Annotated in this window: 57 protein-coding genes and 1 tRNA gene; 40 read left to right on the top strand and 18 right to left on the bottom strand. The window is 70.0% G+C overall.

What is annotated here, in order from left to right; genetic code table 11:
- The first annotated feature begins 190 nt into the window (after positions 1 to 190).
- The gene (gene hemA / locus ACO2Q0_RS21230) at positions 191 to 1420 is read left to right on the top strand and encodes a 5-aminolevulinate synthase (RefSeq protein WP_423353517.1); all 1230 of its coding nucleotides are present in this window, start codon (positions 191 to 193) and stop codon (positions 1418 to 1420) included.
- Positions 1421 to 1505: 85 nt separating this feature from the next.
- On the opposite strand, the gene ACO2Q0_RS21225 is transcribed toward hemA, so the two are convergent.
- The 4 genes from ACO2Q0_RS21225 to ACO2Q0_RS21210 all read right to left on the bottom strand — a co-directional run bounded on the left by ACO2Q0_RS21225 (position 1506) and on the right by ACO2Q0_RS21210 (position 5140).
- Positions 1506 to 2399 carry a hypothetical protein gene (locus tag ACO2Q0_RS21225; RefSeq protein ID WP_423353516.1) on the bottom strand — a complete coding sequence of 298 codons (894 nt, stop codon included), beginning with the start codon at positions 2397 to 2399 and terminating at the stop codon, positions 1506 to 1508.
- Positions 2400 to 2529: 130 nt separating this feature from the next.
- Positions 2530 to 4374 (bottom strand): hypothetical protein, encoded by a 1845-nt coding sequence (locus tag ACO2Q0_RS21220; protein ID WP_423353515.1) that lies wholly within the window; start codon positions 4372 to 4374, stop codon positions 2530 to 2532.
- An 86-nt stretch (positions 4375 to 4460) separates the two neighbouring features.
- Positions 4461 to 4703 (bottom strand): hypothetical protein, encoded by a 243-nt coding sequence (locus tag ACO2Q0_RS21215; RefSeq protein ID WP_423353514.1) that lies wholly within the window; start codon positions 4701 to 4703, stop codon positions 4461 to 4463.
- A gap of 2 nt (positions 4704 to 4705) precedes the next feature.
- The gene (locus ACO2Q0_RS21210) at positions 4706 to 5140 is read right to left on the bottom strand and encodes a MucR family transcriptional regulator (RefSeq protein WP_423353513.1); all 435 of its coding nucleotides are present in this window, start codon (positions 5138 to 5140) and stop codon (positions 4706 to 4708) included.
- A gap of 190 nt (positions 5141 to 5330) precedes the next feature.
- Between ACO2Q0_RS21210 and glyA the strand changes: the two genes are divergently transcribed.
- Both glyA and nrdR read left to right on the top strand, forming a co-directional pair.
- On the top strand, positions 5331 to 6620 hold the full coding sequence (gene glyA / locus ACO2Q0_RS21205) for a serine hydroxymethyltransferase (protein WP_423353543.1): 1290 nt from the start codon (positions 5331 to 5333) through the stop codon (positions 6618 to 6620).
- Positions 6621 to 6651: 31 nt separating this feature from the next.
- Positions 6652 to 7125: a transcriptional regulator NrdR gene (nrdR, locus tag ACO2Q0_RS21200; protein WP_423353512.1), complete on the top strand. Its 474-nt coding sequence runs from the start codon at positions 6652 to 6654 to the stop codon at positions 7123 to 7125.
- 93 nt (positions 7126 to 7218) lie between these two features.
- Here nrdR and ACO2Q0_RS21195 read toward each other — a convergent pair whose 3' ends face one another.
- The gene (locus ACO2Q0_RS21195) at positions 7219 to 8130 is read right to left on the bottom strand and encodes a hypothetical protein (RefSeq protein ID WP_423353511.1); all 912 of its coding nucleotides are present in this window, start codon (positions 8128 to 8130) and stop codon (positions 7219 to 7221) included.
- Between the two features lie 66 nt (positions 8131 to 8196).
- Positions 8197 to 8481, bottom strand: coding sequence for a DUF4242 domain-containing protein (locus tag ACO2Q0_RS21190; protein WP_423353510.1), 285 nt, complete (start codon positions 8479 to 8481; stop codon positions 8197 to 8199).
- 108 nt (positions 8482 to 8589) lie between these two features.
- Here ACO2Q0_RS21190 and ACO2Q0_RS21185 point away from each other — a divergent pair, with 108 nt between their 5' ends.
- The 8 genes from ACO2Q0_RS21185 to ACO2Q0_RS21150 are packed head-to-tail and all read left to right on the top strand — an operon-like array spanning position 8590 to position 14346.
- Positions 8590 to 9528: a LysR substrate-binding domain-containing protein gene (locus ACO2Q0_RS21185; RefSeq protein ID WP_423353509.1), complete on the top strand. Its 939-nt coding sequence runs from the start codon at positions 8590 to 8592 to the stop codon at positions 9526 to 9528.
- Positions 9529 to 9577: 49 nt separating this feature from the next.
- Positions 9578 to 10222, top strand: a complete 645-nt coding sequence (locus tag ACO2Q0_RS21180; RefSeq protein WP_423353508.1) for a RibD family protein — start codon at positions 9578 to 9580, stop codon at positions 10220 to 10222.
- 5 nt (positions 10223 to 10227) lie between these two features.
- A complete protein-coding gene (locus ACO2Q0_RS21175) occupies positions 10228 to 10818 on the top strand; it encodes a riboflavin synthase (RefSeq protein ID WP_423353507.1) in 591 nt (196 codons plus the stop codon).
- A gap of 10 nt (positions 10819 to 10828) precedes the next feature.
- Positions 10829 to 11293, top strand: a complete 465-nt coding sequence (gene ribH / locus ACO2Q0_RS21170; RefSeq protein ID WP_423353506.1) for a 6,7-dimethyl-8-ribityllumazine synthase — start codon at positions 10829 to 10831, stop codon at positions 11291 to 11293.
- Complete coding sequence (gene nusB, locus ACO2Q0_RS21165) at positions 11290 to 11739, top strand: transcription antitermination factor NusB (RefSeq protein WP_423353505.1); 450 nt, start codon at positions 11290 to 11292, stop codon at positions 11737 to 11739. The genes ribH and nusB overlap by 4 nt, the downstream gene beginning before the upstream one ends.
- Positions 11723 to 12685: a thiamine-phosphate kinase gene (thiL, locus tag ACO2Q0_RS21160; RefSeq protein ID WP_423353504.1), complete on the top strand. Its 963-nt coding sequence runs from the start codon at positions 11723 to 11725 to the stop codon at positions 12683 to 12685. Before nusB ends, thiL begins: the two co-directional genes overlap by 17 nt.
- 39 nt (positions 12686 to 12724) lie before the next feature.
- Positions 12725 to 13789: a type III polyketide synthase gene (locus ACO2Q0_RS21155; RefSeq protein ID WP_423353503.1), complete on the top strand. Its 1065-nt coding sequence runs from the start codon at positions 12725 to 12727 to the stop codon at positions 13787 to 13789.
- On the top strand, positions 13786 to 14346 hold the full coding sequence (locus ACO2Q0_RS21150; protein ID WP_423353502.1) for an isoprenylcysteine carboxyl methyltransferase family protein: 561 nt from the start codon (positions 13786 to 13788) through the stop codon (positions 14344 to 14346). Before ACO2Q0_RS21155 ends, ACO2Q0_RS21150 begins: the two co-directional genes overlap by 4 nt.
- Here ACO2Q0_RS21150 and ACO2Q0_RS21145 read toward each other — a convergent pair.
- Positions 14282 to 15241 carry a retroviral-like aspartic protease family protein gene (locus tag ACO2Q0_RS21145; protein ID WP_423353501.1) on the bottom strand — a complete coding sequence of 320 codons (960 nt, stop codon included), beginning with the start codon at positions 15239 to 15241 and terminating at the stop codon, positions 14282 to 14284. The two genes, ACO2Q0_RS21150 and ACO2Q0_RS21145, sit on opposite strands and share 65 nt — an antisense overlap.
- 116 nt (positions 15242 to 15357) lie before the next feature.
- Between ACO2Q0_RS21145 and ACO2Q0_RS21140 the strand changes: the two genes are divergently transcribed.
- Both ACO2Q0_RS21140 and ACO2Q0_RS21135 read left to right on the top strand, forming a co-directional pair.
- Positions 15358 to 15804, top strand: coding sequence for a hypothetical protein (locus ACO2Q0_RS21140; protein WP_423353500.1), 447 nt, complete (start codon positions 15358 to 15360; stop codon positions 15802 to 15804).
- A gap of 203 nt (positions 15805 to 16007) precedes the next feature.
- Positions 16008 to 18128 carry a sodium-translocating pyrophosphatase gene (locus tag ACO2Q0_RS21135; RefSeq protein ID WP_423353499.1) on the top strand — a complete coding sequence of 707 codons (2121 nt, stop codon included), beginning with the start codon at positions 16008 to 16010 and terminating at the stop codon, positions 18126 to 18128.
- A gap of 92 nt (positions 18129 to 18220) precedes the next feature.
- Here ACO2Q0_RS21135 and ACO2Q0_RS21130 read toward each other — a convergent pair whose 3' ends face one another.
- The gene (locus ACO2Q0_RS21130) at positions 18221 to 18712 is read right to left on the bottom strand and encodes an outer membrane protein assembly factor BamE (protein WP_423353498.1); all 492 of its coding nucleotides are present in this window, start codon (positions 18710 to 18712) and stop codon (positions 18221 to 18223) included.
- Between the two features lie 113 nt (positions 18713 to 18825).
- Here ACO2Q0_RS21130 and ACO2Q0_RS21125 point away from each other — a divergent pair, with 113 nt between their 5' ends.
- From ACO2Q0_RS21125 to ACO2Q0_RS21090, 8 genes are all read left to right on the top strand, one after another.
- On the top strand, positions 18826 to 19350 hold the full coding sequence (locus tag ACO2Q0_RS21125; protein WP_423353497.1) for a ubiquinol-cytochrome C chaperone family protein: 525 nt from the start codon (positions 18826 to 18828) through the stop codon (positions 19348 to 19350).
- On the top strand, positions 19347 to 19868 hold the full coding sequence (locus tag ACO2Q0_RS21120) for a YceD family protein (protein WP_423353496.1): 522 nt from the start codon (positions 19347 to 19349) through the stop codon (positions 19866 to 19868). The genes ACO2Q0_RS21125 and ACO2Q0_RS21120 overlap by 4 nt, the downstream gene beginning before the upstream one ends.
- 89 nt (positions 19869 to 19957) lie before the next feature.
- Positions 19958 to 21007 carry a phosphate acyltransferase PlsX gene (gene plsX, locus ACO2Q0_RS21115; protein WP_423353495.1) on the top strand — a complete coding sequence of 350 codons (1050 nt, stop codon included), beginning with the start codon at positions 19958 to 19960 and terminating at the stop codon, positions 21005 to 21007.
- Between the two features lies 1 nt (position 21008).
- Positions 21009 to 21989: a beta-ketoacyl-ACP synthase III gene (locus tag ACO2Q0_RS21110; RefSeq protein ID WP_423353494.1), complete on the top strand. Its 981-nt coding sequence runs from the start codon at positions 21009 to 21011 to the stop codon at positions 21987 to 21989.
- A 98-nt stretch (positions 21990 to 22087) separates the two neighbouring features.
- Entirely contained in the window at positions 22088 to 22390 is a 303-nt protein-coding gene (locus ACO2Q0_RS21105) for an integration host factor subunit alpha (RefSeq protein WP_423353542.1), read from the top strand.
- 14 nt (positions 22391 to 22404) lie between these two features.
- Entirely contained in the window at positions 22405 to 22806 is a 402-nt protein-coding gene (locus tag ACO2Q0_RS21100; protein ID WP_423353493.1) for a MerR family transcriptional regulator, read from the top strand.
- 83 nt (positions 22807 to 22889) lie between these two features.
- Positions 22890 to 24173 carry a hypothetical protein gene (locus ACO2Q0_RS21095; protein ID WP_423353492.1) on the top strand — a complete coding sequence of 428 codons (1284 nt, stop codon included), beginning with the start codon at positions 22890 to 22892 and terminating at the stop codon, positions 24171 to 24173.
- Between the two features lie 12 nt (positions 24174 to 24185).
- Positions 24186 to 24734, top strand: coding sequence for a DUF4142 domain-containing protein (locus tag ACO2Q0_RS21090; protein ID WP_423353491.1), 549 nt, complete (start codon positions 24186 to 24188; stop codon positions 24732 to 24734).
- A gap of 87 nt (positions 24735 to 24821) precedes the next feature.
- Here the strand turns inward: ACO2Q0_RS21090 and ACO2Q0_RS21085 are convergent.
- Positions 24822 to 24898: transfer RNA gene (locus ACO2Q0_RS21085), tRNA-Pro, on the bottom strand.
- 49 nt (positions 24899 to 24947) lie between these two features.
- On the opposite strand from ACO2Q0_RS21085, the gene ACO2Q0_RS21080 reads away from it, so the two are divergent.
- Entirely contained in the window at positions 24948 to 25355 is a 408-nt protein-coding gene (locus ACO2Q0_RS21080; RefSeq protein WP_423353490.1) for a hypothetical protein, read from the top strand.
- Here the strand turns inward: ACO2Q0_RS21080 and ACO2Q0_RS21075 are convergent, their stop codons facing one another.
- A complete protein-coding gene (locus tag ACO2Q0_RS21075) occupies positions 25356 to 25553 on the bottom strand; it encodes a DUF2842 domain-containing protein (protein ID WP_423353489.1) in 198 nt (65 codons plus the stop codon).
- Between the two features lie 94 nt (positions 25554 to 25647).
- On the opposite strand from ACO2Q0_RS21075, the gene ACO2Q0_RS21070 reads away from it, so the two are divergent.
- From ACO2Q0_RS21070 to ACO2Q0_RS21055, 4 genes are all read left to right on the top strand, one after another.
- Positions 25648 to 26679, top strand: coding sequence for a COX15/CtaA family protein (locus ACO2Q0_RS21070; RefSeq protein ID WP_423353488.1), 1032 nt, complete (start codon positions 25648 to 25650; stop codon positions 26677 to 26679).
- Between the two features lie 179 nt (positions 26680 to 26858).
- On the top strand, positions 26859 to 27332 hold the full coding sequence (rplM, locus tag ACO2Q0_RS21065) for a 50S ribosomal protein L13 (protein ID WP_257839198.1): 474 nt from the start codon (positions 26859 to 26861) through the stop codon (positions 27330 to 27332).
- Positions 27332 to 27823 carry a 30S ribosomal protein S9 gene (gene rpsI / locus ACO2Q0_RS21060; protein WP_423353487.1) on the top strand — a complete coding sequence of 164 codons (492 nt, stop codon included), beginning with the start codon at positions 27332 to 27334 and terminating at the stop codon, positions 27821 to 27823. The genes rplM and rpsI overlap by 1 nt, the downstream gene beginning before the upstream one ends.
- Positions 27824 to 28028: 205 nt before the next feature.
- On the top strand, positions 28029 to 29264 hold the full coding sequence (locus ACO2Q0_RS21055; protein ID WP_423353486.1) for a tyrosine-type recombinase/integrase: 1236 nt from the start codon (positions 28029 to 28031) through the stop codon (positions 29262 to 29264).
- 321 nt (positions 29265 to 29585) lie between these two features.
- Here the strand turns inward: ACO2Q0_RS21055 and ACO2Q0_RS21050 are convergent, their stop codons facing one another.
- The 6 genes from ACO2Q0_RS21050 to ACO2Q0_RS21025 are packed head-to-tail and all read right to left on the bottom strand — an operon-like array spanning position 29586 to position 36396.
- The gene (locus ACO2Q0_RS21050; RefSeq protein ID WP_423353485.1) at positions 29586 to 30587 is read right to left on the bottom strand and encodes a bile acid:sodium symporter family protein; all 1002 of its coding nucleotides are present in this window, start codon (positions 30585 to 30587) and stop codon (positions 29586 to 29588) included.
- Positions 30584 to 30964, bottom strand: a complete 381-nt coding sequence (hpxZ, locus tag ACO2Q0_RS21045; protein WP_423353484.1) for an oxalurate catabolism protein HpxZ — start codon at positions 30962 to 30964, stop codon at positions 30584 to 30586. Before hpxZ ends, ACO2Q0_RS21050 begins: the two co-directional genes overlap by 4 nt.
- Entirely contained in the window at positions 30961 to 32553 is a 1593-nt protein-coding gene (locus ACO2Q0_RS21040) for a gamma-glutamyltransferase family protein (protein WP_423353483.1), read from the bottom strand. Before ACO2Q0_RS21040 ends, hpxZ begins: the two co-directional genes overlap by 4 nt.
- A complete protein-coding gene (locus ACO2Q0_RS21035; protein ID WP_423353482.1) occupies positions 32553 to 33905 on the bottom strand; it encodes an AtzE family amidohydrolase in 1353 nt (450 codons plus the stop codon). The genes ACO2Q0_RS21040 and ACO2Q0_RS21035 overlap by 1 nt, the downstream gene beginning before the upstream one ends.
- Positions 33902 to 34084, bottom strand: a complete 183-nt coding sequence (locus ACO2Q0_RS21030; RefSeq protein ID WP_423353481.1) for a hypothetical protein — start codon at positions 34082 to 34084, stop codon at positions 33902 to 33904. Before ACO2Q0_RS21030 ends, ACO2Q0_RS21035 begins: the two co-directional genes overlap by 4 nt.
- A 35-nt stretch (positions 34085 to 34119) precedes the next feature.
- Positions 34120 to 36396, bottom strand: coding sequence for a TonB-dependent receptor (locus tag ACO2Q0_RS21025; protein ID WP_423353480.1), 2277 nt, complete (start codon positions 36394 to 36396; stop codon positions 34120 to 34122).
- A 205-nt stretch (positions 36397 to 36601) separates the two neighbouring features.
- Between ACO2Q0_RS21025 and ACO2Q0_RS21020 the strand changes: the two genes are divergently transcribed.
- The 6 genes from ACO2Q0_RS21020 to ACO2Q0_RS20995 all read left to right on the top strand — a co-directional run bounded on the left by ACO2Q0_RS21020 (position 36602) and on the right by ACO2Q0_RS20995 (position 44962).
- Positions 36602 to 37507, top strand: coding sequence for an alpha/beta fold hydrolase (locus tag ACO2Q0_RS21020; protein ID WP_423353479.1), 906 nt, complete (start codon positions 36602 to 36604; stop codon positions 37505 to 37507).
- Entirely contained in the window at positions 37504 to 38826 is a 1323-nt protein-coding gene (locus ACO2Q0_RS21015; RefSeq protein ID WP_423353478.1) for an amidohydrolase/deacetylase family metallohydrolase, read from the top strand. The genes ACO2Q0_RS21020 and ACO2Q0_RS21015 overlap by 4 nt, the downstream gene beginning before the upstream one ends.
- A 41-nt stretch (positions 38827 to 38867) precedes the next feature.
- Positions 38868 to 41030, top strand: a complete 2163-nt coding sequence (locus ACO2Q0_RS21010) for a hydantoinase/oxoprolinase family protein (RefSeq protein WP_423353477.1) — start codon at positions 38868 to 38870, stop codon at positions 41028 to 41030.
- A gap of 10 nt (positions 41031 to 41040) precedes the next feature.
- Complete coding sequence (locus ACO2Q0_RS21005; RefSeq protein WP_423353476.1) at positions 41041 to 43134, top strand: hydantoinase B/oxoprolinase family protein; 2094 nt, start codon at positions 41041 to 41043, stop codon at positions 43132 to 43134.
- On the top strand, positions 43131 to 44372 hold the full coding sequence (locus ACO2Q0_RS21000) for an MFS transporter (protein ID WP_423353475.1): 1242 nt from the start codon (positions 43131 to 43133) through the stop codon (positions 44370 to 44372). The genes ACO2Q0_RS21005 and ACO2Q0_RS21000 overlap by 4 nt, the downstream gene beginning before the upstream one ends.
- 83 nt (positions 44373 to 44455) lie before the next feature.
- Positions 44456 to 44962, top strand: coding sequence for a MarR family winged helix-turn-helix transcriptional regulator (locus tag ACO2Q0_RS20995; RefSeq protein WP_423353474.1), 507 nt, complete (start codon positions 44456 to 44458; stop codon positions 44960 to 44962).
- Between the two features lie 407 nt (positions 44963 to 45369).
- Here the strand turns inward: ACO2Q0_RS20995 and ACO2Q0_RS20990 are convergent, their stop codons facing one another.
- On the bottom strand, positions 45370 to 46398 hold the full coding sequence (locus ACO2Q0_RS20990; protein ID WP_423353473.1) for an IS110 family transposase: 1029 nt from the start codon (positions 46396 to 46398) through the stop codon (positions 45370 to 45372).
- Positions 46399 to 46574: 176 nt separating this feature from the next.
- Here ACO2Q0_RS20990 and ACO2Q0_RS20985 point away from each other — a divergent pair, with 176 nt between their 5' ends.
- From ACO2Q0_RS20985 to ACO2Q0_RS20950, 8 genes are all read left to right on the top strand, one after another.
- Complete coding sequence (locus ACO2Q0_RS20985; RefSeq protein WP_423353472.1) at positions 46575 to 47189, top strand: hypothetical protein; 615 nt, start codon at positions 46575 to 46577, stop codon at positions 47187 to 47189.
- 121 nt (positions 47190 to 47310) lie between these two features.
- Complete coding sequence (locus ACO2Q0_RS20980; protein WP_423353471.1) at positions 47311 to 47976, top strand: JAB domain-containing protein; 666 nt, start codon at positions 47311 to 47313, stop codon at positions 47974 to 47976.
- Positions 47973 to 48857 carry a DUF7146 domain-containing protein gene (locus tag ACO2Q0_RS20975; RefSeq protein WP_423353470.1) on the top strand — a complete coding sequence of 295 codons (885 nt, stop codon included), beginning with the start codon at positions 47973 to 47975 and terminating at the stop codon, positions 48855 to 48857. The genes ACO2Q0_RS20980 and ACO2Q0_RS20975 overlap by 4 nt, the downstream gene beginning before the upstream one ends.
- Positions 48858 to 48917: 60 nt before the next feature.
- Positions 48918 to 49325: a DUF2958 domain-containing protein gene (locus ACO2Q0_RS20970; RefSeq protein WP_423353469.1), complete on the top strand. Its 408-nt coding sequence runs from the start codon at positions 48918 to 48920 to the stop codon at positions 49323 to 49325.
- A gap of 150 nt (positions 49326 to 49475) precedes the next feature.
- Positions 49476 to 50261: a ParB/RepB/Spo0J family partition protein gene (locus tag ACO2Q0_RS20965; RefSeq protein WP_423353468.1), complete on the top strand. Its 786-nt coding sequence runs from the start codon at positions 49476 to 49478 to the stop codon at positions 50259 to 50261.
- Positions 50156 to 51151 (top strand): hypothetical protein, encoded by a 996-nt coding sequence (locus tag ACO2Q0_RS20960; RefSeq protein WP_423353467.1) that lies wholly within the window; start codon positions 50156 to 50158, stop codon positions 51149 to 51151. The genes ACO2Q0_RS20965 and ACO2Q0_RS20960 overlap by 106 nt, the downstream gene beginning before the upstream one ends.
- A gap of 124 nt (positions 51152 to 51275) precedes the next feature.
- Positions 51276 to 51776 carry a GcrA family cell cycle regulator gene (locus ACO2Q0_RS20955; RefSeq protein WP_423353466.1) on the top strand — a complete coding sequence of 167 codons (501 nt, stop codon included), beginning with the start codon at positions 51276 to 51278 and terminating at the stop codon, positions 51774 to 51776.
- A 166-nt stretch (positions 51777 to 51942) separates the two neighbouring features.
- Positions 51943 to 52875, top strand: coding sequence for a DUF2493 domain-containing protein (locus tag ACO2Q0_RS20950; protein ID WP_423353465.1), 933 nt, complete (start codon positions 51943 to 51945; stop codon positions 52873 to 52875).
- A 153-nt stretch (positions 52876 to 53028) separates the two neighbouring features.
- Here the strand turns inward: ACO2Q0_RS20950 and ACO2Q0_RS20945 are convergent, their stop codons facing one another.
- Positions 53029 to 53409 carry a helix-turn-helix domain-containing protein gene (locus ACO2Q0_RS20945; protein ID WP_423353464.1) on the bottom strand — a complete coding sequence of 127 codons (381 nt, stop codon included), beginning with the start codon at positions 53407 to 53409 and terminating at the stop codon, positions 53029 to 53031.
- Positions 53410 to 53587 lie beyond the last annotated feature (178 nt).

Raw genomic sequence — 53587 nt, 5'->3', positions numbered from 1 at the left:
TCCCGTTGACCTGAATCAAGGACGTACCACGCCGCGGAGACAGACACTGCGGCTCATGAAATCTGCGCGGTCGGTCACGAAACCTGAGCGGCTGCGACGTCCGAGTTTATGGACTTTGTGAAATCCCGGCGCCAAAAGGCAGTCGTATTCAAGGGGCCGGCGCTTCGCAGCGACACGCCGGGACAAGTCGATGGATTACAGGTCTGCTTTCCGCACCGCTCTGGAGAACATCCGGTCCGAGGGCCGGTACCGCGTGTTCGCGGACCTGAAGCGACACCGCGGCGAGTTTCCCCGGGCCACCTGGACCCGGGCCGACGGCTCGGAGACCGAGGTCACCGTCTGGTGCTCGAACGACTACCTGGGCCAGGGCCAGAACCCCGTGGTGCTCGACGCCATGCACAAGGCGATCGAGGAAGCCGGCGCCGGCTCGGGCGGCACGCGCAACATCTCGGGGACCACGCACTATCACGTCGAGCTGGAGCGTGAGCTCGCCGACCTGCACGGCAAGGAATCGGCGCTGCTGTTCACGTCGGGCTACGTCTCGAACGAGGCGACGCTCTCGACGCTCTACAAGATCCTGCCCGGCCTGCAGGTCTTCTCGGACGAGCTGAACCACAATTCGATGATCTCCGGGATCCGGGCGGGCAAGCGCGAGCAGCGCCACGTCTTCCGGCACAACGACCTGGAGCACCTGGAGAGCCTGCTCGCGGCGGCCGATCCCAGCGCGCCCAAGCTGATCGCCTTCGAGAGCGTCTATTCGATGGACGGCGACATCGCCGACATCGCCGGCACCATCGCCCTGGCCCGCAAGTACGGCGCGATGACCTACATCGACGAGGTCCACGCGGTCGGCATGTACGGTCCTCGCGGCGCCGGCGTCGCCGAGCGCGACGGGCTGATGGGCGAGATCGACATCATCGAAGGCACGCTGGGCAAGGCGTTCGGCGTCATGGGCGGCTACATCGCCGCCGATGCGGTGATCGTCGACGCCATCCGCAGCTACGCCGACGGCTTCATCTTCACGACCTCGCTGCCGCCGGCGCTCGCCGCCGGCGCCGCGGCCTCGATCCGCTATCTCAAGGCGCACAACGAGGTCCGCGAGGCGCACCAGGAGCGGGCGGCGACCCTGAAGGCGCGCCTGGCCAAGGCCGGCCTGCCGGTGATGCCGTCGGTCAGCCACATCGTGCCGGTGCTGGTCGGCGACCCGGTGCACTGCAAGATGATCTCGGACATCCTGCTGGAAGAGCACGGCATCTACGTCCAGCCGATCAACTACCCGACCGTGCCGCGCGGCACCGAGCGGCTGCGGTTCACGCCCTCGCCCGCGCATACGGACGAGATGATGGACAAGCTGGCCCACGCGCTGGAAGCGCTCTGGGTCCACTGCAACATCAAGCGCGTCGGCGGCGTCGCGGCCTAGGGGACGGCTCCCCCGGGTGAGGCCCCCCAGTAGCGGACGAAGATCGCGTCCGTGCGGGTGATCACGCCGTCTGTGGAGACGCCGTTCAGGCCGAGCTCCCCGGCCGCCATCGGGTCGTCGCGGCGCCTGCAGGATTCGGGATGAACAGGAGACCAGCGCCCTGGCCCCAACGGCCGCCGCTGAGCTGGCCCGCGACGTTCAACGTCAGCTCCGCTGAGGGGGGCGCCTCAAGCATGGTCTCGGCGCCTGTCGCGGTCGTGAGGCCGGTGAACTGGCCAAGACCGACCGGCGCCGAATAGGCCGCGCCCTCAAGGTCGTAGTATGCCATGACCGGCAGCACGAGGAACGACGTCGCGCCAAGCCGCGGCGCGTCGGCCCCGTTCAGGAGCGGGCGCGGCGGCGAGGACGCAGGCGCAGCGCCTAGGCCCGACACCGCGGCGGTGGCCCAGGCGGTGGTCAGCGCATCCTCGTACCCGCTCAGCAGGGGGCTGAGGGTCGTGGTCTTGTCGATCTCGACGCTGAGGGAATAGTCGAAGGCTGAGACCGGAGGCTGGGGCGGCGGCGGCAGGCCGACCATGGCGGTTCTGCCGGCCAGCGACATCGGCTGTGCGGCAAGCGTTGGCGGGGGGCCGCTCTGCGGCTCGTTCGGCGACGCTGGCGGCAGTTTCGGCGTGCTGTTTGAGTTCGTGTCGGTGGGGCACGTCCCGACCACCCACGCATAGCCTGGCAGAACGGAGTAACGGACCGCCGGCGCCGCCGCGAACTGGACCCGCCCCACGCGGAAGCTCAGGACCCGCCCGAGGGTCTGGCGCGGCTGATTTCCCGTCGCCGGAGCACTGGCGAGGAGGTTGGCCGCCTGCACGTCCAGGCTCTGGTGCAGGGTGGGCAGATAGACCGGCTGCGCCTGGGCTGTACGGCCGCCGGCGTACACGGCGGCCACGGCGAGGACGGCGGCAAGCGTGCGCAACACGCGGGACATGGGCCCTCCGGAGCGAACGGCGACGAAACAAGCGTCACCATAGGGGCGGCGCGGCCGCGGGCCAAGCTGCGTCGGTTCCAGCCACGGCGAGGAACCGGCGATGCGGAACGTGGGCTTGCTCGCCGTGGCGTTAGCGCGCGGGCGTGGTGATCGGAAGCTTGTCCAGCAGATCGGCGCGGGAGAGGCGGCGGGCGAGCTCGTCGAGCTGGGCGGCCTCGGGCGTCTCGGTGCGCGCGAGGGCGGCCACCGCGTCTGCGAGACGGCGGTCGTGACGCTCGGCGAGCAGGCTGTCGTCCGAGTTCGCCGGTTGGCCCGTCTCGTTCGCCCGACGGGGGGTAAGCAGGACGAGGACGTTGTGGCGCGTGCTGCGCCGGGTCTTCTGCGCCAGGAACAGGTTGGCGCCAGGCACGCGCCCGAGCACAGGGACCTCGCTGCCGATCCGACCGTCTTCGCGTTCGACCAGGCCGGAGAGCACAAGCGTCTCGCCAAAGCGGATGCGGACATTGGCGGTGACGGTGTTGGTCGTGGTCTGGATGCCCTGATCGACCTGGGCGTCCACCTCCGCCTCGAGGAAGGAGCGTCCGGCGTTCACGGCCAGGAGCATCTCGTCGTCGGACAGGAAGGTCGGCGTGACGGCCAGTGAAACGCCGATCACCTTTTCCTGGAGCGTGCCGGAGTACTGGCCTATCACCGGCACCGCGATGGTCGAGCCCGAGAAGAACAGGGACGGCGTGCGGTCCAGCGCCACCAGCGACGGCTTGGCCAGGACATCGGCCTGCGCCGAACGGTCTTCCAGGATGTTCATCAGGTAGGTGAGCCCGCCATCGGGCAGCGAGACCGTCAGGAAGTTGTTGTTCGCGGGCTCGGTCCCGGTGGGCCGCTCCTCCGCGACCCGGAGGCGGCCGCGCGCGACGAGCTGAAGCGTTGAGAGGAGGTTCACGCCGCGGACGTCGGCGAGCTCGTCCACCTGCCGCACGATCACCGCCTCGATAACGGCCATGGGCGGTTGCGGGGTGTCGGCGCAGGGACCGGCCAGCGGCTGCAGAGGCTGGGGCGAGATCGGGGTCGTCCCGGCGCCGCCGGACACGGATTGACCGAACGTGCTGCTCGTCAGCGCCGCGCTGGCCGCGGCGCGGGCGGCGGCCGCAATGGGATCGCAGCTGCGCCAGTCAGAGGTCAGCATGGCCCCTGAGGTCGTCGGCGCTACGGACGGCCAGGGCAGGGTTCCGGCCTGCGGCGCCGGCGCGCCGGCGACCGGCGAAGGCGCGGCGACCTGGAGCTTGGGCGGCGGCAGCGCTGCGGCAAGACGGGCGCCTTGGCGCCATGCGGCGACATCGCGGGTCACGGACGCGGCGAGAGCCGGGTCAAGGCCGCTCAGCCGTCCCTGCAGCGAGGCGGCGTCCGGCGCCTCCAGGACGCCCGCGGCCATGGCCGCCGCCGCGACTTCCCGTGCGCCGCCCGACAGGCTGGCGCCCCGACGTCCTGCCCAAAGCGCGACGGTCAGGTCGCCGCTGCGAAGGGCGGCGAGCGAGAGATCGGCGAACGCCGCACCGTCGTCCGGCTGCAGCGAGACGTATTCCCCAAACAGCTGGCTGGCGAGGCTGGCGCGGCCTACGGCGGCGTAGAGACGGCCGAGTTCCAGCCGTGCGGAGGAGAGGCTCGGGTCCAGCTGGAGCGCGAATTCGAACGCCGCGGCGGCCGGTCGCCAGTCGGCCGTGCGGTGCGTGAGGTACTCGTTCGTGAGCAGCCGGCCGTGCCGCAGGTGCAACCCGGCGTCCTGCGGGCGGCTGCGGAGCTGTGTGACGATGTCGGCCCGGTCGCGCGCGGCCTCGGGCTCGCGCCGGCGGCCGACGGACCATTCGACGATCGACGGGCTGGCCCGAGCTGGCCCGGCGGCGGCGAGCGCACCCAAGGCCAGGCACGCCGCGCCGAGTGCGGCGCGGGCGGCCCGGCGCTTGCCGTACACAGGCTGCATGGACGCTTTCCCCCCGGACGACACCCGGCGGAATAGCGGCGTGCGCCGCGTTGAAAGTCAAGATTTTGGCGGTGGCGCGACGGCGCTCAGAAGACGTCGGTCACCCGGCAGACCGCGCTCCAGCCGCCCCTGAAGGTGGCGAGCTGGACGACGGCGATCTCGTGCACCACGCCGCGGCTCTCGACCGTAAAGAGGTCGCCCAGTCTCGGCGTCAGCGGGTCGACGGACCAGATCGCCACCTCGCGGCGGGTGTCCAGCTCCTCGTCGAGGATCTCATAGCCGCTCTCGCTGAACGGCCGCAGGGCTGGATCGGTCGTGACCCGGGGCATCGTCATTTCCTCCGTCGGACGCCGCGTCCGAGTCCGATCTTCTTGGCGAAGTCGGAGCGGCGGGCGGCATAGGCCGGCGCGACCATGGGATAGTCCGGCGGCAGGCCCCAGCGCCTGCGATATTCATCGGGACTCATATCGTAGCGGGACCGCAGGTACCGCTTGAGCATCTTGAGCTTCTTCCCGTCCTCGAGGCAGACGATGTAGTCGTGCTGGACGGACCGGCCGATCGAGACGGCGGGCTTGGGCCGCTCCTCCGCCACCGGCGCGACCGGGCCGCGGGTGAGCTGCTCGAGGGTGTGATGGACCGTCCGGATGATGTCCGGCACGGCTTCCGCCGAAACCGCGTTACGGCTGACGTAGGCGGCGACGATGCCCGCGCCAAGGCGCAGGATGTCTTCTCCCGACGGAGCCCCGGTGTCGGGTCCAACGCTCATAGATGCCCCTTCTTCCACGCTGCACTGGGAGACCGGAGGCGCGCGCCTGCACCCCGGCCTGAACCGACAACGCCGCACGATCGGGTTTGTTCCCGCCTTTCGGGCGGTTGGAACCGGCGCGCCAAGAGAGTAAAGAACCCGCTCCGCCGCCACCGGACTCATCCAGCCCCAGAGAGGCCCGCCCTTGAACGTGCACGTGCAATCGCAAGCCCAGACGGACGAGTTCTTCGGAAAGGGCGTGGGCCAAGCGGACCCGGACGTGGCCGCCATCCTGAACGGCGAACTGAGGCGCCAACAGGAGCAGATCGAGCTGATCGCCTCGGAGAACATCGTCTCCAAGGCGGTGCTGGACGCCCAGGGCAGCGTGCTGACGAACAAGTACGCGGAAGGCTACCCGGGCAAGCGCTACTACGGCGGTTGCGAGGTGGTCGACGAGGTCGAGACCATCGCCATCGAGCGCGCCAAGCAACTGTTCGGCTGCGAGTTCGCCAACGTCCAGCCGCACTCGGGAAGCCAGGCCAACCAGGCGGTCTTCATGGCCACCATGAAGCCCGGCGACGTGTTCATGGGCATGAACCTGGACCACGGCGGTCACCTGACGCACGGCAAGAGCGTCAACCAGTCGGGCAAGTGGTTCCAGCCGGTGGCCTACGGCGTGCGCGCCCAGGATCACCTGATCGACTACGACGAGGCCTATGAGGTCGCGAAGGCCAACAACCCGAAGGTGATCATCGCCGGCGGCTCGGCCTATTCGCGCCAGATCGACTTCAAGAAGTTCCGCGAGATCGCCGACGAGGTGGATGCGGTGCTGATGTGCGACGTGGCCCACTACGCCGGCCTGATCGCGGCGGGGGAGTACCCGAACCCGTTCCCGCACGCCCACATCGTGACGACGACCACGCACAAGACCCTGCGCGGCCCGCGTGGCGGCCTGGTGATGACCAACGACAAGAAGCTGGCCAAGAAGATCGACAGCGCCGTCTTTCCGGGGCTGCAGGGCGGCCCGCTGATGCACGTGATCGCCGCCAAGGCGGTGGCGTTCGGCGAGGCGCTGCAGCCCGAGTTCAAGACCTACGCCAAGCAGGTCATCGAGAACGCGCGTGCGCTGGCCGACAGCCTGCAGAGCGTCGGCTTCAAGATCGTCTCCAACGGCACCGACAGCCACCTGATGCTGGTCGACCTGACGCCGAAGAACGTCTCGGGCGCGCAGGCCGAGGTGGCGCTGGAGCGCGCCGGGATCACCACCAACAAGAACTCGATCCCGGGCGACCCGCTGCCGCCGATGCAGACCTCGGGACTGCGGGTGGGTTCGCCCGCCGGCACCACGCGGGGTTTCGGCGTCGAGGAGTTCCGCCAGATCGGCCGCTGGATCGGCGAGGTGCTGGACGCGGTCTCGACCGGCGAGGATTCCAGCCACGTCGAGCAGAAGGTGCGGGGCGAGGTTCTGGCGCTGACGAAGCGCTTCCCCATCTACTCCTAATAGCGTTAAGTGGCCGCGTAGGGGGCTAGATATGCGCTGCCCGTTCTGTGGCCACGACGAAACCCAGGTAAAGGACAGCCGCCCGTCGGAAGACGGGGCGGCGATCCGCAGGCGCCGGCTCTGCCCGCAGTGCGAGGGTCGGTTCACCACCTTCGAGCGGGTGCAGCTGCGTGAGCTGACGATCGTGAAGCGGTCGGGGCGGCGCTCGCCCTTTGATCGGGACAAGCTGGCGCGTTCGCTGGCGATCGCCTTGCGCAAGCGCCCGGTGGAGCCCGAGCGCGTCGAGCGGATGATCTCGGTGATCGTGCGCCAGCTTGAGAGCATGGGCGAGACCGAGATCTCGTCGTCGGCCGTCGGCGAGCTGGTGATGAAGCAGCTCAAGCAGCTCGATGACGTGGCCTATGTCCGCTACGCCTCGGTCTACCGTGACTTCAAGGAGACCGAGGATTTCGCCCGCTTCCTGGGCGAAGAGGGGCTCAGCGAAGCGGTCGACGAAGGCCGCTAGGGGGGGCGGGACGCCGGCCGGGTTCGCGGCTCCGGCCGACGTCCCTGGCCAGTCCTCCGGCGACGCTCTCGCGGAACGCCGCCGGGCTTCGGCCTAGCAGAAGATCGGCGCGACCTCCTCGAGCCGGGCGCGGCCGGCCGGGCTGACTTCGCCGAGCGCCTTCAGGAAGCCCTGGTTGACCAGCGCCGAACCCAGGAAGGTCCAGCGCTGGGCCTGGTGCTGCTGGCCCAGGAACCGCACGCGCTGCGCCTCAGTGAGGCGGCGCCCGATGACCGATTCCAGCGCCGCGAGATCGAGCTTCACCTGCTCGCCCAGGCCGCTGTCGATGAACGCGCCGATCTGCAGAAACTCGTCGACGGCCTGCATGACGCCGTCGGGGCCCGCCTTCTCGGCAAGCTCGTAGAAGACGAGGGCGTCGAGCTTCGCGTGCTGGGACTCCTCCATCCAATGATGCTTGAGGAGACTCTTGAACTGCGGGTCGAGGCCTTCCTCGTCCTGGACGCTTTCCAGCCAGTGCTGCTGGGTGGCCCACTCGATGGCCAGCACGAAGAGCGCGACGGCGAGCTTGCCGTGGCTGCGGATCATGGCGCCGATGTCCTCGGCCGGGCCGATCACGGCGCACGGGACGTCGAAGCCTTCGGCGAACGCCTTCCGGAACTGCACGAAGAGCTCGATGTGCTTGGCTTCCTCCGCGGCGAAGTTCTGGAGGGCGGCCGACCGGTGCGGGTCCTGGCCAGGCTTCGACGGCACGTGCGCCTCGATGGCGGGCAGGATGCAGCGCTCCACCAGCTCGAACATGGCCAGATAGCCGAAGCCGCGGATCTGATTCAGCTTCAGCCGTTCGGCGGCGCCCAGGAAGTCTAGCTCGGCCGTGCGGGCGAAGCTCTCGGGCATGAAGGGCTTGGAAAAGTCCATCGGCTTGTCGGGACCGATGATGTCCTCCACGCGCCAGTTCACGCGCTTGGAGATCTCGAGCAGGCGCTCGTAGCTGTGGCCTTGGATCATGTGTCTTCTCCTGGCGCGGCCGCGCGCGCCCACCGGGCGCACGCCGCGACGGGGAGCCGGCCGCCGCTAGTTGTTGGCGGTTGTCGGGTCGATGATCTGTGGCACCTCGGTGATCCGGTTCACCGGGAAGCCGCTGAGCTCGGCGTGGGCATGGATCGTGTCCTCGCCGTCGGCGAGGTAGATGCAGTACGTCCGGTCCCCGGCCACGTAGCTGTGCTGCCACTGGATGGTCCCGCCGATCTTCTCGATCGCCTGGTTCGAGGCGCGCGCCACCCCGCACAGTTCGACAATGGACATGCCGCCTATGCCGGGGACTTCCCGCTCGACCAGGAAACGTCTGAGTTGGCCCATGGCGCCGCCTCCCACATCTCCATCGATGGCTGCAGTGTCGCGTCGCTCGCCGAACGCCGCAATCTAAACAATCTGGCCATCGCTAAAGGTTTTGCTTAGTGACGAGGGATGGTGGCGCCGACATATCTCCGTTCGCTCCAGGCGCTGGAGCTGGCCGTCCGGAAGGGCTCGTTCGTGGCGGCGGGCGAGGCGCTGGGGATTACGCCGGCGGCCGTGGGCCAGCGGGTGAAGGCGCTGGAAGACTATCTGGGCGTCGAACTGCTGACCCGCGGCCGCTCAGGTCTGCGGCCGGGACCGGGGCTGCTGCCGGCCATGGGCCATCTGAACCGCGCGTTCGAGGAACTGGCGGCGGCGGCGCGTGAGCTGGAACTGCAGCGGGGTCACGAGCTGCACCTGGCGGCGGCCTCCGACTTCGTCGATCTGTGGCTGAGACCTCGTCTCGAGAGCTTCCGCGCGGCGCACCCGAACATCCTCTTCAACATCAACGGCGAGGGCGACGCGCCCCACCGGCTGGGCCGCGTGGACTGCGAGATCAGCTTCGGGCCGCCCCGCGACGCGCCGAACACCGACCTGCTGTTCCGCGACTATGTGGCTCCGGTGACCTCGCCCGAGAACGTGGCGCGCACCTCGGTCATCCCGCGCGAGATACGGTTGGAAGGCTTCCCGCTGGTCCATCTCGACTTCTACAAGGACGACCCCGCGGGCTTGTCGTGGCCCGACTGGGTGGCGGCGCACGGCGTGCAGCGCAGCGGGCCCGAGCGGGGCATGCGCTTCCGACGGATCACGGCGGCGCTCGACGCGATCGCCGCGGACGCGGGCGTGACGCTGTGCGGGCTGGCGCTGATCGGCGACCGGCTGGACGCGGGCGAGATCGGCCTGCCTTACCCGATCTCCAACGGCCGCTGGAGCGCCCACGGCTTCTACGCGCGGTTCCGGGCCGACGTCGAGGGGCGGCGGCCGGTGCAGCGGTTCCGCGACTGGCTTCTCGAGGAGGCGAGGGCCACGCGGAGCTGGCTGACGGGCGCGGTGGGGGCGGCGCCCGACTAGCGGCGGACGCCTTGTGGCGCGGCGTCTTTCCCGCCATGAACGCCGGCGAATGAGCATCACCCTGAAGCTGGCGACGTCTCTGGACGGACGCATCGCCACCGGCGGCGGCGAGAGCCGCTGGATCACCGGCGAGCCAGCGCGCCGGGCCGTCCACCAGCTGCGCGCCGAACACGACGCCGTCCTGGTCGGCATCGAGACGGCGCTGGCCGACGATCCGGAGCTGACGGTGCGGCTGCCCGGCTGGAACGGCCACCAGCCGGCCCGCGTCGTGCTGGACAGCCGCCAGCGGCTGACGCCCGACTGCAAGCTGGTGAAGACGGCGCGCGATACCCCGACCTATGTGGTGGCGACCACGCCGCCGGAGCCTGCGCTGGTCGAGGCGGGCGTCCGCGTGCTGGGCGTGCGAGCCGTGGGCGAGGACCGGCCGGAGCTGAAGACGGTCGTGCAAGCCCTTGCCGGAGAAGGTCTTTCCCGGATTTTCGTCGAAGGCGGCGGGCAGGTGGCGGCGAGCTTCCTGCGCTGCGGCCTGGTCGATCGTCTGGAGTGGTTCCGCGCGCCGATCGTCATCGGCGGCGAGGGCCGACCGGGCGTCGGCGCCTTGGCCGTTGCGGCGCTGATCGATGCGCCCCATTTCCGGCGGGTGGAAGTCCGCGAGGTCGGCGACGACCTCTGGGAACGTTACGAGAGGGTCTAGTCCGCATGTTCACCGGCATCGTCACCGACGTGGGGCGCGTGCGCGCCGTGCGCGACACCGAACGCGACCGCCGGTTCGAGATCGAGACGGCCTTCGACACCACCGGCATCGACATCGGCGCCTCGGTCAGCCACGCCGGCTGCTGCCTGACGGTCGTCGAGACGGGGCCGGGCTGGTTCGCGGTCGAGGTGTCGGGCGAGACGCTGTCGAAGACGACGCTGGACCAGTGGCGCGAGGGCCGTCGGGTGAACCTGGAGCGCGCCGCCCGCGTCGGCGACGAGCTGGGCGGCCACATCGTATCGGGCCATGTCGACGGCGTGGGCGAGGTCGTGAGCGTGGCGGAGGAGGGCGGCTCGCACCGCGTCAGCATCCGCGCGCCTCGGCCGCTGCACCGCTACATCGCGCCCAAGGGGTCCATCGCCGTCGAGGGCGTGTCGCTGACGGTGAACGAGGTTGAGGACGACGTCTTCGGCGTGAACCTGATCCCACACACCTGGGACGTGACCACGCTGGGCGAGCTGAAGCCGGGCTCGCGGGTGAACCTGGAGATCGACATGCTCGCCAGGTATCTCGCACGATGGCGCGAAACCGCCTAAAGGGGCGGTCATGAGCGATCAACCCCTCCGCATCCTCATCGTCGAGGCCCGGTTCTACGACGATCTTGCCGACGCCCTGCTGGAAGGCGCGACAGACGCGCTGAAGGCCTATGGCGCGGAATACGACGTCGTCACCGTGCCTGGCGCGCTGGAGATTCCAGGCGCGATCGCCATGGCCGAGGACGCCGGCCGCGGCCCCGGCGGCGTGTCGTACGACGCCTACGTGGCCCTGGGCTGCGTTATCCGCGGCGAAACCTATCATTTCGAGATCGTCTCGAACGAGAGCGCGCGCGGGATCATGGACCTGACCACGGGCAAGCGCCTGTGCATCGGCAACGGCATCCTGACGACCGAGGATGAGGAGCAGGCCTGGGCGCGGGCGCGGATCAGCGAAGGCGACAAGGGCGGCGGCGCGGCGCGCGCGGCCCTGGCCATGGCCGCGCTGAAGCAGCAGCTCACGGCGGGCGGCCGATGAGCGGCGCCAAGCAATCCCGTTCGGTGGCGCGGCTGGCCGCCGTGCAGGCGCTCTACCAGATGGAGGTCTCCTCCGTCGGCGTCGAGGCGGTGATCCGCGAGTTCATGGACCATCGGTTCGATCGCGACGTCGAGGGCGAGACCCTGGCGACGGCGGACGAGGCGTTCTTCGCCGAGCTGGTCCGGGGCGTCGTGCGCGAGCAGAAGGCGATCGACGCAGCGATCGTGAAGCGGCTGGCGACCGGCTGGCGGCTGGAGCGGCTGGACGCCACGGTGCGGGCCATCCTGCGTTCGGGCGCCTTCGAGCTGAAGCACCGGCCGGACGTGCCTACCGAAGTGGCCATCGACGAGTACGTCGAGCTCACCAAGAGCTTCTTCGAGGGGCCTGAGCCCGGCTTCGTGAACGGGGCGCTGGACGGCGTCGCCCGCGATGTCCGGCCCAACTGAGCGCGGCCTGGACGAGTTCGGCGAGATCGCGCGGCTGTTCCGGCCGCTGACGCAGGGCTACCCCGGCGCCTTCCAGCTCAAGGACGACGCGGCCGCCATCCCGCAGCGGGCCGGCCACGACCTGGTGGTGACCAAGGACGCCGTGGTCGAGGGCGTCCACTTCCCCGTGGCGGAGGCGCCAGACCTCGTGGCGCGCAAGCTGGTGCGGGCCAACCTTTCGGACCTGGCGGCCAAGGCGGCCGAGCCGTTCGGCTGCCTGCTGGCGGTGGCCTGGTCCACGGGCTTTTCCACCCGCGACCGGGAGCGGTTCGTCCAGGGCCTCGCCTCGGACCTGGAGCATTACAAGGTGGCCCTGCTGGGTGGCGACACGGTGGCCACGCCCGGGCCGTTCACCGCCAGCCTGACGGCGTTCGGCTGGGTCCCGGAGGGGCGGATGGTGCGCCGCGCCGGCGCACGGCCGGGCGACAAGCTGCTGGTCAGCGGCACCATCGGGGATGCGACGCTGGGGCTTGCGGCGGTGAAGGGCGAAATCGCGGACGCCGATGGGGCGCTCGTCTATCGCTACCGGTTGCCGGAACCGCGCCTCGATCTGCGCCGGGCGCTGCGGGAGAAGGCGACGGCGGCGGCGGACGTCTCGGACGGGCTGGTGGCCGATGCGGGCCATATCGCCGAGGCGAGCGAGGTCGGCGTTCGGCTGGACCTGGACGCGCTTCCGCTGTCCCGGGCGGCGGCGAGCTGGCTGGAGCGACAGGGCGACGTGGCCGGCGCGCTCGTGCGGCTGGCCACCGGCGGCGACGACTATGAGGTCGTGTGCACCATGCCGGCGGCGCTGAAGAAGCCGGCGGGGTTCACCGTCATCGGCGAGGTGGTGGAAGGCGAGGGCGTCGAAGTGCGCGCCGCGGGCCGGGCGGTAGACGCCGGCGCCGGCGGATGGCGCCATATGTGAGCCGCCGGAACCGGCGTCGGCCCCGCGGGTTGCTGGCCGATGCGGCCTGTCTCCCGATCCTCGGTCCCCGTCGCGTTGCTGTCCGTCGGGACCGCGCGGGCGCCCTACGACCTCGACCAGGAGGACGTCGCTCAGGCGGCGCAGGTCCTGTTCGAGCCGCGTTTCCCTCAGTTCCGTCGCCTCGCGCCGGTTTTCCGGAGCGCCGGGATCCGCACGCGGCAGGCGGTGCGGCCTATGGAATGGTACCTCGAGCCCCGCGACTGGCCGCAGCGGATGGAAGCCTATGCCGAGGGCGCGGTGGCGCTGTTCGTGGCGGCGGCCGACGCCGCCCTGGCCGAGGCCGGGCTGACCGGACCCGACATCGACATCATCGTTACGGTGTCCTCGACCGGCGTCGCCACCCCCAGTCTGGAAGCCCGGGCCATGGGGCGGATGCGATTCCGACCCGACGCGGTCCGCATCCCCGTCTTCGGCGTGGGCTGCGCCGGCGGAGCCATGGGCCTTGCCCTGGCGTCGCGCCTAGCGGCGGCCTCGCCCGAAGCCAATGTGCTGCTCGTCGCGGTGGAGGTCTGCACCACGGCGTTCCGGACCGAGCAGGTGGACAAGGCCGACATCGTCGCCACGGCGCTCTTCGGCGACGGCGCCGCGGCCGTCGTGCTGCGGGCCGGGGAGGGTGGATTCGCCCAGGTGCGGAGCCATGCCGAGCATACCTGGCCGGACACCCTCGACATCATGGGCTGGCGGATCGATCGCGACGGCCTGGGCGTGGTATTCGCCCAATCCATTCCGCCTTTCGCGCGCGAGCACCTGCGGCCGGCCATGGACGACATGCTGGAGCGGCAGGACCTCGACGTCGGCGGCGTCGGCCGCTTCATCTGCCATCCAGGCGGCGCGAAGGTGATCGAGGCGCTGGAGAGCGCGCTGGAGCTGGGCCAGGGCGATCTCGACCACGAACGGGCCGTGCTGGCGGATCACGGCAACATGTCGTCGCCGACGGTGCTCTACGTGCTGGACCGCGCGCGCCGGACGGGGCTGCCGCCGCGGTCGGTCGTCACGGCGCTTGGGCCGGGCTTCACCTGCAGCACGGTGGCGATCGCCGCATGACGGGCTCCATCCTTCTGCTGGTCTTCGTCACGGCCCAGCGGCTCGGGGAACTGGTCTACGCCAGGCGGAACACGCGCCGCTTGATAGCGCAGGGCGGCGTGGAGAGCGGAGCGCGACACTACCCGCTGATCGTCGGGCTGCACGCCGCCTGGCTGATCGGGTTGTGGCTGCTGGCCTGGGACCGGCCGATGCACGCCGGCTGGCTGGCGGCCTACCTGGCGCTGCAGGGCCTCCGAGTGTGGACGCTGGCTTCCCTGGGGTCCCGCTGGACGACGCGGATCGTCACAGTGCCGGGCGAGACGCTGGTGCGTCGGGGGCCGTACAGGTTCCTGCCGCATCCAAACTACCTGGTCGTCGCAGGCGAGATCGCCGTGCTGCCGCTGGTGTTCGGGCTGTGGGGCTACGCCCTGGCGTTCTCGATCCTCAACGCGGCGGTGCTGTGGATCCGGATCCGTGCGGAGAACCGCGCGCTCGGCATGGACGCGGCCGGCGCTAGACGAACTCGAAGCGGACGGCCGAACGGCCGAAATCGAGCGCCACCTGTTCGAACTGGGTGAGCAGGTCCATGCCCAAGACGAGCGCAGGCTTAGTCTGCAGGTCCCAGATCTTGAAGACGTGGGTGTCGGCATAGGTCACCTGGACGTTGCCCAGGTGCAGGCCGCCCAGGCGCAGGAACGGCAGGAACACCGTCTCGCCGTGGAAGACTTCGCCGGCCAGGGACTCCATGCGGACGGACTGCGGCGGCTCGGTCTTGCCGCGGCGCGTTTCGGATGCGCGGACGAGGTCGCGCAGGGGGCCGTTGCAGAGCGTGCCCTGGGCGCCGGAATCGATGATGGCGCTGATCGGCGCGCCGTTCAGGTCCGCGTCGATGATGGTGAGCTGACCGTGCTTGCGGCGGGCGGGCACGACCACCACGCGTCCCGGATGCGGATGGTCGGACTTCGATTTGGTGATCTCGATCTGGTTCTTCTTGAAGTCCAGGACCAGCCGCTGGCCGGTCAGCCAGTCGACGCCGAGGATACCGTCCACGCCGGGGCCCTTGATCGGCAAGGACGGGGCCTCGACCCGCTTCCGCGCGCGCTTGCCCACGGTGAGCTCGTCGATCACCACGCTGGGCCTCTCGCGGACGCCGACAATGGTGTGCACCCGTGTGGGGCGACCCGGCTGGAGCGCGAGCTGGTCGGCCAGAGCATTGGCCACGCAGCTGACGTTCGCGCCGGTGTCGAGCACGAACTGGTAGGGACCCTGGCCGTTGATCCGCACTGGGGCCATCATGTGCGTGAAGCGGTCCTGGCCGGCGGCGAGCTGCTCGTCGGGTTCGCCCGGCGCCAGTTCGTGCGGCGCGGGCGCGGCCGGCGTGGCGACATCCTGCGCGAGCGCGTGTCTCAGCGGCGCCGCAGCGGCGCCGGCGGTCAGCAGGCCCATGGCGGCCTGGCGTCTGGTCGGAGACATGGCTCCGATTCCTCCCAACTTATTCTGGGCTCGGAAGATATCACCGTTCGTCAAGCGCAGCCACGGCGACGCAGCACGAAAGGATAATGCAACCGAATCAGGCGGACCCTCGCGGAATGATCCGTCGAACCTTGATCACCGCCGCGCTCGCTGGCTCCCTCGCGGCGGCAGGCGCCGCCATTCCTGCGACGGCCTCGGCTTCCGGCGGCGAGGCCGCCTCCAAGGACGTCGGCCAGTACGTGGACCTGCTGCCCGTGGCGCTGCCGATCGTCGCCGACGGCCGGCTGGTGAACTACGTCTTCGTCTATGTCCGCATCAACCTGACCAGCGGGGCGAACCCCGCGCCGCTGCGGGCCAAGGAGCCCCACTTCCGCGACGCCCTGGTGCGGGCCGGCCATCGGACGCCGTTCACCCTCGCGAGCGACTACAGCAAGATCGACGCCGCCAGGCTGTCGGCCACGATGATGCGTGAAGGCCTCGCCATCGCCGGTCCGGGTCAGATCAAGTCGGTCGTCGTCACCTCGCAGCAGCCCCGCCGTCGGGTGGCCACGCCCCGCGGCTAGGCCGCCCGGATCGCGACGTTCGTCGGGCGCCGGTAGGGCAGGTTGCGCCCGCCTCGGAAACCTGAGTAGGCTCCCGCTCCCACGGGCAAGTGAGAGCGCCCGGGGTCATTGGGGAAACGAACAAGGGCTGGGAGTTCGCCGGAGCAGCCCGTCTGGGCCGCCGGCGCCCCCGACCGCGCAGATCGCAAAGGGGTGCGCACAACATGAGTCTAACGCTTACGCTGGTGATCGTCGCCGGCCTGCTCGCGGTGCTGTACGGCGCCGTGCAGTCCAGCGCGCTTCTACGGGCCTCGCCCGGCAATGCGCGGATGCAGGAGATCGCCGCCGCCATTCAAGAGGGCGCGCAGGCCTACCTGAACCGCCAGTACACCACCATCGCGATCGTGGGCGCGGTGATCCTCGTCGCCGCCTTCTTCCTGCTGGGCTGGGAAGCCGCCGTGGGCTTCGCCATCGGCGCGGTCCTCTCAGGCCTCGCCGGATTCGCCGGCATGCTGATCTCGGTCCGGGCCAACGTCCGCACCGCCCAGGCCGCCTCGGAGAGCCTCGAGAAGGGCCTCTCCATGGCCTTCCGCGCGGGCGCCGTCACCGGGATGCTGGTCGCCGGCTTCGCGCTGCTGGGCGTCTCCGTCTACTTCGCCATGCTGGTCTATGGCCTGGGCTATGACCCGACCAGCCGCGTGGTGGTGGACAGCCTCGTCGCGCTGGGCTTCGGCGCCTCGCTGATCTCGATCTTCGCCCGCCTCGGCGGGGGCATCTTCACCAAGGGCGCCGACGTGGGCGGCGACATGGTGGGCAAGGTGGAGGCCGGCATCCCCGAGGATGACCCGCGCAACGCCGCCACCATCGCCGACAACGTGGGCGACAACGTCGGCGACTGCGCCGGCATGGCCGCCGACCTGTTCGAGACCTATGCGGTGACCACGGTCGCCACCATGGTCCTGGCCGCCATCTTCTTCCGCGGATCGGGCGTCGAGCTCAGCATGATGCTGCTGCCTCTGGCCATCTGCGGCATCTGCATCCTGACGTCGATCCTCGGCACCTTCTTCGTCCGCCTGGGCAAGAAGAAGAATATCATGGGCGCCCTCTACCAGGGCCTCCTCGTGACGGGGGTGACCTCGATCGTGGCCATTTGGTTCGTCACGAACCAGCTGGTGCCGGGCGCTGTGACCGCCGGCGACTTCACCTTCGGGGCCATGGAGCTCTTCTGGTGCGGCGTCGTGGGCCTGCTGGTCACCGCGGCCATCGTGGTCATCACCGAGTACTACACGGGCACGGGCTTCCGGCCGGTGAAGTCGGTGGCCAAGGCCTCGGTCTCGGGCCACGGCACGAACGTGATCCAGGGCCTGGCGATGTCGCTGGAGTCCACCGCGCTTCCGGCGCTGGTGATCATCATCGGCATCCTCGTCACCTACAACCTGGCGGGCCTGTTCGGGATCGCCATCGCCACGACGTCCATGCTGTCGCTGGCGGGCGTGATCGTCGCCCTCGACGCCTTCGGCCCGGTGACGGACAACGCCGGCGGCATCGCCGAGATGGCCGGCCTTCCCCCGGAAGTCCGCGTCTCAACCGACGCCCTGGACGCCGTGGGCAACACCACCAAGGCCGTGACCAAGGGCTACGCTATCGGTTCGGCCGGCCTGGGCGCCTTGGTGCTGTTCGCCGCCTATACCGAGGACCTGAAGTTCTTCTCGGCCAACGCCACGCCGGGCTCGTTCTTCGACGGGCTGGGCGCAGTGGCCTTCGACCTGTCGAACCCGTACGTCGTGGTCGGCCTGCTGTTCGGCGGCCTGCTGCCGTTCCTGTTCGGCGGCCTGTCAATGACGGCGGTGGGCCGCGCCGCTGAATCGGTCGTGGCCGAGGTGCGGCGTCAGTTCAAGGAGAACCCCGGGATCATGACGGGCGAGGTGAAGCCGGAGTACGGCCGCGCCGTCGACATCCTGACACGGTCGGCCATCCGCGAGATGATCGTGCCGAGCCTGCTGCCCGTCGTCTCGCCGGTCCTGCTGTTCTTCGTGATCCGCGCCATCGCCGGCAATACCGACGCGTTCGCCGCGCTAGGCGCCATGCTGATGGGCGTGATCGTCACCGGCCTGTTCGTCGCCATCTCGATGACGAGCGGCGGCGGCGCCTGGGACAACGCCAAGAAGCTGATCGAAGAGGGCCACTACGGCGGCAAGGGTTCCGACGCCCACAAGGCGGCGGTCACCGGCGACACCGTCGGCGACCCCTACAAGGACACGGCGGGCCCCGCCGTGAACCCGATGATTAAGATCACCAACATCGTGGCCCTGCTGCTGCTGGCGGTGCTGGCCCACATGGGCTGATCCAAAGGTCCTGAAAAGCAGAACGCCCCGGAGAGCGATCTCCGGGGCGTTTTTCTTTGGCAGGTCCCCTGACTAAGGGGCGCGGATACGCCCTAGCGGCGGTCGCCGGGGCGGGAGCCGGGGACGCCCTCGTCGTCCTGCGGCAGCATGCCCGAACGCCCGACGGAGCCCAGGAGTTGTTCGAGGATGGTCATCTCGCGGCCGCGGGTCGGCGTTTCGCGGCCGTTGAAGGCCACGACCTTGCCGTCCTTCAGCGTGTAGTTGTTCACTGAGGCGACCGCTTCGGTCTCCTTGTTGAACTCGATGGCCGTGACATTGCGGGCGGTGACTTGCGGCTTCCGGAAGGCGACCCGCTGCTTCACCTGGTTCACGTAGAACCAGACGTTCGGATCGAAGGTCGATTGCGCGGAGGGCGAGCCCAGCTTGGCGCGGACCGTCGACTTGGTGTCGGTCCCGACTTTCACGTCCTGGGGATTGGCGTCGATCGCCTGGAACCCGGAATAGGTGGTGATCGGCGCGCAGGCGGCGAGCCCCCCGGCGATCAGACCCACGGCGAGGACGGCGGGGGCGGCTCTGCGGAACATTCGGTCGGGTTTCCAAAGTCACCTGAAAGGCAAGAGGCTTTGACCTATCGCCGGCCGCCCCTTAGTTCAATGCCGCCTTTAACCCCGCCCTTGGGCGAAATCGAGGCCGACCCATGCTGAAGAGCCTGTTCAAGCCGAGACCGGCGCAGACCGCCGGACGGGCGCTGTATGCGCGCGTGGTCGAGCAGGCGCGGTCTCCGGCGCTGTACCGGGACCTGGGCGCGCCCGACACGGTGGAAGGCCGGTTCGAGATCTACAGCCTGCATGTGGTGCTGCTCCTGGAGCGGCTGCGGGGCCACGGCGAGGCGGCGGCCGATGTCTCGCAGGCCCTGTTCGACGCCTATGTGAGCAGCCTGGACGACGCCCTGCGCGAGATGGGCGTGGGCGACCTGTCGGTCGGCAAGAAGATGCGCAAGCTGGGCGAGGCGTTCTACGGCCGCGGCAAGAACTACCAGGAAGCGCTGGACAGCCTGCCCGACCGCGCGCCGCTGGAGGCGATCCTGGGCCGTACCGTCTATGCGGACGCCGAGGATCGTTCGGCCGAGCTCGCCGACTATGTGCTGGCGCAGCGCGAGGCGCTGGCGGGCAATTCGCTGGAGGCGCTGCTGGCCGGCAAGGCAGATTGGAGGGCCGCGTGAGCGAGGCGTGGGACAAGCCGCTGAAACTGCATGAGGTGAACCGGGGGCCGGTGCGCCTGGCGCTGGCGCCCGACGAGGCGGCGCGGGCGGCGGTGGCCAAGCGGCTGGGCCTGAAGAGCCTTCCGAAGCTGACCGCCGACGTCGTCGTGAAGCCCTGGCTGGACGGCGCCGAGATCACCGGGCGCTTCGACGCCGTGGTGGAGCAGATCTGCGGCGTCACCCTGGACCCCTTCGAGCAGCCGGTCTTGGGCGAGGTGTTCGCCCGGGTCGTTCCGGCGGGCAGCCCGCATGCCGTCGAGCCCGAGACCGGCGAGATGGAGCTGGACCTCGAAGCGGACGATCCGCCGGACGTGCTGGCGGGCGACGCCATCGACGTGGCCGACTACGTCGTCGAGCACCTGTCGCTCGAGCTGGACCCGTTCCCGCGCAAGCCGGGCGCCACCTTCGACTACCAGTCGCCGCAGGAGGAGGAGTCGCCCTTCGCCGTGCTCAAGAAGCTGCAGGACCCGAAGGGCTGAGACCTTGGGCCCTGGTTTTCAGAACTGAAACCGGCGCGTATGGTCGCGATGATTCCGGCTGAAGGCCGCCGAGGGACGAAAGCGCCGACTTGACCCAATCGCTGGTGATTTCGATCGACGCCATGGGCGGAGATCACGGACCGTCCGTGGTGGTGCCGGCGACGGCGCGCGCCCTGAAGGACCTGCCCGGGCACATCCGCTGCCTGCTGCATGGCGACGAGGCGCAGCTGCGCGCCGAGGTCGCCAAGTGCGCGGGCCTGGCCGAACGCGCCGAGATCCGCCACGCCGAGCGCGTCATCGGCATGGACGAGAAGCCGGCCCAGGCGCTGCGGCGCGGGAAGGGCACCTCGATGTGGGCCGCCGTGGAGGCGATCCGGGAAGGCGAGGCGGGGGTCGCGGTCTCGGCCGGCAACACCGGCGCCCTGATGGCGATCTCAAAGCTGATCCTGCGGATGAGCGCCGACCTGGAGCGTCCGGCCCTGGTGGCCTCGATCCCCCACGCGAAGGGCGTCAGCACCTTCCTGGACGTGGGCGCCAACGTCGACTGCGACGCCGAGCGTCTCGTCGAGTTCGCTATCATGGGCGAGGCCTATCACCGCGCCGCCCACGGTGTCGCGAAGCCGACGGTGGGGCTGCTGAACGTCGGCTCCGAGGAGATGAAGGGCCACGAAGAGGTCCGCGAGGCGCATCGCATCCTGCGCGAAGGCGGGCTGGACCTCGAGTACCGGGGCTTCGTCGAGGGCGACGATATCACCCAGGGCACAGTCGACGTCGTCGTCACGGACGGCTTCACCGGCAACATCGCCCTGAAGTCCATGGAGGGCGCGGCCAAGTTCCTCTACGGTGAACTCCGGGCGGCGCTCACCGCCGGGCCGCTCTCCAGCTTGGGGGCCCTGCTGGCGCGACCTTCGCTGCTGCGGTTCCGGGAGCGGATCAACCCGCCGCCGGCCGCGCCGCTGCTGGGCCTGAACGGCCTGGTCCTGAAATGCCATGGCGGCGCCGACGACCGCCAGTTCGCCAAGGCGGTGCGCGCCGCGGCCGATGTGGCGCAAAGCGGGTTTGCCTCCGAGATCGAACGGAATATGAGGCGCCTTCCCGCCGCGCTGTCTTCCGCAGCGCCCGCGGACGGAGCCGCCTAGAGTGTCCAAAGTCCTGCGTAGCGTGGTCACCGGCGTCGGGGGTTACCTCCCGGACGGCGTCGTCACGAACGACGACCTGGCCAAGATCGTCGACACCTCGGACGAGTGGATCCGCGAGCGCACCGGGATCACCCAGCGCCGCAAGGCCGCCGACGACCAGCCGGTTTCCGACCTGGCGGTAGAGGCCGCCCGCCGGGCCCTGGCCGCCGCAGGCCGCACGCCCGCCGACGTCGACCTGATCATCGTGGCCACGACCACGCCCGACCTGACCTTCCCCGCCACGGCCACGATCGTGCAGCGCAAGCTGGGCGCGCCGGTGGGCATCGCCTTCGACGTCCAGGCGGTGTGCTCGGGCTTCGTCTATGCGCTGTCGACCGCCGACGGCTTCGTCGCCCGCGGCCGCTCCAAATGCGCCCTGGTCATCGGCGCCGAGTGCATGACCCGGCTGATGGACTGGACCGATCGCGGCACCTGCGTGCTGTTCGGCGACGGCGCCGGCGCGGTCGTGCTGGAGCCGGGCGAAGGCGAGGGGGCCACGACCGACCGCGGCCTGCTGGGCTTCGCGCTGCGCGCCGACGGCACGAAGCAGGAGCTGCTGTACGTCGACGGCGGCGTCTCGACCACGCGGACGACGGGCTACCTGCGCATGCAGGGGAACCAGGTGTTCCGGCATGCTGTGGTCAACATCTCCGAGGCCGTGACGGCGGCCGCCGCCGACGCGGGCATCGCCGTCTCGTCCGTCGACTGGTTCATCCCCCACCAAGCCAACCAGCGCATCCTGGAAGGTGTGGCCAAGCGCCTGGGGATCGACGAGACCAAGGTGATCTCGACGGTCGCGCAGCACGCCAACACCTCTGCGGCGTCCATTCCGCTGGCCCTCGACCAGGGCGTGCAGGACGGGCGGATCAAGCCCGGCCAACTCCTGCTGCTGGAGGCGATGGGCGGGGGGCTGACCTGGGGCGCGTGCGTGCTCAGGCTGTAGGCGCCTTAACCGCGGCCTGCAAAGCGTGACTTGAAGTTGTTGAGCCGATAGGACAATCAAGGTCCATGAACGATGTCTCGGCGGGGGTCAGCGTAAGGATGAAGGGGGCGACCGTCACCCGGGCGGACCTCTGCGAGGCCGTGCACGAGCAGGTGGGCCTCACCCGCCAGGATTGTTCGGAGCTGGTCGAGCGGGTGCTCGAGCTCATGTGCCAGGCGCTCGAGCGCGGCGAGCAGGTGAAGCTTTCCGGCTTCGGCGTGTTTCAGGTCCGCGCCAAGCGCGCCCGCATGGGCCGCAATCCCAAGACGGGTGAACCCGCCGCCATCGAACCCCGCCGCGTGATCGGCTTCCGCGCCTCGCAGGTGATGAAGGCGCGGGTCGACCAGGCGCTGTCGCGGTGAGGACGCCCTAGGCCGTGGCCAAGGGCCCGGACGCGTTCCGCACGATCTCCGAAGCGGCGGACGAGCTCAACGTGCCTCAGCACGTGCTGCGCTTCTGGGAAACCAAGTTCACCTTCATCCGGCCCATGAAGCGTGCGGGCGGACGCCGATTCTACCGGCCCGCCGACATTGCGGTGCTGCGCGGCGTGCGGCGGTTGCTGCACGACGAGGGCTACACCATCAAGGGCGTGCAAAAGCTGCACCGGGAGCAGGGCATGAAGCGCCTCCTCGCGGCTGGAGAGGGTGGACCTGTGGTCGATACGGCGGCTGCGTCTTCGCCGTCGGGCAGGGCCGCCGGCAGCACGGATGCGCTGCTGGCCGCGCTCCACGACCTCGAGACGGCGAAGCGGCGCCTGGACGACCTTCTCAAAAGTTGAGCGCCGCAACTTAAAGTTACCAGCCGCGTCGGCAACTGGCGGTGTGCCGCTTGGTTGGTCCCTGGTCAGCCAGGGAGACCGCCATGCCTTTCAATCCGCTCGCCGAGCGCGGCATTCCGCTCGAGCGCCAGTTCCGAAGCTGGTCCGAACTGAACGTCCAGCCGTACGACACCCGCGACGTCCATCCATACACGCGCTGCCGCGTGATCCTGATGAACGGGGTGGAGGTCGAGGCGGCGATGTTCTCGCACAACTTCAACCGCAACACCGGCGACGTGGAGCTGAAGCAGCGGCTGCAGCGGGTGCGCCGCGTGGAACAGCAGCAGCAGAAGGCGGTGAACTGGCTGATCCCCGGCGAGGCGCAGGAGAACGCCATCGAGGTGACCATCGGCTACGAGCAGGTGGCGGTGGACCTGACCGCCTGGCTCGCACGGCACGAACCGGACCCGTACCTGAAGCAGGTCTATGAGTTCGGCCTTCTGGAGGACTTCGATCACCTCTACCGGTACGCCAACCTGATGGACCTGATGGGCAATGGTCGCCGGGCCGAGGAGATCACCGGCAGCTACACCGAGATCACCCCCGGGCGGCCCACCATCTTCGAACACCGCGACCCGTCCGACGACATCCGCCGGCCGATGACCGTGCAGGCGGCGCACCGCCAGTCGATCCTGAACGCCATGACGTTGGTCTCGGCCGAGCAGCAGACGATGAACTACTACATGACCGTGGGGAACCGGCCGACCGACCCGCTGGCCCGCGCGCTCTACCTCGAGATCGCCGAGATCGAGGAGCAGCACGTCAGCCACTACGAGTCGTGCCTCGACCCCAACATGAGCTGGCTGACCAACTGGGTCCTGCACGAGAACCATGAGTGCTGGCTCTACTGGTCGTGCTTCGAAACCGAGGTCGATCCGCGGATCAAGGCGATCTGGGAACTGCACCTCGCCATGGAGATCGAGCACCTGCGGATCGCGGCCCGCGCCCTCGAGGAGATCGAGGGCAAGGACGCGGCCGCGCTGATCGGCGCCGGCTACGACGCGCCGATGACGTTCGAGGAGAACAAGGCCTACCTGCGCGAGGTCGTGTCGCAGCAGGTCGAGCTGACGGCGTGGGACTCCGAGTTCGTGCCGATACAGCAACTGCCGGAGGGCCATCGGTACTTCGAGTACCAGGCGACGGTGAACGCAGGCGGCGTGCCGACCGAGCAGGTGATCGAGCGCCACCGGGCCGAGTTCGGCGACGAGTACCGCTTCGAGACCGAGGGGCCGCACCCCGTCGCGCCCCTGCGTCCGGAGGGGCCGCACGATGAGCTCGGCTATTGGCGAGCGACGGGCGCGCAGGGCGCGCCGGCCGCGAGCGTTTGAGGAGGGACGACGATGTCGCACGACAAGGAAGACGGCGGCCTGAAGGGGCTCGCCCACAAGGCCCAGGACATGGTCGGCGGGATGGTGGGCCTGGCTTCGGCCTCCACCGCGGGCTCCCACAACGCCCAGGCGTTCATCGCCAACGCCTGCATCGCCGACCTCTATGAGATCGAGGCGGGCCGGCTTGCGGCGCGGCGGGCTCAGTCGGACGCGGTGCGGATGTTCGGCGCGATGATGGTCGAGCATCACACGACGGCGATGCACCAGATGCACTCGGCGCTGCACAGCCACGAGGTCACGGATCACATTCCCGACGCGGCGCCGACGCAGGAGCTGGACGAGCGGCGAGCCGGGATGCTCAAGCACCTGCAGGAGGCCGCGGACACGGACTTCGACCACATGTACCTGGACCAGCAGCGGATGGCCCACCAGGAGAGCGTGGCCCTGCACAAGGGCTATGCCGAGAACGGCGACAATCCGCAGCTTCGTTCCGTGGCCATGGGCGGCCTGCCGATGGTGGAGCGGCACCTGAAGATGCTGGGCCGCATAGGCGTGCACTGAGCGCACGCATCGAAGGCTCGGACGGCGGCGGTCGAAGGGCCGTCGCCGCATCGCGTCCGATGAAGGGAATATCTCGCCGCCGGCCGATGGTCGGAGCGGCGGGATTCGAACCCACGACCCCTTGACCCCCAGTCAAGTGCGCTACCAGGCTGCGCTACGCTCCGCAGGCCGGTCGGCGAGGCCGGTCTTCTAGCGGATGGCGCGGGGAGGGCAATGAGAAAGTTCGTCGTTGCGGTCGCAGCTCTCGTGGCCGGTCTGACCGGATCACTGGCAGTGGCCCAGAGCCCATCCGACGCCGGCGTCCCCGTGTTGCATCCCGTCGTGTTCAAGGGGAGGGTTGGCGAGTACAGCCGATTGGGACCTGTCGGCGGCTACTATCCAGAGCGCGCCTCGCAGGCCGGCCGCAATGGCGCCGCCGTCATCGAATGTCGGGTCGGTCCGGCTCGCGAGCTGCTGGATTGCGTTCGCGTCGAGGCGCGTCCCCTCGATTGGGGCTTCGATGAGGCGGCCATCCGGATGGCGGCTGCGAAGTACATCGTCGCATCCCAGGACGCGGCGGACCTGCCCGCGCGCGCTCACTTCCTCATCGTCTTCGAACTGCCGCGTCGTCGCCTGAGATGATCAGCGCCCCCGGTTCATCCAGCGGAACAGCGGGGCGAGGGGAAGCCACCAGCAGAAGCCGGCGACGGCGTAGTACGGAAGCTGGGCCCACCAGCGCTCGGGCAGGCGTTCGCCGATGGCCACCGCGGCCCAGACCCAGAGCACCAGGAACCCCAGTATCGCGAAGAGACCGATGAGCTTGCGCAGGCGTGCCGACATGCGCCTGGGCTATAGCGGGGTCGCGCTTCGGCCCCAAGAGCGATAAAGGAGCCGCCCAAGTTCGGCCCTCAAGCGGCGCCACCCCCGCGTACCCATGACCTCGTTCCTGCGCTCCGACCGCTCCAAGCCTGTCGCCGTCTGGCTCCTCGTCGTGGCGGCCTTCGTGCTCGCCATGGTGATCGTGGGCGGGGCGACGCGACTGACGGATTCCGGGCTCTCCATCACGGAGTGGAAGCCGGTGACCGGCGCCATCCCGCCGATGAGCGATCAGGCCTGGCAGGCGGAGTTCGCCAAGTACCGGGAGATCCCCCAGTACCAGCAGGTCAACCGCGGCATGACGCTGGCGCAGTTCCAGTCGATCTACTGGTGGGAATGGGCGCACAGGTTCCTGGGCCGGCTGACGGGCCTCGTGTTCTTCGCGCCGTTCGTCTGGTTCGCGGTCCGGCGGGAGATCCCCAAGCGGCTGACCTGGCGCCTCGTGGGCATCTTCGTGCTGGGCGCGCTGCAGGGCGCGGTGGGCTGGTGGATGGTGGCCAGCGGCCTCTCGGAGCGGGTGTCGGTGGCCCCCGAGCGGCTGATGGCGCACCTGGGCCTGGCCTTCGCGCTCCTGGCCCTTCTGGTCTGGACCGCGCTCGACGCCTGGGCGGGCGGGGCGCGGCAGACCCTGCCCAGCCCTTGGGGCAGGCGGGCCGCGTGGCTGCTGGCCCTGATCTACTTCCAGATCCTGCTGGGGGCGCTGGTCGCCGGCAACGACGCGGGCCTGCTCTACAATGACTGGCCCATGATGGGCGGCCGCCTCGTACCCGAGGATTACGCGGCGACGACGCTTTGGGGCACGCTGGCGCACAGCCAGGGCGCGGTGCAGTTGCATCACCGGCTGATCGCCTATCTGGTGACCGGGGTCGCGATCGCGATCGGGGTCTCGGCCTGGCGGTCCAACTACCTGCACCGCGAAAGCAAGCTGCTCGGCGTGGCGGTGGCCGGCGTGGTGACGGTCCAGGCGCTGCTCGGCGTGGCCACCCTGATGCTGCGCGCCCCTCTGGGTCTTTCAATCGCCCATCAGCTCGCGGCGGCCCTGGTCCTGGCGCTCGCGACGGCCTTCGCGTGGCGGACCCGGCGCATCTAGGGCGAAGAAAGTCGCGGTATAATAATACCGCAATGTCTATCATGTTGATTATGTTAAGTTATCTTGCAGGCCGGCCCGCCGAACGGCGTTGACAAAGCCAGCGGACGTCGGCATATGCCGCGCCTCACGTCGGGGGCGCACGGTCGCGCACCCGCATCTGATCGACGGATTGAACCATGTTGAAGGCTACGACGGCTTCGCTGAAGCCCGCCGAGGTCGAGAAGAAGTGGATCGTGGTCGACGCCAAGGACGCCGTGGTCGGCCGCCTGGCTTCGTTCATCGCCATGCGTCTTCGCGGCAAGCATCGGCCCGACTACACCCCGCATGTGGACTGCGGCGACTTCGTCGTCGTCGTGAACGCCGACAAGGTGAAGTTCACGGGCAAGAAGCTGTCCGACAAGATCTTCTACTGGCACACCGGCCACCCGGGCGGCGTCAAGCAACGCACCGCCGGCCAGATCCTCGGCGGCAAGTACCCCGAGCGCGTGCTGGAGAAGGCCGTCGAGCGCATGCTGCCGAAGGAGAGCCCGCTGGCCCGCAAGCAGATGACGCACCTGCGCATCTATACGGGCGACGAGCACCCGCACGCGGCCCAGAACCCCGAGACCATCGCGTTCGCCGACCTGAACGCCAAGAACGTGCGGAGCGCGTAATGAGCGAAGCCAACACCCAAGAAGCCACCGGCTTCGACGCTCTGAAGGGCCTGGGCGCCGCGGCGGCCGAAGAAGCCGTCGTGCGTGAGCCGAAGATCGACGCCCAGGGCCGCGCCTACGCGACCGGCAAGCGGAAGAACGCGGTGGCCCGCGTGTGGATCAAGCCGGGCAAGGGCGCGATCACCATCAACGGCCGCGACCAGGAAGTCTATTTCGCGCGCCCCGTGCTGCGGATGATGATCGCCCAGCCGCTGCAGATCGCCGACCGCCTCGGCCAGTTCGACGTCGTCGTCTCGGTCGAAGGCTCGGGCCTGTCGGGCCAGGCGGGCGCCGTCCGTCACGGCATCGCCAAGGCGCTGACCTATTACGAGCCGGGCCTGCGCTCGGTCCTGAAGCCGCACGGCTTCCTGACCCGCGACCCGCGTGTCGTCGAGCGTAAGAAGTACGGCAAGGCCAAGGCCCGCCGCAGCTTCCAGTTCTCGAAGCGCTAATTCCGATACTTCAATTTGTTGAATAAAAACAGGCATCTAACGCGAGTTAGGTGCCTGTTTTGTCATTCACAGACGACTCACAAGCGGTTGTATTTTCCGCAGTTTCCAGTTAGTGTTTTGCACAGTTCCTTCACAGGAATTGGCGAGGCGCGCGATGCCTGGGAGCTTCTATCAAGAGGTCCACCGCCTCCGTGACGGGGCCGTCATGGTCTACCGTCGCGGCGACACCAAGCAGCAGGTCTACCAGGCCCGCCTGAAGGTGCCCGGGGTCAGCGGCTACGTCATCCGCTCCCTCAAGACCCGCGATCTCCCCACGGCCCTCAACCAGGCCGAGGACCTCTTCTACGAGCTGCGGGCCGAGCAGAAGCTCGGCATGGACGTGCGGGTCTCCGGCAACCTGAAATTCAAGGACCTGTGGAAGCGGTTCTACGCCGCCCACGAATCCGGGCTGTCGGTCCACCGCCAGCGGCTGCACAGGTTCATGGCGGACAAGTACTTCAACCCCTATTTCGGCGAAGCCCGCGTCAACGACATGCCGGACGCCTTCGTCGAGCGCTACTGGGATTGGCGCATCAACTACCACAATCCCGACCGGTGGGATGGCGACGAGGAGATCCCGGCCAACGCCGTCAAGGTTCCTGCGCAGAAGACCCTCGACATGGAAGCCGGCATGCTTCGGCAGATCTTCCGCTGGGGCAAGCGGATCGGCTTCGTGAAGCGCGAGCCCTGGGTCAAGGCCACCAAGGTGAAGCACACCAAGGGCGTTGAGCGCCGGCCCACCTTCGACGAGGCCGAGTGGAAGGCGATCTACACCTTCCTACGGGACTGGGTGAAGGAGGGCATGGTCTCGGCGGCCGGGGAGGGCGGCGGCCGGCTGCACCGTTCCGGCCCCAACGCCATGCATCGCTATCAGCGCGAGCTGCTACGCGACTACCTCCTGTTCATGGCGAACTCAGGCCTTCGCCCCAACGAGGCCCGCCAACTCTGTTGGCGGGACCTGCGGATCGAGAAGGACGCCGAGAACAAGCCGGCGCTTGTCGTAGAGGTGGCCCCGACAACGAAGACCGGCGCCCGCACCGTCGTTTGCCGCGAAGGCACACAGACGTATCTGGACCGGTTCAAGAAGCTCTCGCGGCACAGCGCGCCCGACGACTTGGTGTTCTGCGGCTATGACGGCAAGCCGGTGGAGAACTTCAACAAGACTTTTGCGAACGTCCTGTCGCGGCTGAAACTCCTGGACGACCGCTGGGGCAAGCGGCGGACGGTCTATAGCCTGCGCCACTTCTACTGCACCCAATGCCTGCTTTCCGGCATTCCGGTCCACGTCCTGGCCAAGAACATGGGGACCTCGATCACCTACATCGAGAAGCACTACAGCCACGTGCTCACCGTGATGCAGGCGAAGGAATTGCGGACCAAGAAGTTCAAGGCCAAGGCGTAGCGCGTTTCGCCAATAGGCGAGGGGCGTCAGATGACGCCTCGTTCTCGCCGCCATGAAGATGGCGGCTGTCAGGCGCCGCCCGTAGGGGCGGTGCGGATTGGGCAAGGGCCCCACCTGTGAAACGGCTGCGAGCGCACCGGTCGGCGCGGAGGCAGCGGAAGTGGCGAAGGCGAAGACCTGACTCCAAGGCGAAGTTGGAAGCAGTCCGCTTGTGGGCACCCAGCCTAGCATCGGCGGCCAACGCGAAGTCATGGCGCCTAGCGGATGTCGAGCTGCCCATCACTAAGCGCGAGAACGGCCGTAAACTTCAGACGCGGGAGGTTACGGCTTCGGGGCTGTCCAATGGTCGGTGGTTAGCTCTGCTGCGCGGGCGTATCGCCGCGCGATGACGGCGCAGGCGATCAGCTGCATCTGGTGAAAGACCATCAGCGGTAGGATGATGAAGCCCATCTGGGCCCCTGGGAACAACACGCCGGCGATTGGAAGGCCTGAAACCAGGCTCTTCTTGGAGCCGCAGAACTGGATGACGATCCGGTCTCCCGCGCTGAATCCGGCCCGTCGCGCGATCAGCCACGTGAACGACAGCACGATGGCGAGCAGGACCGCGCAGGCGAGGGCGATCTGGATCAGGCCGAGGGGGCTGAGCCGGGTCCAGATCCCGGCGATCACCGCGGCGCTGAAGGCTGTGTAGACCACCAGCAGGATCGATCCCCGGTCCGCTAGGCCGACAACGGACTTGTGGCGGTCAAGCGTGGTCCGCACCCAGGGGCGGGCGAGATGGCCCAGGGCGAAGGGCAGGATCAGTTGGAGCACCAACGGGGCCGCCTGCACGGAGCCGGACCCGGCCGGCCGATGGATCAGCGATGTCGCCAGGAGCGGCGTGGCGAACACGCCAACGACGTTCGAGAGCGAGGCGCTGCAGACGGCCGCGGCGACATTGCCGCCGGCCATGGCGGTGAGCGCGACCGACGACTGGACGGTGGAGGGCAGCAGGGTTAGGAAGAGAACCCCGGACGCCGCCTCGGGAGGCAGGGGCAGGATGCGGATCGCCGCGAGGCCCAGGGCCGGGAACAGCAGGAAGCTGACGGCGAGGACCAGGGCGTGCACGCGCCAGTTCCGGATCCCCTGGAAGATCGCCTCGCGGGACAGTTTTGCGCCGTGCAGGAAGAAGACCAGCACAATCGCGGCGTCGGCGGCGACGTCGAATGCGGTGGCAGCCACGCCCCGACAGGGCAGCACCGTCGCGAGGATCACCGTCGCCAGCAGGGTCAACAGGAAGGGGTCCGCGCGCCCGAGCGCGGTGTGCAGCCAGGTCGGCTTCATGCGTGGTCGCCTTCCAGCGAGACGTGCGCGGCGACGATCTTCCAGCCGTCGGCGAGCTTGACCCACGCCTGGCTCTGCCGGCCGCGGCGGCCGCCCGCTCCACGGAAGAACTCGGCATGCGCGACCGCGAAGTCGGTCCCGAAGGTGACGATGTGCACGCGCCCCAGGCGGCGGGGCGGTGAGCCGCCGCGCCCGCTGCGGAAGGCGCGGATCTCGTCGATCCCGTAGAGGACCTCGCCAACACCATAGCGGACTGTCGTCGGCGCATCGTGGAACAGCGCATCCAGGGCGACGAGGTCGTCCGCCATCAGGGCGCGCTCGTAGGCGTGGAAGGCGGCGGTGACCTCGGCGTGGGCGGCTGGGTCGCTGACGATCACCCGGAGGTCTCCTGCACGCCGACGGCCGCGCCATCGCTGCGGGGATCGCTGGCGCCTTCGAAGACGCCGTGGGGGTGGCGCACGATGGCGCCGGCGTGGCCCATGGCAGCGGACAGGCGCGGCAGCACCTCGACGTCGTGTCCGGCCGCGCGAAGGGCCGAGATGAGGTCCGGCGTGAAGCCGTCCTCGAGCTTGAGCGTGGTCGTCGCCTGGCCCCAGGTGCGGCCGAGCAGCCATCGCGGCGCCGAGATGGCCTCCTGGAGGTCCATCCCGAGGCAAGCGTAGCGGGTGAAGATCGCCGCCTGGGTCTGCGGCTGGCCCTCGCCGCCCATGGTGCCGTAGGCCATCAGCCGCCCGTCGTCGAACCGTGCGAGCGCCGGGTTCAGGGTGTGGAAGGGCTGGCGGCCCGGGCGGAGTGCGTTGGGACCGTCCGCCCCGAGCCGGAACGAACTGCCGCGGTTCTGCCAGACCACCCCGGTCTGCGGCAGCACCAGGCCTGACCCGAACTCGAAGTAGGTGCTCTGGATGGCGCTGACCACCTGGCCCCGCACGTCGGCCGCCGCGAACCAGGTCGTGTCGCCGGCCGGGCCACGATGTGGCCAGGGCAGTGCGCGTTGCGGGCTGATCCGGGCGGCCATTTCGTCCAACGCCCGGTCGTCGTCGAGGAGGTCCTGGGCCGCCCGCGGCATGCCGGCGGGATCGCCCAGCAGCCCGTCGCGGACGAGGAAGGCCTGCTTGGTGGCCTCCACGAGGCCATGGACGTGGTCGAAGGCTCCGGAGGTCCCGGCGCCCAGCCGCTCGAACAGCGCCAGGATCATCAGCGAGGTCAGGCCCTGGGTGGGCGGCGCGGTGTTGAAGAGTTCGGCGCCCAGCGCCCGCCGCCGGAGCGGGGTCGGGGTTTCAGCCTGGTGATCGGCGAGATCTGCCGGCGCCAAGGGACTGCCGAGCGCCGCCAGATCGGCCGCCATGGCGGCTGCGAGCTCGCCCCGGTAGAAGCTGTCCGGCCCATCCCGGGCGAGCGCCTCGAGCGTGTCCGCCAGCCTGGGCTGCTTGAGGACGTCACCCTCGCGTAGCGGCCGACCTTCCGGCTCGAACACCTCCGCATAGGCGCCCGGCTGGGCGCGGAGCTCCGGGCCCTTGTCCCGGGCGACCTGTGCGCCGCCAGCCGTCGCCGGCACGCCCGATCGCGCGAGCCGGATGGCGGGCGCCAGGAGTTCCTCCAGCGGCCAGCGGCTGCCGGAGGCCGCCAGGACGGCCGCCCAGGCCGACACGGTTCCGGCGACGGTGTTGGCGGCCAGTCCGCCTCGGGTCGGAATTTCCTTGAGGCCGCCATAGAGGCCCAGGTCGGCCGCCGCCGCGGCCCGACCGCAGCCGTGGATCGCGCGCACCTGGCCATCCGGCTCATGGACCAGCCAGAAGCCGTCCCCGCCGATCCCGGTCATGTGCGGATAGACCACCGCCAGCGTCGCCGCCATCGCCACCGAGGCCTCGACGGCGCTGCCTCCCGCGGCCAGGACGTCGCGTCCGACCTCCGCGGCCAGGTGGTGCGGCGCGGTGGTCATCCCCCGGTCCGCGCGCTGGGTGGTCATCATCTGGTCGGCTCCGGATGGGTGATCCCGGTGACGCCGGCGGCGTCCAGCCGCGCTGCGGCGGCGAAGAGCGCCGCCTCGCGAGCAGGCGCGGCCACGAGCTGCAGGCCCAGCGGAAGCCGGCCTGGCCGGCGCAGGGGAGCGGTCAGAACGGGCAGGCCCGCCAGGCTGAGCGGCTGGGTGTATAGGCCGAGGTTGGCCCTGGCGTTCATCGGCCGTCCGTCGATCTCGATCATGGCCTGGCCGATGGCCGGGGCGACGCAGGGCGTCGCCGGCGCCAGCAGGACGTCGTAGGCCTCGAAGATCTCCAGCCAGGCCGGGACGATCCGGTCCCGCACAGCCTCCGCTTCGGCGACCGCGGCGGCAGGCAGGGCCAGCCCCGCCAGCAGCCGGTCCCGGACGGCGGGGTCGAAGGCCATGGGGTCCGTGCGCAGGCCTGGCAGATGTCTCCGCCCGCCCTCGGACGCGGTGAGCAGGAAGGCGGCGGATCGCGCCGCCTCGGCCCAGGGCAGGCTCACCAGCGGCAGCTCGCCGAACGCGTCCTGCGCGCCGTCGATGGCGGCCAGGGCCTCAGGGTCGCTGGCGTGCCGGAACCAGCCATCCAGCCGTCCGACGCGCAAGGCGGCCGTCGACGAGGTCGAACGTCCGGACAGGACGGAGAAGGCGAGCCGCAGGCTCTCGAGCGAAGGGGCGAAAGGCCCGGGCACGTCGAGACTCTCGACGAACGGGAAGACGCCGTCGGTCGGCACAGCGCCGTGACTGGGCCGGAGCCCATAGACGCCACACAGCGACGCGGGGACCCGGATCGAGCCGTTGGTGTCCGACCCCAGAGACAGGGACACCATCCCGGCGGCGACGGCGGCCGCGGATCCCCCCGACGAGCCTCCGGCGATGCGGCCGCGGTCGTGGGGATTGCGCGTCGTGCCGTAGTGGGCGTTCTCGGTGGCGAAGCCGTAGGCGAACTCGTCCATGTTGAGCGTGCCCACGAGCACGGCGCCGGCGGCGAGGAGCCGGGTGATCGCCGCTGCATCGCTGGCCGCCGGCGGCGTATCTCGCCGGGCGGCGGCGCCCGCGGTGGTGGGCAGGCCGGCGACGTCGAAGAGGTCCTTTGCCGCGAAGGTCACCCCCGCCAGGGCGCCGGGATCGCCGCCGGCGGCCACCGTGAGATCGACAGCCTCGGCCTCGGCCATGGCGCGGTCGTCCAGGACCCGTGTGAAGGCGCCTATGGCGGGATCGTCGCGGCGAATCCGCTCAAGGGCGGTTCGCACGACGTCCCCGGCCTTGAGGCGGCCGGCGCGGACCGCCGCGGCGATCTCCACCGCGTCGGCCGGATTGAAAGCGGCCTGCCTCATGCGCCGGGCGGACCGAGATCGGTCGACTGGAGGGCTGACCGGACCACCGCCAGGTGGCCGGCCAGCACCGTCAGGTTGGCGAGCAGGCCCGGCGCGCACGCCTCGGGCGGCGTGACGCCAAGGCGGTGCAGCACCTCGCGGCAGCCCTCCGCATCCGCCGGCAGGTCGATCTCAGTCATGGGGAGCGGCTGGTGCGCTGTGCGTCCGGCATGGCTCAGAACCTGACGCCGAAGCGGCCGATCACCTGGCGCGGCGGCGTGATGTAGTCATAGACCGCGCCGACCTCGAAATTGTCGGGGAAGCGGGACGCGACATCGTCTGACCCGGTGATGTTGACGACCTGAAGCTCCAGGTACCAAGGCCCGTCGGCCGGCTCGAAGCGGGCGTTGAAGTTGGCCACGAACAGGTCGCCGACATCGTCGATCAGCGGGTTGTCGAAGACCCGCGCCTTAAAGCCCGAGCGGTAGTTGGCGCCGAGGTAGAGATCGAGCGTGCCGGCGTCGCCCAGTTGCGTCGACTTGTCGATCGCCACCGAGGCGGCGAACCGCGGCGTCCGGGGGAGTTCGTTGCCCTTCACATCGCGGAAGGCGGCGAAGCGCTGGTTGATCCCGTCGCCCAGGAACGGCCCGCCGTTGGCGCGGTCGATCAGGAAGCCGACCTGCGGGTCCAGCAGGCTGAAGTGGCTGGTGACCTTGCTGCGCATCCAGGCCGCCGTGGCGCTGGCCCGGAAGCCCTGCGGCAGGAGCGCGGAGCCTTCCGCCTCGAGGCCATAGATGTAGCTCTTGGGGATGTTCGTCTGGCCGCCGTGGAAGGGCAGCGGGTCTTCCGAGGCTGTCTGGTAGTTGCGGTAGTCGTTGTAGAAGCCCGACACGTTCAGGCGGACACGCCGCTCGGCGAACTCGCTTTTCAGGCCCAGCTCGTAGGCGCGGACCGACTCGTGCCGGAAGCCCGTCGGGACGATCAGCGCGCCGGGGTTCAGGTTGGTGCCGCCGGGCTTCACGCCGGTGGAGAAGCTCGCATAGACAGTGGTCCGCTCGACGGGCTCGTACTCCACGACCGCCTTGCCGGTGACCGTCTCGAACTTGCTGGCCAGGGGCGCCGGCGGCGCAAAGAAGTTGGAGGTGTCGGACGCGTAGTCGTCCGAGCTGTAGCGGAGGCCGCCGGTAAGGCGCACGACCTCGCTGACGTGCCAGGTGGCCTGGCCATAGGCGGCATACGACGTGCGCTCGGCGTCGGCGACGCTCACAAACGCGAGGCCCTGCCCGTACAGCATGCCAATCTGCGCCTGGCTGGGGTTGAAGATCGGCGTCACCGGGATCGGCGTGGGCGACGACTGCTGGGTCTCATAGACCCGCTGGTGCTCGTCCGTGTGCAGGTAGAAGGCGCCTACGATCCAGTCGACGGCGCCCCCAGTGTGCGCCAGGTTGATCTCCTCCGTGTGGCTCTTGGCCTCGCGGAAGTAGATCGGCACCTCGTCCTTCACGCCATAGATGGCCAGGGCGTTGGCGCGGGACATTAGGTCGCCGGAGTTGGGCGTGCTGGCCTTGGCGCTCTGGTAGCTGGACACCAGCTTCAGGGTGGCGAAGTCCAGGTCGTAGGTGATCGTGCTGGCGGCGATCCGGCTGCGGGTCTGCTGCGGCAGGTAGGTGTCGTTGCTGGTGGCCCTGACATCCCCGATCGGGTCGCGGGAGTTGCGGACCGGCAGGCCATTGGCGTCCAGGTCGAAGTACTCGCCCCAGAGGGTGACTGAGAGCCGTTCCGTGGGCGCCCACAGCAAGCTGGCCCTGGCCGAGAGCGCGTCCTGCGATCCCGAGCGGCCCGAGAAGGGCTGGTTGGGCGACTTGATCCAGCCCTTGTGGGCCTCGTGCTGGATGGCCAGGCGGACGGCGGCGGTGTCCGAAAGCGGCGCATTGGCCGCGCCGCGGACCCGCTCGTAGGCATAGCTGCCATAGCTGGCCTCACCGTCGAAGCTTGTGTCGCCCAGGGTCGCGAGCCGGGTGGTGGCGTTCATCGCCCCGCCGTCGGCGTTCTGGCCGTTCACCGTGCCCTGCGGGCCCCGCAGAACCTCCATCTGAGCCAGGTCCAGGAAGGACGAAGTCAGGTTGAGGGGGCTGGCGATGTAGACGCCGTTCTCCACGAACGCGACGCCAGGCTGGGACGAGTTGTTCTGCAGGCCATCATAGCCGATCCCGCGGATCGTCACGTTCAGCGGCCAGGCGCCGGCCGACTGGATGACGAGGCCGGGGACATGTTTGTCGAGGTCAGCGACGGAGCGGACGTCGGCCTTCTGCAGGGCCTCGGCGGACAGCGCTGTGATGGCGATGGGGGTCCGCTGAAGGTTGGTGGCGGTCCGCTGCGCGGTGACCACCACCTCGTCCAGCGCCGCCGCTGGTTGCGCCGCTGCGCCGCTACCCATGGCGGCCAGGGAGAGGCAGCCGGCCGAGCCGAGCAGCTTCGCGAGACGGAGACGTTTCGTAGGTGAGCAGCGCATGAAGACCCCCTGAGACAACCGATCGGACCCGGACGTCATGTCCGGGCTTTGCCGTTGGTGGGTTTCCTCGCCGATGCGCTCCCGCTGACCGCAAGTAGCTTCATGACGAAAGCGTTTCATGAGGTAGGTTGACATGTCAACTCATCTTGTTCACCTCTTGTCGGGCGGGCCGGGAATGCCGGCGCGGAGTGCGGAAGGGGGCAGCATGGATGCGGTGAAGACCAGGTCGTTCGTGGAGCCCTGTCCGGGGACGCCCGGCCGTCGCGAACTGCCCCGACTGGCCATGAACGCCGTGCAGGCGGGCCAGGGTCGGCCGGTGGTGTTCATTCACGGCCTGGGCTGGGACCATTCCCTTTGGGGCGGCGCCATGACCCGCCTCCTGGACCGCTATCTGACGATCGCCGGCGACACCCGCGGCCACGGCGCCAGCGACAAGCCGGAAGGGCCGTATTCCGTCGACCTGTTCGCCGACGACTGGGCCGACCTGATCTCGAGCCTGACGGACGAGAAGGTCCTGATCGTCGGGTTTTCCCTGGGCGGGATGATCGCCCAGACCCTGGCGCTGGAGCACCCCGACCGCGTTGGCGCCCTCGTCCTGGTCAACACCTCATGCCGTTCGCCGGCCCACGGGCAGGCCCACATGAAGGCGCGCATGTCCGCCATGCAGGACAAGGGGCCGCAAGCCGCCGCCATGCTGGCCGCGGAATCCGTGTTCTCGAAGGCTTGGCGGGACGCGCATCCGACCGAACTCGCCGACTTCGTGGACTGGCGCGTGGCGCAGGATCATCGGGCGCTCGGCGAAGCGATGCGGGCGGCGTCCAGCTTCGACGTCTGCGATCGCGTGGGCGCGCTGGGCGTCCCGGTGCTCGTGATTACGGCACTTGGCGACGAACTGATGGCGCCTGCGGATCAGGCCTTGCTGCGAACGCTGATCCCCCACGCCGAATATGCCGAGATCGATCGGTCCGGCCATATGGTCCCGATCGAGCAGGCAGAGGCGTTCGAGCAGGCGCTCGAAGCCTTCCTGGCCCGGCATTGGCCGTCGGCCGGCGAGGCGAACGACGGGGCGGCGGCCGCCCGCGTGGACGGCATTGAGGAGGTTCCGCAATGAGCGGCCAGCAAGACGCATCCGCAGCCACGTTCGACGTGGTGATCCGGGGCGGGCGGGTCATCGATCCGGCGAACCGCCTCGATGGCCGCTTCGATGTCGGGGTGAAGGACGGCGTCATCGCCGCCGTGGCGGCCGACCTTCCGACCGCGCAGGCGGCGCGGGTCATCGACGCTGCCGGCAAGCTGGTCACACCCGGGCTGATCGACACCCACGCCCACGTCTTCCAGCACATCGCTGGGCCGTTCGGCCTGAACCCCGACGAGGTCGGCGTCCAGTCGGGCGTCGCCACCCTGATCGACCAGGGCGGGCCCTCCTGCCTGACGCTGGACGGCTTCCGGAAGTTCATCGTCGAGCCGGCCAAGACCCGGGTCCGGTGCTTCCTGTCGACCTATCTGGCGGGCGGCCTCTACGGCCACATCCACAGCTCGCTGTATGGGCCCGAGCAGATCAATGTCGACGCGACGGTCCGGGCCATCCGGGCCAATCCCGACATCGTGGTCGGGCTCAAGAGCCACGCCGAGCCGGGTCACTACTCCCGCTGGGGCCTGGCGGTGCTGGAGAAATCCAAGGAGATCGCCCGGGAGGCCGGCGTCCCCACCTACGTCCACCTGGGTACGCTCTGGCCCGTCCTCGACGGCCGGACGGTGGATCCCCAGGCGCTGCTGGTCGAGATGATCCCGCTGATGGACGAGGGCGACATCCTCGCCCACCCCTTCACCCGGCACCCCTCCGGCTTCACGGACGAGGCCGGGCAGGTGCACCCGCTGGTCTTCGAGGCCATGGCCCGAGGCGTCATGATCGACGTCGGGCGCGGCAACCACTTCTCGATCAAGGTCGCCCGGCAGGTGCTGGACGCCGGCGTGATGCCGGACACCCTGGGCGCCGACCTCCACGGCTACAACATCAGCCGGGGCGGCGCGCGGCGGGCGGTGGCCGCTTTCGCCACGGCTAATGACGGCAAGCTGCAGACGGGAATGGATCCCACCGCGGTGGGCGGCGACGATCCGGCCTTCAGCCTCTACTACGCGATGAGCGAGATGTTGGCCCTGGGCGTCGACCTTCCGCACCTCGTGGCCATGACCACGTCGAACGCGGCGCGGATGTGCCGGCTTGGCGACACGCTCGGCTCCCTGGCCGTCGGCCGCGCCTCCGATGTGGCGATCCTCGACCTGCAGACCGGCGACTTCACGATGCGGGACGGGTGCGGAGAAACCATGACGTCGACCCAGCGGCTCCGGCCGCACCTCGCCCTGCAGGGCGGGGTGGTGATGGAGCCCGTCTCCGAGCTGCTCCCCGCCTGGGAGCGCCGGGCCGCCTGAGCGGCGGGCCTCAGTTCAGTGTCGATGCTTGGGGGAAGACCATGGTGCAAGTGACCGCGACGAGGCCTACGGCCGACAGGCCGCCGCCCGCGGTGACGGGCGACCTCATCATCGCCACCGATGTCGGAGGCACCTGCACGGACACGGTCATCTTCCAGCCCGATGGCGGCGTCGTGCTGGGCAAGCGGCTGTCGACGCCACCGGACTATGCCGCCGGCGTGCTGGACTCCGTGCGCTCCGCGGCGGAGGCCAAGGGCCTGGACCTGGAAACGCTCTTCGCCCGCACCCGGCTCTTCATCCATGGCTCGACGGTGGTCGACAACACGGTGTTCGAACGGGCCGGCGCGCGCACGGGCCTGGTCACCACCGAGGGTTTTGAGGACACGCTGCTCATCACCAGGGGCGCTTACGGGCGCTGGGGCGGCCTCAGCGAGGACCGCCTCAAGCATCCGGTCCATACCGACCGCGCCCCGCCCCTCGTGCCGGGCGACCGGATCGCCGGCGTGCCTGAGCGCGTGGACTACAAGGGGGCGGTCATCCGGCCGCTGGACGAGGCGGCGACGGAACGCGCGCTGCGCCGACTGATCGACCAAGGCGCCGAGGCCATCGCTGTGTCCTTCCTCTGGTCTTTCAAGGCGCCGGAGCACGAACGCGCCGTCCGCGACATCCTCGCCCGCATCGCGCCCGAAGCTTACTGCACGCTGTCGAGCGACATCGCCCCGGCGCCTGGGGAGTACGAGCGGACCTCGACGGCGGTGATCAACGCCTACGCCGGCCGGGTCGTCCGCGACTACCTGACCGACCTCGAGGGTCGCTTGTCGGCCCATGGCTACGCCGGACCGCTGATGGTGATGCAGGGCTATGGCGGCCTGCTCCCCGCCGCCCAGGCGGCCGACCGAGCGATCGGCATGCTGGAATGCGGTCCCGCGGCGGGGGTGATCGGCAGCCGGGCCCTGGGCGAGGTCCTGGGCCAGCCCAATATCATCGCCGCCGACATGGGCGGGACGACGTTCAAGGTCTCCGTCATCCAGAACGGGACCATCGAGTATGCGCTCGAGCCGATGGTCGACCGGTTCCACTACACCCAGCCCAAGATCGAGGTGGTGTCGATCGGCGCCGGCGGGGGCTCGATCATCAGCCTGGAGGCCGACAGCCTGGCGCCGCGGGTGGGTCCGCGGTCGGCGGGCTCCCGGCCGGGTCCCGCCTGCTATGGCCTGGGCGGCGACGAGCCGACGCTGACCGACGTGTTCATGCTGGTGGGCTATATGGACCCGTCGGTCTTCCTCGGCGGGGCCATGACCCTGGACCCCGAGGCGGCGCGGCAGGTCTTCGCACGCAAAGTCGCCGAGCCCATGGGTCGCTCGGTGGAGGCGGCCGCCATCGGCGTCTACAAGGTCGCCGCGGCCCAGATCACCGATCTGGTGCACGAGATCACCGTGGAGCGCGGCCTCGATCCGCGGGACTTCGTCCTGCACGTCTTCGGCGGCTCGTGCGGCATGCTCGCCGGCGCCTTCGCCACCGAGCTCGGCCTGCGCCGGTTCGTCCTGCCCTACACCGCCTCCGTCAACTGCGCCTTCGGACTGATTTCCGCCGATGTGGCGCACGAGTACATGGCCACCCGGGTCGTCCCCGTCCCGGCCGACCCGGACGAGATCGAGGCGATCTTCGCGCCGATGGCGGCGGAGGGGCGGAGACAGCTGGCGTCGGAGGGGTTCACCCCCGACCGCATGGCCTTCGAGCGGTCCATCGACCTTCGCTATGGCCGCCAGGTGAACGAGCTCCGCACGGTGGTGTCCGGGGACGGCCCGATCGACGCCGGCGCCCTCGAGGCTCTGGCTGGGGACTTCGAGGCGCTCTACGAGCGGCGTTTCGGCAAGGGCTCGGCCTATCGGGAAGCCGGGATCGAGATGACCCGCTTCCGCCTGACCGCCCGCGGCCTGCTGGACCGCGCCGCCGGGCCATCACCGACAGAGGTTGCCGATGGTGAAGCCGCTGTCGCGGCTCCCTCGGGCGTACGCCGCGCCTACAGCGTGCGCGACGACGCCATGATCGACATGCCGCTGTTCGACTTCGAGCACTTGACCGTAGGCGCCGAGGTGCGCGGGCCGGCCATCGTGCACACGCCCATCACGACGCTCGTCCTCCAGGCCGGCCAGGTCGGGCGGCTCGATGGGCGGCGGAACATCATCGTGGACCAGGACTGAGAGGCTCAGAATGGACGCTGTCGATCCGGTGACCTTTTCGATCGTCCGGCACCGCCTGTTCCGGATCGTCGAGGAGGCGGTCATCACGCTGAAGCAGGTCTGTGGCAGCGCGATCACCAACGAGGGCCATGACCTGATGGTCTCGCTCTATCGCGCGGACGGGTCGCTGCTCATGGGCGGCGTCGGCTTCCTGCACCACCTGACCAGTGCATCCGAGGCGTGCAAGGCGATCATCCGGCGCTTCGGGGACGACATTCATCCGGGCGACCTGTTCCTGCTGAACGATCCCTACACGGCCGCCCTCCACACCTCCGACGTCTATCTGATCTCGCCGATCCATTTCGAGGGCCAGCTGGTGGCCTGGAGCGCCTGCTTCGTCCACGTGTTCGACATCGGGGCGATGACACCGGGCGGCTTCGTCCCCCAGGCCCGTGACGTGTTCAACGAAGGCTTCAGCTCGCCGGGCCTGAAGCTGATCGACCGGGGGACGCTCCGGCAGGACGTCTGGGACACCATCCTCAACATGGTGCGGGGGCCGGAGATGGTGGCGCTGGACCTGCGCTCGATGATCGCCTGCAACAACGTCGCCCGCGAGCGGATAACCGCCCTGGTCGGCAAATATGGCGCCGACGCTTTCGACGCCATCTGCGGCACCCTCATCGACCAGTCCGAACGGCGGCTGCGGGCGCGGCTCGCGGCGCTGCCCGATGGGACGTGGCGGGCGCGCCAGTACTTCGACGTGGAGGGGGAGACCTACCGCGTCGTCCTCGCGCTGACCAAGCAGGGCGACAGCCTGACCTTCGATTTCACCGGCTCGTCGCCGCAGTCCGACTATCCCGTCAACTGCACGCAATGGGCCACGCTCGGCGGCCTCTTCGCACCGCTCTTCCCGCTCCTGTGCCACGACATCACCTGGAACGAAGGGGTGATCCGCCCCGTCTCGATGATCGTCCCCGCGGCCAGCATCGTCGCCTGCGAGCGGCCGGCGCCGATCTCGGTGGCGACCGTCGCCGCCATCCAGTCGGTCAACAACGTGGCGGGTTCGGTGATTTCCAAGATGCTCGTCGCCAGCCCGCACGAGCGTGGCGAGGCCAGCGCCGGCTGGCACGGCAACCACTTCGTGATGTTCACCCTGGGCGTCAATCAGCAAGGCAACTACGCCATCGGCGTCCTGACCGAGAGCTTCGCCGGCGCGGGCGGGGCGCGGACCTTTGCCGACGGCGTGGACCTGGGCGGCGAGCTGCCCAATCCGATCTCGCGCATGGCCAATGTGGAGAGCACCGAGGCTGAGGTCCCGGTCCGTTACCTGTTCCGCCGGCGACGGCCGGATTCGGGTGGCCCGGGCCTGTACCGGGGCGGGACGGGCGGCGAGTTCGCCCTCGTGGCCCACGACGCGCCGGCCGGCTCGATCGACTACATCGTGGTCGGCAAGGGCGTCGGCTTCCCGCAGTCCGACGGCCTGTCGGGCGGCCTGCCCGGCGCCGGGAACGACTACCTGCATTTCAGCGTCGGCGAAGCGGAGGCAAACGGCGGCGCGGTCAGCCTTTCGGGCCTGATGGGCGAGCCTTCGCGGGTGCCTTGGGGGACCCATGTCCTGCGCGACGGCGAGGTCCTCTATGTGGGCTGGAACGGCGGCGGCGGCTTCGGCGACCCGCTGCATCGCGCACCGGAGCAGGTGATGGCCGATGTCTCGACCGGCCTGGTGTCCGAGACGGCGGCCCGCCGCTCGTATGGCGTCATCGTCCGCGACGGAGCGGTGGACGCCGAGGCTACCCAGGCGCTGCGGGCGGAACGGCTGACCGGCGCCGCGTCCCCGAGCGCGGCCGCGGCGGGGGTGATCTGGCGACCCTCCGGCGTCTGCTGTGCAGGATGTGACCGTCCGGTGGCGGGCCCTGGAGCGCCCTGGAAGGCCGGCGCGAGGCTCCGCGTCACGGCTGTGTCCGAGCTCCCCGGGGCGCCGTCGTCCCTCGACCCGCGGGTCGTCCTGCGGACGTTCGAATGTCCGTCCTGTGGCCTCTTGCTGGATACGGAGATCGCCTTGCCCGAGGATCCCTTCGTCGACGATGTGGTGACGCCGGTCGATGCGCCGAAGGTGGCGGCATGACGGCCCGTCTTCCAGATGAAGCGCGCAGGCTCCAACGGCAGGCGCTGCTGGTCGGTGCGCTTGGCAACATGGTCAGCCTCACACCCGCGGTCGCCGCGGTGTTCGGCCTGTTCCTAATTCCCTTGAGCGAGACCTTCGGCTGGCCCCGGGCGGCGATCTCCGGGGTCCTCATGCTGATCTCCATCCTGCCGGCCCTGGCCACGCCCTTCGCCGGCCGTCTTGCCGACAGGATCGGGCCGCGTCCTGTTCTCGTGGGCGGCAACCTGGTCTTCAGCCTGGCGCTGGGCTTGCTGGCGCTCACCTCCCAGAGCCTGCTGCAGTTCTATCTCACCTTCGCGCTCGTCGCCCTCAGCAGCGCCTTCGCCAGCACGCCGCTGCTGGCGAAAGTGGTGTCGGATCGCTTCGAGCAGAACCGCGGCGCCGCGCTGGGCTTCACCGCCGGCTTCGGCAACGGCTTCGGCTCGACGATCATCCCGATCATCGCCGCCGCCGTGCTGGTCCACGCGGGTTGGCGCCTGGCCTATGCCGCCGTCGCGGCCGTCGTGCTGGTCGTGGGCCTGCCGACCTTCCTCTGGCTGATGCGGGGCGCTGCCGCCTCGACGGCCGCCGCCGAGCACCAGGGCGAGGGACTGAGCCTTCGCGATGCGAGCCGGAGCTGGGCGTTCTGGCTGCTGGTGGGCGCGCTCGCCGCCGGCGCCGGATCCCTGACCGCCATCTTCAGCCACATGGTGCCCATCCTCGCCGAGCGGGGGATCGGGGTCGGGCTTGCGACACTGGTGCTGAGCGTCTTCGCCATGGGGGCGGCGGCCTGGCAGATGGCCTGCGGCGCGATCCTCGACCGAACGCCCAGTCCGAAGGTGATCGTCCCGATGTATCTCGCGGCGGCCGCGGGCGTGGCGCTGCTGGAGTGGGGAACGGGCACGCCCCTCCTGATCGCCGCGGGCCTGTTGCTCGCCGTGGGCCTGGGCGCCCAGTTCAGCGCCTTGCCCTACCTGCTCGGGCGCTATTTCGGGCTGCGCCATTTCGGGGCGATCATGGGGTCGGCCTATTCCGCGGTCTTCGTGTTCCAGGGACTGGTCCCGGTGCTGCTCGACCATGCGTTCGACCTGCACTGGACCTATAGCGGCGCCCTGGCTGTCCTCAGCGCGTGCCTGGTGGTCGGCGGCCTGCTGCTGCTCTTCCTGCCGCCGTACCGGTACGGCCGGGAGACAGCCCCGAAGATCGCCATCCACGCTTGAGGCTTGCTCCCGCGGGCGGGATTGGCGATGCATCCTCCTTCCGGCCGCGCCCGCGCGGCCGAACGTTGGCACAAAGCGGCACGATGACGTCGTCGACCCTCGATCTCGAGCGCTATATCCCGGCGCTGCTGACCTTCGCCTCCAATCGGCTGTCCCACGGCGCCTCGGAGATCTATCGCCGCCTGTTCGGCGTCGGCATCACCGAGTGGCGGGTGATCTCGATGCTGGCGCGGGAGCCGGACATCTCGGCCGCCCGCATCTGCCAGGTGGTCGGCTTCGACAAGGGGCTGGCCAGCCGGGTGATCAAGAAGCTGTCCGCCGACGGCCTGGTGAACGTGTCGCCGGATTCCATCCCGGGCAACCGCTCGCTCCTGCGCCTGACCGCCGAAGGCGAAGCCCTGCACGACAAGGTGCTGCGGGTGGTCCGGGAACGTGAGCGAATCCTCCATGAGCCGTTCACGGAAGCCGAGATCGAAACCCTGATCAGCCTTCTCCATCGCCTGCATGCGCAGGCCGAGATCGTGAATGCCTACCGACCAGAACCAAATGCGCCAAAGCGCCGTCGTGGAGAGCGGAGCAGGACTGAATGAACGCGTTGCCGTGCATGTCTCATCCAACGTGTCGTCACATCATAAGCGATCGGCGGTCTGGATTTTCGCGCCGACGAAGACCGGCTCCGATCGAGACCCAGAGGTCGTAGATCAGCGCTGCCGAAGGTCAGATTCCTGGCGGTGCGCCGATGTCCGCTTCTCTAATCGGGCATGGGGGTCAAGCTCCTGATCGCTTGATGGCCGGTGGGTCGTTCACGCGGGTCACGCTTCTCTTCGCAGTCGGATGGCCCCTGTCAGCGGAGCCGCTGCACGCATGCATGGGATCAGGGTCTGGAGAGCCTCGCTATTGGTCGCGCTCGGGGCGCAGCAGACATTTTCGGCTTCATCCATCCCGTCGTCCGCGTGGGACGATCCGGCCAAGGATCGTGTGAGGCGCGTTGGTCAGATCATGCCACAGCCTCCGATCCCCGCCGAAAATCGGAGCCGTCGACCCACATCCGATGCAGGACGACCGCGATCTTGCGGGCCACCGCGACGACGGCGCGGCGACGGCCTTTGGTCTTCATCAACCGCACGCCCCAGGCCTTGAGGCTGGACCAGGCGATCGAGCGCATGAGCATGGCGTTGGCGGCGGCGTAGAGGGTGGCGCGGACGTCGGCGTCGCCAGCATGCGAGATGCGGCCGGGGTTGTCCTTCTCGCCAGACTGGAAGCGCCTCGGCGTCAGTCCGAAGTGAGCGCCGACAGTGCGCGAACTCTTGAAACGGGCCGGGTCATCGACGGCGGCCTTGAAGCTGAGCGCGGTGATCTCGCCCACGCCCGGCACGCCCATGAAGCGGCGGCACACTGCGTCCTCGAGGGCCGCCTGTCGTACCCGCCGATCGAGCTGGAGGAAGGTGTCGAAGAGTACCTGTCGCGCCTCCAACATCGGCAGCAGCGCATGGCTGAGGCCCGGATCACCGGTGATGGTGTCGCGCACGGCGTGGTCGAAGGCGCCCCGTGAGAGCCGCAGCGGCAGCTTCACTCCGAAGACCTTCAGCACGCCGCGGATCTCGTTCTCGAGGTCGATGCACCTGCGCTGCATCACCTTGCGGCTGGTGAGCAGGGCCCGCGTGTAGAGACTCGCCTGGCTCTTCACGTGCACCCGGCTGTACCAGCCCGAACGCAGGATCTGGGCGATGCCGCGGGCGTCGTGCTTGTCGGTCTTGTTGCGCATCGCCGACAGCGCCGCGCTGACCTGGCGCGCCTCCATGCAGACCACATCGTAGCCGACCTCAGTTAGGCCGGCCGAGATGTGGTGAGACAGGTTGCCGGCCTCCAAGCCTACCTGGTGGATCGGCTGACCGAAGTCCCGCAGGCAGCGGATCAGGTCCACCAGCTCCGACGACGTCGAGCGCTCCAGCCGAACCTTGCCGGCCTCGTCGATGATGCAGATCGCCACCGTCCGCAGCGACACATCCAGTGCAGCGTAGAACATCTTCGTCTCCCTTCCGCCCCGGCTCCGCCGGGACTTTACTGGGAGCTCACCCCTTGCAGGGCTGCCCGATTACGCATGCTCCTGGCGCCGAGCAGACGCCGCGCGCGCGGAGTTTAACCTCTTGTTAGGGAGTGCGAATCGGCGGTTGCTGCGTGGTGGCCGTCCAGGAGCACACCATGGCCCGCATGAGCCTCACGACGTTCTTGTTCAACGATTGCGTCGATTCCGTCACCCGCACAACGCGCCTGGCCAAGTATGTCGATGAGCCCGGCGGCCGCGACTACCACTGGGCGGCCAAGCACGCGGCAAGCCGGCTTTTCGAGGACGATGTCCCGTACGATCAGGCCGTCGCCGAGGTGATGTCGAACATGACGCGCGCGCACCAGCGCGCGGACAATCAGGACGCGCTCAAGGCGATCTACGCCTGGAAGCAGGAGAATCCCGGGCTCGCGCACGCGCCGCCGGCCGGTGAGGTCTCGGGTCCCCTGGGCGAGCTGACCATCGTGCTGAAGCCTGCCTTCGCCCTGGAGCGGAAGGGAACGATCACGGCCTATGTGCCGTGGATGTTCAAGGACGCGCGGCTGACGTCGAACATCGCGGGCATCGGCGTACACCTGCTCGAACTCGGGCTGCAGACCGGCGCCTACCAGGACTGGCGCTTCGCCTTGTTCGACACCGTGACGAAGAAGGCCTTCACCCGCACGCACAAGAACACGGCCGAAGCGGCGCACTTCCTGATCCGGTCCCAGGAAGAGCAACTCGTCGCCCAGAAAAGCAAGAAGGTGGCCTGAGGCGCTTCTGCCCGGCGGCTGAGTCCAGCTGACTTCGGCCGGAGGGCGGCGGTCCGTCGGAGGCGGAGCGAGGGCGCGTCCGGGCGGTCCCGATGTGGGGCTGTCACCGGGAGCGCCCGCCATGTCCTGCCTTCTGCCCGTCGTCGTGGGCGCCGCCACGACGCCCGAGCTTTCTCAACGGATGTCCGCGTACGGTCCGGAGGGATTGGACGACGCCGAGGCGCTGCAGCTGGCGAGCGGGGCGTCGCCGGAGCAGGTCCGGGCGCTTCTCGACGAGTTCGGCTCGCTGCCGCAGGTGCTGGCCGCTTCGCCCGCGGCGCTGCGCCGGTTCGTGCGGCCGGCGGCGGCGGGTCGCCTGGCGCTGGCGCGCGACCTTGCGCAACGGCTGCTGCGGGCGCCGCTCCGCGAACGGCCCGTGCTCAGCAGCTGGTCGGCGCTGACGGACTATCTCCGGGCCGGCCTCGCCGGCCGGTCGCGCGAGCGGTTCCACGTCCTCTACCTCGACAAGAAGAACCGGCTGATCCGCGACGAGATCGAGGGCGATGGCACGGTGGATCACGCGCCGGTTTATCCGCGGGAGATCCTGCGTCGGGCGCTCGAGCTCGACGCGAGCGCGCTGATCCTGGCCCATAACCATCCGGCCGGGGATCCGACGCCGTCGAGCGCCGACGTCGAGATGACCCGGCAGGTGGTCGAGGCGGCGCGGGCGCTGCGGATCAGCGTGCACGACCACGTCGTGGTCGGCGGCGAGGATGTCGCCAGCTTCCGCGCCCTGGGGCTGCTGTGAGCCGCGGCGGCCTGGCGGCGATCGTGCGGGCGCTGGGCGGCGACCTGTACGCGGGTGGACGCCGCGCCAACGTGCCGGGTCCGGGACACAGCGCCGCCGACCGATCGGCGTCGCTGGTGCTGATCGACGGCCGGGTGATCGCGCACAGCTTCGCAGGCGACGGCTGGCGCGCGGTGCTCGACGACCTCTTCGCACGCGGCCTGGTCGACCGCGACGGCTGGCTCGTGGGCGCCGGCGTCGCGTCCGCCGCGACGGGCCCCACGGCGCGGGAGCGCCGGGTGATCGCCCAGGGTCTCTGGGCGGAGGGCTGTCCGATCATGGGGACCCTGTCGGAGACCCATCTGCGGCGGCGCGCCGTGACCAGCGCTTCGGCGGCGCTCAGGCACCATCCGGGCGTGCCGGCGGCCGTTTACGCGGCGCGGGGGCCTCGGCGCCCCGCGCTGCTGGCGGCGATCACGGCGCCGGCCGGCGAGGTGACCGGGGTGGAGGTGACGTACCTCGCGCCGAATGGCGAGCGGGCCCGCATGGCGCTGCCGCGGAAGACCATCGGCGTGCGGGCGCCGGGCGCAGCCGTTCGGCTGGACCCGCCGGCGCTGCGGATGCTGGTGGGGGAGGGGGTTGCCACCTGCCTGAGCGCGGCGGCCCGCTTCGGCCTGCCGGCCTGGGCGCTGCTGTCGACCGGCAATCTGCGCGCCTGGCGGCCGCCGCCGGGGGTCGAGTTCGTGGTGATCGCCGCCGACCGCGGCCGCGATGGGGAGCGCTCGGCGCGGATCCTGGGGACGGCGTTGCGGGCGGTGGGCGTGCACGGGGCGATCCGCTGGCCCCCGGCGCCGTTCGGGGACTGGAACGAGGCGTGGGTGGCGATCCAGGAGGGGAAGTGAGGCCCGGGCGGGCGGGCGCGGCGGACGGATGGTCCGGGCCGCCGGCCCGGAGCGCCTACCATGACTTCGACAACGACTCCCGACACCGGCCTAGTCCTGATCCCCGACGACCTGCGCCCGACCCTGATCGCCAACGGCTTGCGTGACGGCGACCACGTCCCGGTCCTGAAGCTGTTCAATCCGGTGGGGCCCGGGACCTGGCTGATCACCGAGCTCGGCGACGACGGCGACACCCTGTTCGGGCTCTGCGACCTCGACATGGGCTTCCCGGAGCTGGGCTCCGTCAGCCTGTCTGAGATCACCTCGGTGAAGCTGCCGCTGGGCCTGACGATCGAGCGCGACGTCAGCTTCCAGGGCCTCGTGCCGATCTCGCGGTGGATGGAGATCGCCCGGCAGACCGGCTCGATCCGCGCCGCCGAAGCGGTGGTGCGCGCGCTGCCCGCGATCAACGGGACCGCCACATCCTGACATCGAATTCGCCGGGCGCGTCCCGGTGATCCGCGGTCCGGCGCCGCCGGCCGCGACGCGCCATCCCGGCGCAAGAGCCCTCGCCGTTGTCCCGCCGAAGGCGTGGGTGGCGAGGGCCGACTCACACCCCTGACCCCCAGGAGTCCGACCATGAGACTGGCCTTTGCCGATCCCCGCGCCCTGCGCCTTTCGCCGCTCAATATGCACCATGGGCGTCCCGACCCGGACGTCTCCGACATCCTGCCCTCGGTGCGCCGGCGCGGCGTGCTGCTTGCCCTCCTGGTCCTGGAGACCATGGCCGACGGCGTGGTGGTCCCCGACCACTTCGATGTGGTCGCCGGCCGGCGGCGCTGGACGGCGGCGCTCGCGGCCCTCGGCGAGGGCGTCGAGCTCGACCCGGTGCCGGTCGCCATCCTCGAGCCCGGCGACGACGCCGCGGCGATCGAGGCCTCGCTGATCGAGAACCTCAATCGCCTGCCGCCGGATGAGGTGGCGTGCTGGGAGACCTTCGCGCGCCTAACCAAGGCCGGCCGCACCGTCGAGGCGATCGCCGCCACCTTCGGGATGTCCGAGGCGGTGGTGAAGCGGACCCTGGCGCTGGGGGCGCTGCTGCCGCGGATCCGCGCCCTCTATCGCCGGGAGGCGATCGACGTGGCGACGGTGCGGTGCCTGACGCTGGCCAGCAAGGCGCAGCAGGAGGCGTGGCTGGCGCTGTTCGACGATCCGGAGCAGCGGGCGCCGACCGGCGCCCAGCTCAAGGCGCCGATCCGGACCCCTTCTGGACGCATCAGAACGCCGCCATCGCCGCCCGCGTCGAGGCGCTGCAGGCGGTGGGGTGGAGCGAGGTGGTTGTGCTGGACGTGGGCGACCGCTTCGCCACCTGGACGCACGAGCAGGTCGGCAAGCGGGCGGGCGGCAAGGCGTTCATCGAGGTGAGCGGACGAGGCGAGGTCACCGTGCACGAGGGCTGGCTCACGACCAAGGAGGCCCGCAAGGTCCGGGCCGCCGCCGAGAAGGCGGCGCGGGGCGAGGCCGGGGCGCCCCCGCCGGCCGTGGTGCGGGCGGAGGTGACCAACGCCCAGGAGACCTACATCGACCTGCACAGGCTGGCGGCCGTGCGGGTCGCCCTCACTGAGGCGCCGGGAGTGGCGCTCCGTCTGCTGGTGGCGCACGCGCTGGTCGGGTCCACGCACTGGCGGGTCGAGGCGGACGGGCGGCAGGGCGACGCCGCGCTCTCGGCCAGCCTCGCCGCCAACACCGCTACGGGCGCCTTCGCCGAGCGCCGGCAGGTCGTGGTGCGGAGCCTGGGTCTCGATCCGGACCGGCGCGGTCTCGTGGGGCAGCGCCCCGAGGGCGGCGTCAGCGGCGCTTTCGCACGGCTGCTGGCGATGCCGGACGACGAGGTGCTGGGCGTCGCGGCGATCGTGATGGCCGAGACCCTGGCGGCCGGCAGCCCCGAGGTGGAGGCCGCTGGCGCCTGGCTCAAGGTCGAGATCGGCCGCTTCTGGTCTCCGGACGAGGCCTTCTTCGACCTGATCCGTGACCGTGAAGCGGTCAACGCCATGCTGCGGGAGGTGGGCGGCAAGAGGGTGGCGGACGGTAACCTCACCGAGCGGGTGAAGACCCAGAAGGCGATCATCCGCGACCACCTGGAGGGCGCCAACGACCGGACGAAGGTGGAGGCGTGGACGCCGCGATGGATGGCGTTCCCGCCCACCGCCTACACCAAGCGGCCGTTCGCGGCGGCGGCGCGGGCCAGGTCGGTGGCGCAGTTGCTGCGGCGGGTGCGGCCGCCCGCCGAGCCTGCGGCGATCGCCGCCGAATAGCCGCGGCCAGGATGGCGAGGCCCCTGCGCTGGCGCGGGGGCTTTGTCGTGCTGCCGTGCGGGAGGCGGAGGCAGGGCCGCGACAGGCGAGCCGGCCCGTGGTGGGCCGGCGCTGGAGCCTCGCCATGACCGCTTCTGCCTACGCCGCCCGATCGCCCGGGGCCTGGACCGACGACGCCGTCGAGACCCTGACCCGGCTGTGGCGTCAGGGCGACCTCAGCGCCGCGATGATCGCCCGCCGGCTCGGCGTCACCCGCAACGCCGTCCTCGGCAAGATCCATCGGCTGGGATTGTCGCAGCCCCGGCGTCCGCGACCGGCCGCGATCGCGCCGCCACCCCGGCCGGCGAAGCCCAGGCCGGTCGCGTCGGCTCGCCGGGCGCCCGTGTCGGCGCCGGTTCGGGTGTCACCGCAGCCGACCGCCGAGATCGGTCGGGGTTTGGTCGCGCGGCTGGAAGACCTGCCGACACGGGCCTGCCACTGGCCGCTCGGCGATCCGCAGGCGGCAGACTTCACGTTCTGCGGCCGGCGGGCCGAGACGGGGCCGTACTGCCCCGCGCACTCGAGCATGGCCTACCGCGCTCGGGGCGTCGATGTGGCGGAGCTGGCGCGGCTGTTGCGGCGCTGAGCGGCGCTCTTAGGGCCGGCCGAAGCGGAGGGTCGCGACGGAGCGCCACCGCGGCCCGCCGCCGGCAAGGGTGCGCTGGCGCCGCCTGACGGCGCCCTGGCCTGCGCCGGCTCCGCGGCGGCCGGAGGTCGCGAGCTTCGGCTCGTGACCCTTTGAGGAGCCCCCCATGCGCACCGCACCTTCCTTCTTCAACACCGCCGACCTCGACGGCTTCGACGCCCGGACTGCCGCCCTGCAGGATCCCAGGCCACATCCCACCGAGCCGCAGCTCGTCCAGCTCGGCCGCAGCCTGATGACCGAGGTCCTGGACGTGGTCCTGGCGGGCGCGCTCGAGGATCACGCGTCCACGATCTGCGAGACCCTGATCGGCGGACTGCACGCCGGCGTGCAGCGGCTGGAGCGCTACGCGGACCGCGAGCGCGAGGCGCTGGCCAACCTGTTGCACGACTTCGACGGCTCGGAAGTGGCCGATGTCGACCTGCAAGAGGCCAAGGCGCGGGCCGACGCGCTGGACGTGGCCGCAACCGCGCTGGAGTTCGTGCGCGACGCGGCGGCCGAGACCTACGCCTCGGCGACCGGCGATGTCTGGAGCCCGTGGCGCGGGAGCGTGCGGGGCGGATCCACGAGCGCCGCGCAGATCGATGCGCAGTCGGCGCTGCGGTCACGGGAGGCGCGGCGGCGTTCGCAGACCGATCCGGGCGACGCCGTGGTGGCGTTCCGGGCCTCGCCGCGGAGCGACGCGCCGGAGGACGCACGGCGCATCTTCGACGCCCTCAACTGGGCCCGGGCCGAGTGGCCCGAAATGACCCTGGCGCTGACCGACGCCAAGGGCGGCGAACGGCTGGCCAAGCGCTGGGCGCAGCAGAAGGGCGTGCGCCTCGTGCTCGCCAAGCCGGACTTCGCGCGCTTCGGGCGGGCCGCGCCGTTCCGCGCCAACGACCAGATGCTGGCGCTGCGGCCCGTCTGCGTCCTGGTGCTGCCCGAGAGCCTGGGCCGGGCGGCCGAGGCTGGCGCGCCGCCGTTCGGACCGGCCATGAACCTCGCCGACGAGGCGCGGCGGCGCGGGCTGCGGTGCGTCCGGATCGCGGAGCGGACCTGAGCTCGGCTGGCCCCGCCGGTGGCGCCTGGCGCGGCCGGCGGGGGCTTCGTCATGCTGCGGCCGACGCCGGGTGATCGCCGCGCTGATTCGCTGGAGGGCCGGCGGGCCAGGGCGAAGACGGCGCCTCGGCGGGCCCACGCGGCCGCGCGACGCTCAGCGCGCCGCCGGGAGCGTCCCGAGGAACCCCACCAGCGCCGACTGCTGCGCGCGCGGCAGCCGGCCGTAGGTCTTCAGCAGCTCCAGCGCCCCGGGTGCGCCAAGCAGGTCGGCGAGTTCGTCGGTGAGGCCGCTCGCGGCGGCGTCGGTCCCGAAGAGCTCGGACACGGGGACCTGCAGGAACGCGGCGATCTCGGCCAGCTTCGAGGCGCTGACTCGATTGGCGCCGCGCTCGTACTTCTGGATCTGTTGGAAGGTGAGGCCGACCGCCTCGGCGAGCGCCTGCTGGCTGACGCCGCGCGCCTTGCGGGTCAGGCGAATGCGGGCGCCGACGGCCATGTCGACGGGGTGGCGTTGGGTTTCGGGCTTCAGGGGCATGGTCTCATATCAAATTGTGCGCACGGCGCACGCAAGGGTCTGGCCAGCGGCTGGCCTGCCCCCAGGGGGTGATCCAAGCTCAATGTTAGTGCACGGCGGGCTCTGACGCCATGTTTGGGGTGGGCGAGCGCGCGCCCTCAACAGCTGGCGCGCTCGCCCATGGCACGATGCCGCCGCT

Origin of the sequence: Phenylobacterium sp. VNQ135, from assembly GCF_049445735.1 — a bacterium.
GTDB lineage: Bacteria > Pseudomonadota > Alphaproteobacteria > Caulobacterales > Caulobacteraceae > Phenylobacterium.
The sequence above is the reverse complement of the archived record's forward strand: the minus strand, read 5'-3'. Positions and strand labels throughout refer to the sequence as shown.

Excerpts from the sequence above, each read along its gene's own strand:
- hemA (WP_423353517.1), top strand. The coding sequence starts at position 191 with ATGGATTACAGGTCTGCTTTCCGCACCGCTCTGGAGAACATCCGGTCC.
- ACO2Q0_RS21225 (WP_423353516.1), bottom strand. The coding sequence starts at position 2,399 with ATGTCCCGCGTGTTGCGCACGCTTGCCGCCGTCCTCGCCGTGGCCGCC.
- ACO2Q0_RS21220 (WP_423353515.1), bottom strand. The coding sequence starts at position 4,374 with ATGCAGCCTGTGTACGGCAAGCGCCGGGCCGCCCGCGCCGCACTCGGC.
- ACO2Q0_RS21215 (WP_423353514.1), bottom strand. The coding sequence starts at position 4,703 with ATGCCCCGGGTCACGACCGATCCAGCCCTGCGGCCGTTCAGCGAGAGC.
- ACO2Q0_RS21210 (WP_423353513.1), bottom strand. The coding sequence starts at position 5,140 with ATGAGCGTTGGACCCGACACCGGGGCTCCGTCGGGAGAAGACATCCTG.
- nrdR (WP_423353512.1), top strand. The coding sequence starts at position 6,652 with ATGCGCTGCCCGTTCTGTGGCCACGACGAAACCCAGGTAAAGGACAGC.
- ACO2Q0_RS21195 (WP_423353511.1), bottom strand. The coding sequence starts at position 8,130 with ATGATCCAAGGCCACAGCTACGAGCGCCTGCTCGAGATCTCCAAGCGC.
- ACO2Q0_RS21190 (WP_423353510.1), bottom strand. The coding sequence starts at position 8,481 with ATGGGCCAACTCAGACGTTTCCTGGTCGAGCGGGAAGTCCCCGGCATA.
- ACO2Q0_RS21185 (WP_423353509.1), top strand. The coding sequence starts at position 8,590 with ATGGTGGCGCCGACATATCTCCGTTCGCTCCAGGCGCTGGAGCTGGCC.
- ACO2Q0_RS21180 (WP_423353508.1), top strand. The coding sequence starts at position 9,578 with ATGAGCATCACCCTGAAGCTGGCGACGTCTCTGGACGGACGCATCGCC.
- ACO2Q0_RS21175 (WP_423353507.1), top strand. The coding sequence starts at position 10,228 with ATGTTCACCGGCATCGTCACCGACGTGGGGCGCGTGCGCGCCGTGCGC.
- ribH (WP_423353506.1), top strand. The coding sequence starts at position 10,829 with ATGAGCGATCAACCCCTCCGCATCCTCATCGTCGAGGCCCGGTTCTAC.
- nusB (WP_423353505.1), top strand. The coding sequence starts at position 11,290 with ATGAGCGGCGCCAAGCAATCCCGTTCGGTGGCGCGGCTGGCCGCCGTG.
- thiL (WP_423353504.1), top strand. The coding sequence starts at position 11,723 with ATGTCCGGCCCAACTGAGCGCGGCCTGGACGAGTTCGGCGAGATCGCG.
- ACO2Q0_RS21155 (WP_423353503.1), top strand. The coding sequence starts at position 12,725 with ATGCGGCCTGTCTCCCGATCCTCGGTCCCCGTCGCGTTGCTGTCCGTC.
- ACO2Q0_RS21150 (WP_423353502.1), top strand. The coding sequence starts at position 13,786 with ATGACGGGCTCCATCCTTCTGCTGGTCTTCGTCACGGCCCAGCGGCTC.
- ACO2Q0_RS21145 (WP_423353501.1), bottom strand. The coding sequence starts at position 15,241 with ATGTCTCCGACCAGACGCCAGGCCGCCATGGGCCTGCTGACCGCCGGC.
- ACO2Q0_RS21140 (WP_423353500.1), top strand. The coding sequence starts at position 15,358 with ATGATCCGTCGAACCTTGATCACCGCCGCGCTCGCTGGCTCCCTCGCG.
- ACO2Q0_RS21135 (WP_423353499.1), top strand. The coding sequence starts at position 16,008 with ATGAGTCTAACGCTTACGCTGGTGATCGTCGCCGGCCTGCTCGCGGTG.
- ACO2Q0_RS21130 (WP_423353498.1), bottom strand. The coding sequence starts at position 18,712 with ATGTTCCGCAGAGCCGCCCCCGCCGTCCTCGCCGTGGGTCTGATCGCC.
- ACO2Q0_RS21125 (WP_423353497.1), top strand. The coding sequence starts at position 18,826 with ATGCTGAAGAGCCTGTTCAAGCCGAGACCGGCGCAGACCGCCGGACGG.
- ACO2Q0_RS21105 (WP_423353542.1), top strand. The coding sequence starts at position 22,088 with ATGAAGGGGGCGACCGTCACCCGGGCGGACCTCTGCGAGGCCGTGCAC.
- ACO2Q0_RS21095 (WP_423353492.1), top strand. The coding sequence starts at position 22,890 with ATGCCTTTCAATCCGCTCGCCGAGCGCGGCATTCCGCTCGAGCGCCAG.
- ACO2Q0_RS21090 (WP_423353491.1), top strand. The coding sequence starts at position 24,186 with ATGTCGCACGACAAGGAAGACGGCGGCCTGAAGGGGCTCGCCCACAAG.
- ACO2Q0_RS21080 (WP_423353490.1), top strand. The coding sequence starts at position 24,948 with ATGAGAAAGTTCGTCGTTGCGGTCGCAGCTCTCGTGGCCGGTCTGACC.
- ACO2Q0_RS21075 (WP_423353489.1), bottom strand. The coding sequence starts at position 25,553 with ATGTCGGCACGCCTGCGCAAGCTCATCGGTCTCTTCGCGATACTGGGG.
- ACO2Q0_RS21070 (WP_423353488.1), top strand. The coding sequence starts at position 25,648 with ATGACCTCGTTCCTGCGCTCCGACCGCTCCAAGCCTGTCGCCGTCTGG.
- rpsI (WP_423353487.1), top strand. The coding sequence starts at position 27,332 with ATGAGCGAAGCCAACACCCAAGAAGCCACCGGCTTCGACGCTCTGAAG.
- ACO2Q0_RS21055 (WP_423353486.1), top strand. The coding sequence starts at position 28,029 with ATGGTCTACCGTCGCGGCGACACCAAGCAGCAGGTCTACCAGGCCCGC.
- ACO2Q0_RS21050 (WP_423353485.1), bottom strand. The coding sequence starts at position 30,587 with ATGAAGCCGACCTGGCTGCACACCGCGCTCGGGCGCGCGGACCCCTTC.
- ACO2Q0_RS21040 (WP_423353483.1), bottom strand. The coding sequence starts at position 32,553 with ATGACCACCCAGCGCGCGGACCGGGGGATGACCACCGCGCCGCACCAC.
- ACO2Q0_RS21035 (WP_423353482.1), bottom strand. The coding sequence starts at position 33,905 with ATGAGGCAGGCCGCTTTCAATCCGGCCGACGCGGTGGAGATCGCCGCG.
- ACO2Q0_RS21030 (WP_423353481.1), bottom strand. The coding sequence starts at position 34,084 with ATGACTGAGATCGACCTGCCGGCGGATGCGGAGGGCTGCCGCGAGGTG.
- ACO2Q0_RS21025 (WP_423353480.1), bottom strand. The coding sequence starts at position 36,396 with ATGCGCTGCTCACCTACGAAACGTCTCCGTCTCGCGAAGCTGCTCGGC.
- ACO2Q0_RS21020 (WP_423353479.1), top strand. The coding sequence starts at position 36,602 with ATGGATGCGGTGAAGACCAGGTCGTTCGTGGAGCCCTGTCCGGGGACG.
- ACO2Q0_RS21015 (WP_423353478.1), top strand. The coding sequence starts at position 37,504 with ATGAGCGGCCAGCAAGACGCATCCGCAGCCACGTTCGACGTGGTGATC.
- ACO2Q0_RS21010 (WP_423353477.1), top strand. The coding sequence starts at position 38,868 with ATGGTGCAAGTGACCGCGACGAGGCCTACGGCCGACAGGCCGCCGCCC.
- ACO2Q0_RS21005 (WP_423353476.1), top strand. The coding sequence starts at position 41,041 with ATGGACGCTGTCGATCCGGTGACCTTTTCGATCGTCCGGCACCGCCTG.
- ACO2Q0_RS21000 (WP_423353475.1), top strand. The coding sequence starts at position 43,131 with ATGACGGCCCGTCTTCCAGATGAAGCGCGCAGGCTCCAACGGCAGGCG.
- ACO2Q0_RS20995 (WP_423353474.1), top strand. The coding sequence starts at position 44,456 with ATGACGTCGTCGACCCTCGATCTCGAGCGCTATATCCCGGCGCTGCTG.
- ACO2Q0_RS20990 (WP_423353473.1), bottom strand. The coding sequence starts at position 46,398 with ATGTTCTACGCTGCACTGGATGTGTCGCTGCGGACGGTGGCGATCTGC.
- ACO2Q0_RS20985 (WP_423353472.1), top strand. The coding sequence starts at position 46,575 with ATGGCCCGCATGAGCCTCACGACGTTCTTGTTCAACGATTGCGTCGAT.
- ACO2Q0_RS20980 (WP_423353471.1), top strand. The coding sequence starts at position 47,311 with ATGTCCTGCCTTCTGCCCGTCGTCGTGGGCGCCGCCACGACGCCCGAG.
- ACO2Q0_RS20970 (WP_423353469.1), top strand. The coding sequence starts at position 48,918 with ATGACTTCGACAACGACTCCCGACACCGGCCTAGTCCTGATCCCCGAC.
- ACO2Q0_RS20965 (WP_423353468.1), top strand. The coding sequence starts at position 49,476 with ATGAGACTGGCCTTTGCCGATCCCCGCGCCCTGCGCCTTTCGCCGCTC.
- ACO2Q0_RS20955 (WP_423353466.1), top strand. The coding sequence starts at position 51,276 with ATGACCGCTTCTGCCTACGCCGCCCGATCGCCCGGGGCCTGGACCGAC.
- ACO2Q0_RS20950 (WP_423353465.1), top strand. The coding sequence starts at position 51,943 with ATGCGCACCGCACCTTCCTTCTTCAACACCGCCGACCTCGACGGCTTC.
- ACO2Q0_RS20945 (WP_423353464.1), bottom strand. The coding sequence starts at position 53,409 with ATGCCCCTGAAGCCCGAAACCCAACGCCACCCCGTCGACATGGCCGTC.